The organism is Neorhizobium sp. P12A, from assembly GCF_008365395.1.
Classification (GTDB): Bacteria; Pseudomonadota; Alphaproteobacteria; order Rhizobiales; family Rhizobiaceae; genus Rhizobium.
Genome location: NZ_QOVX01000005.1, coordinates 285,436 through 342,687, shown reverse-complemented (window position 1 = coordinate 342,687; position 57,252 = coordinate 285,436). Strand labels below are relative to the sequence as shown.

Annotated in this window: 53 protein-coding genes (2 of these 53 cut by a window edge); 28 read left to right on the top strand and 25 right to left on the bottom strand. The window is 60.3% G+C overall.

What is annotated here, in order from left to right:
- A protein-coding gene (locus DTW90_RS17865) for an aromatic ring-hydroxylating dioxygenase subunit alpha (protein WP_149339855.1) crosses the window boundary here: on the bottom strand, positions 1-353 show its start. 934 nt of this gene lie to the left of the window's left edge; only the first 353 of its 1,287 coding nucleotides appear in the window; the start codon lies at positions 351-353; its stop codon lies beyond the left edge, outside the window.
- Positions 354-575: 222 nt separating this feature from the next.
- Between DTW90_RS17865 and DTW90_RS17860 the strand changes: the two genes are divergently transcribed.
- From DTW90_RS17860 to nikR, 4 genes are all read left to right on the top strand, one after another.
- Entirely contained in the window at positions 576-893 is a 318-nt protein-coding gene (locus DTW90_RS17860; protein ID WP_132522736.1) for a non-heme iron oxygenase ferredoxin subunit, read from the top strand.
- An 83-nt stretch (positions 894-976) separates the two neighbouring features.
- The gene (locus DTW90_RS17855; protein ID WP_149339854.1) at positions 977-1,741 is read left to right on the top strand and encodes a class II aldolase/adducin family protein; all 765 of its coding nucleotides are present in this window, start codon (positions 977-979) and stop codon (positions 1,739-1,741) included.
- Positions 1,742-1,898: 157 nt separating this feature from the next.
- On the top strand, positions 1,899-2,648 hold the full coding sequence (locus DTW90_RS17850) for an IclR family transcriptional regulator (protein WP_165927810.1): 750 nt from the start codon (positions 1,899-1,901) through the stop codon (positions 2,646-2,648).
- 120 nt (positions 2,649-2,768) lie between these two features.
- On the top strand, positions 2,769-3,212 hold the full coding sequence (gene nikR / locus DTW90_RS17845; protein WP_132522742.1) for a nickel-responsive transcriptional regulator NikR: 444 nt from the start codon (positions 2,769-2,771) through the stop codon (positions 3,210-3,212).
- Between the two features lie 29 nt (positions 3,213-3,241).
- Here nikR and DTW90_RS17840 read toward each other — a convergent pair whose 3' ends face one another.
- From DTW90_RS17840 to cbiM, 3 genes are read right to left on the bottom strand one after another with little or no spacing between them, the layout of a single operon-like run.
- Positions 3,242-4,036, bottom strand: a complete 795-nt coding sequence (locus tag DTW90_RS17840; RefSeq protein ID WP_132522744.1) for an energy-coupling factor ABC transporter ATP-binding protein — start codon at positions 4,034-4,036, stop codon at positions 3,242-3,244.
- A 24-nt stretch (positions 4,037-4,060) separates the two neighbouring features.
- A complete protein-coding gene (gene cbiQ, locus DTW90_RS17835; RefSeq protein WP_149339852.1) occupies positions 4,061-4,909 on the bottom strand; it encodes a cobalt ECF transporter T component CbiQ in 849 nt (282 codons plus the stop codon).
- The gene (gene cbiM, locus DTW90_RS17830) at positions 4,906-5,997 is read right to left on the bottom strand and encodes a cobalt transporter CbiM (RefSeq protein ID WP_149339850.1); all 1,092 of its coding nucleotides are present in this window, start codon (positions 5,995-5,997) and stop codon (positions 4,906-4,908) included. The genes cbiQ and cbiM overlap by 4 nt, the downstream gene beginning before the upstream one ends.
- An 844-nt stretch (positions 5,998-6,841) precedes the next feature.
- Here cbiM and DTW90_RS17825 point away from each other — a divergent pair.
- The gene (locus DTW90_RS17825; RefSeq protein ID WP_132522750.1) at positions 6,842-8,215 is read left to right on the top strand and encodes an MFS transporter; all 1,374 of its coding nucleotides are present in this window, start codon (positions 6,842-6,844) and stop codon (positions 8,213-8,215) included.
- Between the two features lie 31 nt (positions 8,216-8,246).
- Here DTW90_RS17825 and DTW90_RS17820 read toward each other — a convergent pair whose 3' ends face one another.
- Both DTW90_RS17820 and glsA read right to left on the bottom strand, forming a co-directional pair.
- Positions 8,247-9,869, bottom strand: a complete 1,623-nt coding sequence (locus DTW90_RS17820; RefSeq protein WP_246664965.1) for an MFS transporter — start codon at positions 9,867-9,869, stop codon at positions 8,247-8,249.
- A gap of 57 nt (positions 9,870-9,926) precedes the next feature.
- Positions 9,927-10,928, bottom strand: coding sequence for a glutaminase A (glsA, locus tag DTW90_RS17815; protein ID WP_132522752.1), 1,002 nt, complete (start codon positions 10,926-10,928; stop codon positions 9,927-9,929).
- Positions 10,929-11,242: 314 nt separating this feature from the next.
- Between glsA and DTW90_RS17810 the strand changes: the two genes are divergently transcribed.
- The 3 genes from DTW90_RS17810 (at position 11,243) to DTW90_RS17800 (ending at position 14,411) form a co-directional block, all read left to right on the top strand.
- Positions 11,243-11,785, top strand: coding sequence for a DUF1269 domain-containing protein (locus DTW90_RS17810; RefSeq protein WP_132522754.1), 543 nt, complete (start codon positions 11,243-11,245; stop codon positions 11,783-11,785).
- A 96-nt stretch (positions 11,786-11,881) separates the two neighbouring features.
- The gene (locus DTW90_RS17805) at positions 11,882-13,618 is read left to right on the top strand and encodes an alpha/beta-hydrolase family protein (RefSeq protein WP_149339848.1); all 1,737 of its coding nucleotides are present in this window, start codon (positions 11,882-11,884) and stop codon (positions 13,616-13,618) included.
- Positions 13,619-13,706: 88 nt separating this feature from the next.
- Entirely contained in the window at positions 13,707-14,411 is a 705-nt protein-coding gene (locus DTW90_RS17800) for an alpha/beta fold hydrolase (RefSeq protein WP_132522758.1), read from the top strand.
- 473 nt (positions 14,412-14,884) lie between these two features.
- Here DTW90_RS17800 and DTW90_RS17790 read toward each other — a convergent pair whose 3' ends face one another.
- Positions 14,885-15,937, bottom strand: coding sequence for an AI-2E family transporter (locus tag DTW90_RS17790; RefSeq protein ID WP_149339846.1), 1,053 nt, complete (start codon positions 15,935-15,937; stop codon positions 14,885-14,887).
- 21 nt (positions 15,938-15,958) lie between these two features.
- On the bottom strand, positions 15,959-17,401 hold the full coding sequence (locus tag DTW90_RS17785) for an amidohydrolase family protein (protein ID WP_149339844.1): 1,443 nt from the start codon (positions 17,399-17,401) through the stop codon (positions 15,959-15,961).
- A 185-nt stretch (positions 17,402-17,586) separates the two neighbouring features.
- Here DTW90_RS17785 and DTW90_RS17780 point away from each other — a divergent pair, with 185 nt between their 5' ends.
- Positions 17,587-19,254, top strand: a complete 1,668-nt coding sequence (locus tag DTW90_RS17780) for a Na/Pi symporter (RefSeq protein WP_149339843.1) — start codon at positions 17,587-17,589, stop codon at positions 19,252-19,254.
- Positions 19,255-19,285: 31 nt separating this feature from the next.
- On the opposite strand, the gene DTW90_RS17775 is transcribed toward DTW90_RS17780, so the two are convergent.
- A complete protein-coding gene (locus DTW90_RS17775) occupies positions 19,286-20,149 on the bottom strand; it encodes a MurR/RpiR family transcriptional regulator (RefSeq protein WP_132522768.1) in 864 nt (287 codons plus the stop codon).
- A gap of 192 nt (positions 20,150-20,341) precedes the next feature.
- Here DTW90_RS17775 and DTW90_RS17770 point away from each other — a divergent pair, with 192 nt between their 5' ends.
- The 7 genes from DTW90_RS17770 to DTW90_RS17740 all read left to right on the top strand — a co-directional run bounded on the left by DTW90_RS17770 (position 20,342) and on the right by DTW90_RS17740 (position 29,127).
- Positions 20,342-21,430 carry a D-TA family PLP-dependent enzyme gene (locus tag DTW90_RS17770; protein ID WP_149339841.1) on the top strand — a complete coding sequence of 363 codons (1,089 nt, stop codon included), beginning with the start codon at positions 20,342-20,344 and terminating at the stop codon, positions 21,428-21,430.
- Between the two features lie 539 nt (positions 21,431-21,969).
- Positions 21,970-23,451 carry a M81 family metallopeptidase gene (locus tag DTW90_RS17765; RefSeq protein ID WP_132522772.1) on the top strand — a complete coding sequence of 494 codons (1,482 nt, stop codon included), beginning with the start codon at positions 21,970-21,972 and terminating at the stop codon, positions 23,449-23,451.
- A gap of 89 nt (positions 23,452-23,540) precedes the next feature.
- On the top strand, positions 23,541-25,058 hold the full coding sequence (locus tag DTW90_RS17760; RefSeq protein WP_132522774.1) for an ABC transporter substrate-binding protein: 1,518 nt from the start codon (positions 23,541-23,543) through the stop codon (positions 25,056-25,058).
- 19 nt (positions 25,059-25,077) lie between these two features.
- Positions 25,078-26,019: an ABC transporter permease gene (locus DTW90_RS17755; RefSeq protein WP_188079970.1), complete on the top strand. Its 942-nt coding sequence runs from the start codon at positions 25,078-25,080 to the stop codon at positions 26,017-26,019.
- Positions 26,016-26,879 (top strand): ABC transporter permease, encoded by an 864-nt coding sequence (locus DTW90_RS17750; protein ID WP_149339837.1) that lies wholly within the window; start codon positions 26,016-26,018, stop codon positions 26,877-26,879. The genes DTW90_RS17755 and DTW90_RS17750 overlap by 4 nt, the downstream gene beginning before the upstream one ends.
- A gap of 1 nt (position 26,880) precedes the next feature.
- A complete protein-coding gene (locus tag DTW90_RS17745) occupies positions 26,881-28,686 on the top strand; it encodes an ABC transporter ATP-binding protein (RefSeq protein ID WP_149339835.1) in 1,806 nt (601 codons plus the stop codon).
- Positions 28,687-28,731: 45 nt separating this feature from the next.
- A complete protein-coding gene (locus tag DTW90_RS17740; protein ID WP_132522782.1) occupies positions 28,732-29,127 on the top strand; it encodes a RidA family protein in 396 nt (131 codons plus the stop codon).
- A 117-nt stretch (positions 29,128-29,244) separates the two neighbouring features.
- Here DTW90_RS17740 and maiA read toward each other — a convergent pair whose 3' ends face one another.
- On the bottom strand, positions 29,245-29,904 hold the full coding sequence (maiA, locus tag DTW90_RS17735; protein ID WP_132522784.1) for a maleylacetoacetate isomerase: 660 nt from the start codon (positions 29,902-29,904) through the stop codon (positions 29,245-29,247).
- A gap of 374 nt (positions 29,905-30,278) precedes the next feature.
- Here maiA and DTW90_RS17730 point away from each other — a divergent pair, with 374 nt between their 5' ends.
- The 8 genes from DTW90_RS17730 (at position 30,279) to DTW90_RS17695 (ending at position 37,751) form a co-directional block, all read left to right on the top strand.
- A complete protein-coding gene (locus tag DTW90_RS17730) occupies positions 30,279-30,734 on the top strand; it encodes an ester cyclase (protein ID WP_132522786.1) in 456 nt (151 codons plus the stop codon).
- Positions 30,735-30,898: 164 nt separating this feature from the next.
- Positions 30,899-31,984 carry a bifunctional DNA-binding transcriptional regulator/O6-methylguanine-DNA methyltransferase Ada gene (gene ada / locus DTW90_RS17725; protein WP_149339833.1) on the top strand — a complete coding sequence of 362 codons (1,086 nt, stop codon included), beginning with the start codon at positions 30,899-30,901 and terminating at the stop codon, positions 31,982-31,984.
- A gap of 211 nt (positions 31,985-32,195) precedes the next feature.
- Entirely contained in the window at positions 32,196-32,945 is a 750-nt protein-coding gene (locus DTW90_RS17720; protein ID WP_132523309.1) for a 2OG-Fe(II) oxygenase, read from the top strand.
- Between the two features lie 178 nt (positions 32,946-33,123).
- Positions 33,124-33,618, top strand: a complete 495-nt coding sequence (locus tag DTW90_RS17715) for a methylated-DNA--[protein]-cysteine S-methyltransferase (protein ID WP_132522789.1) — start codon at positions 33,124-33,126, stop codon at positions 33,616-33,618.
- A 178-nt stretch (positions 33,619-33,796) separates the two neighbouring features.
- Positions 33,797-34,444 (top strand): glutathione S-transferase family protein, encoded by a 648-nt coding sequence (locus DTW90_RS17710; protein WP_149339831.1) that lies wholly within the window; start codon positions 33,797-33,799, stop codon positions 34,442-34,444.
- Positions 34,445-34,630: 186 nt separating this feature from the next.
- Positions 34,631-34,936, top strand: a complete 306-nt coding sequence (locus DTW90_RS17705; protein ID WP_132522791.1) for a hypothetical protein — start codon at positions 34,631-34,633, stop codon at positions 34,934-34,936.
- Positions 34,937-35,153: 217 nt separating this feature from the next.
- Positions 35,154-35,636 carry a hypothetical protein gene (locus DTW90_RS17700; protein ID WP_149339829.1) on the top strand — a complete coding sequence of 161 codons (483 nt, stop codon included), beginning with the start codon at positions 35,154-35,156 and terminating at the stop codon, positions 35,634-35,636.
- 51 nt (positions 35,637-35,687) lie between these two features.
- Complete coding sequence (locus DTW90_RS17695; RefSeq protein ID WP_149339827.1) at positions 35,688-37,751, top strand: sigma-54-dependent Fis family transcriptional regulator; 2,064 nt, start codon at positions 35,688-35,690, stop codon at positions 37,749-37,751.
- A gap of 81 nt (positions 37,752-37,832) precedes the next feature.
- Here the strand turns inward: DTW90_RS17695 and DTW90_RS17690 are convergent, their stop codons facing one another.
- The 7 genes from DTW90_RS17690 to DTW90_RS17660 all read right to left on the bottom strand — a co-directional run bounded on the left by DTW90_RS17690 (position 37,833) and on the right by DTW90_RS17660 (position 45,793).
- Positions 37,833-39,467, bottom strand: coding sequence for a molecular chaperone GroEL (locus DTW90_RS17690; protein WP_149339825.1), 1,635 nt, complete (start codon positions 39,465-39,467; stop codon positions 37,833-37,835).
- 60 nt (positions 39,468-39,527) lie between these two features.
- Entirely contained in the window at positions 39,528-40,343 is an 816-nt protein-coding gene (locus DTW90_RS17685) for an iron-sulfur cluster assembly protein (protein WP_149339823.1), read from the bottom strand.
- Between the two features lie 4 nt (positions 40,344-40,347).
- On the bottom strand, positions 40,348-41,370 hold the full coding sequence (locus DTW90_RS17680) for an amidohydrolase family protein (protein WP_132522801.1): 1,023 nt from the start codon (positions 41,368-41,370) through the stop codon (positions 40,348-40,350).
- A gap of 77 nt (positions 41,371-41,447) precedes the next feature.
- On the bottom strand, positions 41,448-41,816 hold the full coding sequence (locus DTW90_RS17675) for an MmoB/DmpM family protein (RefSeq protein ID WP_132522803.1): 369 nt from the start codon (positions 41,814-41,816) through the stop codon (positions 41,448-41,450).
- A gap of 16 nt (positions 41,817-41,832) precedes the next feature.
- On the bottom strand, positions 41,833-42,891 hold the full coding sequence (locus DTW90_RS17670) for an aromatic/alkene monooxygenase hydroxylase subunit beta (protein WP_149339821.1): 1,059 nt from the start codon (positions 42,889-42,891) through the stop codon (positions 41,833-41,835).
- Between the two features lie 53 nt (positions 42,892-42,944).
- On the bottom strand, positions 42,945-44,027 hold the full coding sequence (locus DTW90_RS17665) for a 2Fe-2S iron-sulfur cluster binding domain-containing protein (protein WP_132522807.1): 1,083 nt from the start codon (positions 44,025-44,027) through the stop codon (positions 42,945-42,947).
- A gap of 98 nt (positions 44,028-44,125) precedes the next feature.
- A complete protein-coding gene (locus DTW90_RS17660) occupies positions 44,126-45,793 on the bottom strand; it encodes an aromatic/alkene/methane monooxygenase hydroxylase/oxygenase subunit alpha (RefSeq protein ID WP_132522809.1) in 1,668 nt (555 codons plus the stop codon).
- A gap of 492 nt (positions 45,794-46,285) precedes the next feature.
- Here DTW90_RS17660 and DTW90_RS17655 point away from each other — a divergent pair, with 492 nt between their 5' ends.
- Genes DTW90_RS17655 through DTW90_RS17645 form a run of 3 tightly spaced genes read left to right on the top strand, consistent with a single transcriptional unit; the run spans position 46,286 to position 48,371 of the window.
- Entirely contained in the window at positions 46,286-46,735 is a 450-nt protein-coding gene (locus DTW90_RS17655) for a hypothetical protein (protein WP_132522811.1), read from the top strand.
- Positions 46,732-48,168 (top strand): hypothetical protein, encoded by a 1,437-nt coding sequence (locus tag DTW90_RS17650; RefSeq protein WP_149339819.1) that lies wholly within the window; start codon positions 46,732-46,734, stop codon positions 48,166-48,168. The genes DTW90_RS17655 and DTW90_RS17650 overlap by 4 nt, the downstream gene beginning before the upstream one ends.
- A gap of 11 nt (positions 48,169-48,179) precedes the next feature.
- The gene (locus DTW90_RS17645; RefSeq protein ID WP_132522817.1) at positions 48,180-48,371 is read left to right on the top strand and encodes a hypothetical protein; all 192 of its coding nucleotides are present in this window, start codon (positions 48,180-48,182) and stop codon (positions 48,369-48,371) included.
- Positions 48,372-48,414: 43 nt separating this feature from the next.
- On the opposite strand, the gene DTW90_RS17640 is transcribed toward DTW90_RS17645, so the two are convergent.
- Together DTW90_RS17640 and DTW90_RS17635 are read right to left on the bottom strand one after the other, a co-directional pair.
- A complete protein-coding gene (locus tag DTW90_RS17640; protein WP_149339908.1) occupies positions 48,415-48,699 on the bottom strand; it encodes a ribbon-helix-helix domain-containing protein in 285 nt (94 codons plus the stop codon).
- Positions 48,700-48,796: 97 nt separating this feature from the next.
- Positions 48,797-49,849, bottom strand: a complete 1,053-nt coding sequence (locus DTW90_RS17635) for an NAD(P)-dependent alcohol dehydrogenase (RefSeq protein WP_132522819.1) — start codon at positions 49,847-49,849, stop codon at positions 48,797-48,799.
- Positions 49,850-50,074: 225 nt separating this feature from the next.
- On the opposite strand from DTW90_RS17635, the gene DTW90_RS17630 reads away from it, so the two are divergent.
- On the top strand, positions 50,075-51,958 hold the full coding sequence (locus DTW90_RS17630) for a sigma-54-dependent Fis family transcriptional regulator (RefSeq protein WP_149339817.1): 1,884 nt from the start codon (positions 50,075-50,077) through the stop codon (positions 51,956-51,958).
- Here DTW90_RS17630 and DTW90_RS17625 read toward each other — a convergent pair.
- The 6 genes from DTW90_RS17625 to DTW90_RS17600 all read right to left on the bottom strand — a co-directional run.
- Entirely contained in the window at positions 51,949-52,344 is a 396-nt protein-coding gene (locus DTW90_RS17625; protein WP_149339815.1) for a VOC family protein, read from the bottom strand. The genes DTW90_RS17630 and DTW90_RS17625 overlap by 10 nt on opposite strands.
- Before the next feature lie 136 nt (positions 52,345-52,480).
- On the bottom strand, positions 52,481-53,764 hold the full coding sequence (locus DTW90_RS17620; RefSeq protein WP_149339813.1) for an RNA polymerase sigma factor: 1,284 nt from the start codon (positions 53,762-53,764) through the stop codon (positions 52,481-52,483).
- 31 nt (positions 53,765-53,795) lie between these two features.
- Positions 53,796-54,188 carry a YciI family protein gene (locus DTW90_RS17615; RefSeq protein ID WP_149339811.1) on the bottom strand — a complete coding sequence of 131 codons (393 nt, stop codon included), beginning with the start codon at positions 54,186-54,188 and terminating at the stop codon, positions 53,796-53,798.
- Between the two features lie 599 nt (positions 54,189-54,787).
- The gene (locus DTW90_RS17610; RefSeq protein WP_149339809.1) at positions 54,788-55,618 is read right to left on the bottom strand and encodes an N-acyl homoserine lactonase family protein; all 831 of its coding nucleotides are present in this window, start codon (positions 55,616-55,618) and stop codon (positions 54,788-54,790) included.
- A gap of 9 nt (positions 55,619-55,627) precedes the next feature.
- Positions 55,628-56,623, bottom strand: a complete 996-nt coding sequence (locus tag DTW90_RS17605; RefSeq protein WP_132522831.1) for an ABC transporter permease — start codon at positions 56,621-56,623, stop codon at positions 55,628-55,630.
- A 1-nt stretch (position 56,624) separates the two neighbouring features.
- Positions 56,625-57,252: the final stretch of a sugar ABC transporter ATP-binding protein gene (locus tag DTW90_RS17600; RefSeq protein WP_149339807.1), read on the bottom strand. 920 nt of this gene lie beyond the right edge of the window; only the last 628 of its 1,548 coding nucleotides appear in the window; the start codon falls outside the window, past its right edge — the gene reads right to left on this strand; the stop codon is at positions 56,625-56,627.

Genomic DNA, 57,252 nt, shown 5'->3' with positions numbered 1-57,252 from the left:
ATCTTCTGACAGTAGCCACTTTCCTTCGGTTCGGAAGGAACGTCGACGCACTGGCCGGTATGGTCGTATTTCCAGCCATGATAGGGGCAACGCAAACCACCCTGCTCGTTGCGGCCGAACCACAGCGACACGCCGCGGTGGGCGCAGAATTCGTCGATGAGGCCGTAGCGGCCTTCACTATCCCGGAAAGCGAGCAGGCGCTCGCTGAGCAGCTTGATGCGCACCGGCGCACAATCATTGTCGGGCAGTTCCTCGGCAAGCAGAGCCGGAATCCAATAACAGCGGAACATGTCGCCCATCGGCGTGCCCGGACCGGTCCGGGTCAAAAGGTCGTTCTGTTCTTTTCTAAGCATGGCAATTTCTCCTCAAAAATTGCAGCCCGCCACGAGGCGGGAATCCTGTGGCTGAACTGAGCCCTGGTCTTGGAAGATCTCCGATTAGCGGTTGACGTCCTCGTTCGATCGGGTATTTTTATCCAGCGTTCCTTTATGCAGAACGCTGTTTCGTTTTTAGAACGTACATGCTGACAACTAGCTCGTCAAGCGGCGAGGGCACCAATGGAGGAGAGACTTAAAATGTCAGACACATGTTCGAGGATCAGGTTGTGTTCCACCGATGACGTCGATTGGGACAGCGCCATCCGCGTTGAGGAAGGGGACCTCGTGCTGGCGGTCTTCAACATCAACGGCACATTCTACGTGACCGACGATCTTTGCACGCACGGGCCCGGCTCGCTGGCCGAGGGCTATCTCGAAGGCCACACCGTCGAATGTGATTTTCACAACGGGAAGTTCGACGTGCGCACCGGCGAGGTGGTTGCGCCGCCCTGCATGATCCCGATCAAGACCTACAAGGTCGTCGTCGAGGACCAACAGGTGATGATCGAGGTCTGAGAAATCAGCTCGTTAGGCCGCATCACTTGTGAGTCAGAAAAGATCGTATAATGTGGGATTTATTATAACTGGAGGTTTTCTCTATGTCGTCAGCCCAGCATTCCGTCAGCCACGCGGAAGGTCCATCCGAAAACGCGCTTCGCCACGATGTGGCGATGGTAACGCGGCTTCTCAACAGCCAGAAAATCCTTGAGTATAGCGGGCATGTCAGTGCTCGCCTGCCGGGCGGCACCACTTTTCTGGTGCAGCCTCAGGACAAGAGCCGCGCCGATGTTGCTCCCGATGACCTGATGGTTCTGGACCTGGATGGTAAAATTCTGTCGGGCATTCCAGGAGTGAAACCGCCTTCTGAAATATTCCTTCATTGTGAGATTTATCGTGCGCGACAAGACGTCCATTCCGTCGCGCATTTCCACCACGATGCGACCAATGTGTTCACGCTGGTCGAGGATGTGCCGTTGCTGCCCTTCAAGAATCACGCCATCCGCTGGAAGAGTGGCATTCCGGTCCATCCGGACCCTGCACATGTCGACACGCCGGAACGCGGACGCGGTATCGCGGCCACGCTCGGCGCTCATCACGCCCTGCAGATCCGCGCCCATGGACAGATCGTGACAGCCGAGACGGTGCGCGGCGTCTTCATCGATGCCGTGCATCTGGTCGAGAACGCCGAGGCCGCGTATCGCGCTGCCGCAATCGGCAAGGTCAAGCCGCTGACCGAAGAGGAGATTGCCTCCTTCGCCCATAGTTTCCGCCGCGAGCATCACATCCGCAAGCTCTGGAAATACTATGCCGGCGGCGTCATCCGCGATGGCCTGTTTCCGGAAAGCTGGAACGCGGCAGTCTGACGTCCAGGCAGGTGTTGGTCCGCGATTGTGCGCGGACCAAGGACCGATCTATAGTTCCGCATCAGATTTGCCGATGCGGAGATTCGAACTTGTTACCCGATTGCCCCAGCAGACCACAGGCGTGTCCGGAAGGCCCCGGCAAGGCAGAGGTGACCGTTTGAACAGCCTGGAAAAGATGATCGGCATGCTGGATATCTTCGATGCCGGGGAAGATGCCGTCGCCGTCTCATTCGACGAGCTATACGAGAGGCTCGGCTATACGCGTTCGACGCTTTATCGATACCTGAAGACGCTGACCGATGCCGGGCTGCTCACCTCGCTGCCAAGCGTCGGCTACATGCTTGGTCCGCGCATCGTGGAACTGGACTATAAGATCCGAACCGGAGACGTGCTGATAAAGGCGGCCAAGCCGATGATGGAAGAACTGGCGGCCAGGTTCAAAGCGGTCTCCCTGCTTTGCCGCCGCTACAAGTTCGAAGTGCTCTGCGTGCATCAGGAGATCGGCCCGGACGCCATTCACAGCAACTACGACCGCGGCCGCAGGCGTCCTTTGCTGCAGGGCGCAGCCTCCGTCGCCATCCTCGCCTATCTGCCCGACCACCAGTTGCGGAAATTCCATGGCCTTGCGCAGGAGCAATTCGCACTCGCAGGCTTCGGAGCCACGCTGAAGGATGTCAAAAATACGCTTCGGCAATATCGCGAGCAGGGCTGGGTCAGCACGACGGGCGACGTGACACCGGGCGCACTCGGCATAGCAGCGGCAGTTTTCGACGCCCGGACAGAGGTTATCGGTAGCCTCAGCCTTACCATGCGCGAATCCCGAGCCAATGCTGGAGTCATCGAGCAGGCAGCCGAACAACTGGTGTTCTGCGCCAATGTCCTGTCGAAAACACTGGCGCGGGACTGAGCAGGGACACAGAATATGGAAGCGGTGGTGCCGTCCATGGAACGGCGCGGCACCCTTCCCGAAGAATAGTCTGCGGCGCGAATGCCTGCTCTTGAAATCACAACGCGATTGGGAAGCGGTATGCAGCGAGTAACGGTCACCCTCGATGACGATCTGATGGCGGAGCTGGATCGGATCATCGCCACGCGCGGCTATCAGAACCGCTCGGAAGCGATCCGCGACCTGGCCAGAGCCGGGCTGAAGCAGGCGGCGATAGAAACCGGTAGCATCGAAAATTCCATTGGCGTGCTCAGCTTCGTCTATGAGCACGAGGCACGGGAACTGGCCCGGCGGCTAACCACGGCCTTCCACCATCATCACGACCTGAACGTCTCGAGCCTGCATGTGCATCTGAACAGCCGCTATTGCCTTGAGGTCGGCATTCTCAAGGGACCGACAGGCGAGGTGCAGCACTTTGCCGAACACGTGATCTCGGAACGGGCCGTCAAATACGGCAATCTGCACCTGATGCCCGCGATTCAGGAGGATGAGGACCGACCAAAGCCGCAGGTCGGCGACGGCTGAGCGCCGCCCGCGCGATGCGGCCGCCGCCTTCAATGCTCATGCAGATGATGGTGCGAATGCTGCGTCCCGTCCTCGTGCACGTGCCGGTGGACATGGGCGAGATGGGCGCGGTGTAGAAGCGCCTCGTCTGCAAGAATTTCCGCTGGCGTACCTGATGCAACGACGCGGCCCGCCTGCAGCACGAAACAGTGATCGGCGATATCCTCGATAATGGAAAGATCATGCGTTGCGGTGATGACCGTTCTGCCGCTATCGCGGCAAGAGACGAGAAAATCGACCATCTCACTGGTGCTCTTCGGATCGAGGGCAGCCGTCGGTTCATCAAGCAGCAACACTTCTGGATTGATGACCAGCACGGAGGCGAGCGCGACGCGCTTCTTCTCACCTCCAGAAAGCCGGTGGGGCGAACGATCCTTCAGATGCTCGACGCGAAATTCCCGTGCGGCTGCATCCACGGCCGCTCGAATGTCGGGCTTGCTCCAGCCGAGTTGGAGCGGCCCAAAGGCGATCTCGTCGAAGACGGTCGGGTTGAACAGTTGCACATCGGGGTTCTGAAAGACCAGACCGACACGCTGGCGAAATCGGTGGGCGAGTGCGTCGTCCTGCATCGCCTCTTCAGAGAGCTCAGCACCAAAAGCAAGAATCTGGCCGCGCTCTGCAAAATAGAGTGCATCGAGCAGCCGCAGCAGAGTGGATTTACCCGAACCGTTCGCGCCCAAAAGAGCGATCCGCTGCCCCTGCTCTATCCGCAGGCTGAGGCCATTCAGCGCGGCGACCTCGTTATAGGCATAATGGACATCGATAGCTTCAAAAGCGGCGGCCATGAGAGGCTCCCTGGCGGATTTGATCTAGGTGGATTGCAGAAAGAGGGCGGCCGCGACAACGACGGCAAAACCTGCAACAGCGAGCCAATCGCGCAGCGTCATCCGGAACTCGTCGAGCAAATGTACCTCGCCGCGATAACCTCGTGAAATCATCGCGAGATGCACCTCCGTGCTCAAGTGCAATGCCTTGCCGAGCAGGACGCCGGCGCTCGCCGTGGCGATGCGCCGCCGGTCTCTCGGCGACAGCTTGCCGACGACGCGGCTGCGCCTTGCCTCAAACATCTGCGATGCGCTTTGCAGGAAGGTGAAGACATAGCGGTGCGTCATGCCGAGAATGACGACCAGCATGACGGGAAGGCGGAAGACCCGCAACGCTTTCAGCACATGCGGCCAGGGCGTGCAAAGGATCATCAGCAATGCGAGCGTGGCCGCGGTCTCGGACCGGCCAAGCAGAAAGGCAGCGCTACGCAGCCCCTGCAAGGTCACCGGCCACTGAAGAATGGGAATCCGCAGCAGCACATCGCCCGGCACAAGGAAGATCGCCGGCAGGGCGATCGTGCCGGTAAAGGCGAGAACGCTCGCCCAGACCTGCTTTGCCAAGCGCGGCACATTCACATGGGACGGTAACGCCAGCGCCACGGAGACCAGAAACAAGGCAGCGAGAACCAGCAACGAGTGAACCGAAACCGCCGTGACGACCAGCGCCATCAGGCCGGCAATCTTCACGCGGGGATCCAGCCTTTGCAGGAAGCCGTCACGCCGGGCAAGATCGTCGGCATCGAGGGCATGATCCATCGCGTGCAGAATTCCACCGGTCAGGCGGTCGAGGAAGCCGCCGTGATGGCCGCTACAGACAAAGGATTGTTCGCTCATGCCACGGTCGCGCCTGATATCCTGCGGCCGAAGAGCCAGGAGAGGCCAGCGCAGACGAGGATGATCAGACCGGCACCGATCACGGCGGACATGATGTAACCGAAATTGGCGTCATGCATGAAGGAAGGAGCATAGTCTGGCATCGGCGCGGTCCAGATGCTTGACAGTTTTTCGAGACCCAGCGGTACACGGGTCGGGGGCGCCATATTCGCCGACGCCTGCGAAATCTGTTCGCGCATGCCGGCATCCCGGAAATCCGCCGCCCCCCATTCGCCCCATGCCGTGCCGGCGGCAAGCAGACCCAGCGGGCTTGCCACCATCAGGGCGCCGAGACCGAGCCACAGGGCGCGCGGGCCGCGCCACCCTCCCGCGGTTGCGACGCCTTCCGACACGCTCGCGCGGCCGCCTTTCCCCGCCGTCATTTGCAACAGCGCCGGATTGGAGCGCTGAAGATATGCAACGACGCCGGCGGTGATGATCGCCTCGGCAAGCCCGGCAATCGTCATGTGAGCGAGCATCATGGAAGGAATGGCGATGCTGAGCGGATAGGGCGCGTAAAGCGGCGCACCTGTGGCGTCGGTGAAAAGCAGCGGCTGCAAGCCGAATTCACAGGCGGCGAGAAAAGCGGAGGCGTTGATGGCGACATAGCCCGCAATCGCAGCCGCCACCACGCGGCGTGGCGAGCCGATCTCAGCCCTGGCCGAAATCAGCCGGTAGATTCCGTAGGAAACGAGGGTGCCAACGATTGCCATGTTGATGCAATTGGCACCGAAGGCAGTGATGCCGCCATCGCCGAAGAACAGGGCCTGGATCATCAACGCAATGGAGACGGCGAGCAACGCCGCCCACGGTCCCAGCACGATGGCGGCGATGCCCATGCCGACGGCATGGGCCGTCGTGCCGCCGGGGATGGGGAGATTGAACATCATCACCACGAAGCTGAAGGCTGACACCACTGCCAGCAGCGGCACCACACGGCTCTGCAGCAGCCGCTTGATGCGCTGCAGGCCGGTGTACCAGAAGGGCAATGCGGCCGCATAGGCGACCGCGCAGGTCGAGGGACTAAGATAGCCGTCCGGAATATGCATGAAAACCTCCCGCAAGAACGCGCACACGCACTGTCGCGGCTCCCTCCCCGGAGGCCGCTGACGACAACCGCGCCAGTGATATGAACATTTCGGATGATAGTCATACCGGCATTTCTCCGTCAACCGAGCGACCGGCCGCCGAAAAGCAACGGCAAGATTGGAAGCATGCCCGGATGCGGGCTCCCGCAACGTGCTTTCGTCGCGGCTGCGGCCTGTCGGCCGACGAGACAACAGGCCCACCGAGGTCGATATAATCGCGGAAAAACAACTGGTTAAGAATATGGCCGCACGACGGCGCTATAGATGGCTATCCTTTATGCGGCACTCCGCACCGAGAGAAGACGCAACCTTCCATTTCCAACTGCCAGCAAGGATGCTTTTCCCAAAACGCGATACCGATCATCACCGGCGCTAGGAGCAAGTGCTTCTAATCCGGCCAATTGGGCAAGATGGTTTTGACGAATGTCATGTTGCACCAAAACCGCAAATAATTGCACTATCGTCGGTAGTAGGAGGACTGCGCAGAGGAGGCGCTTGCTTTCGGCACCATCAAGGCAGCCGGTAGCAAACCGGGTTGGAGACCATAGACCGCATATTTGATCGGATATCTCAGCGATCCCATTCGCCGCCATGACGACAGCGGTTTGGGAGGCACACGTAATCCGGGTTTGAAGTTGTGTTTCCGTCGAGAGCCCGCCGGCCCTGGGCCGGATGCTTCAGCTTTTCCAAGATATGTCCTGTCTCAACTCACAAGCGATCTGCGCAACCTCGAAAACGGCCGGTTTCTGCCTCCGCGGCGGCGGCGGAAACCGGGTTTTCACAGGAATGGTGAGGAGCAGGATCCATGGCAACGCGAAATATAGTCAATGTATCTGATATCATTGACAAACAGAAGATTACCTGGACAACCGTGCTCGTCTGCATGCTCTGTTTTGCCGGCCAGCTGGCCGATGGTTACGACCTCGGCGTGGTCGGTTTGACCGCGCCAGGGATCATCAAGGACTTCCACCTCACGCACCAGCAGATGGCCCCGGCCTTCAGTGCCGCCATCATCGGCATGCTGTTCGGCTCGATCGGAGAAGGCTATCTCGGCGACAAGTACGGTCGCAAGCTCGGTATCATCGTCGCGCTGCTGACTTTCGGATTGGGCAGCCTGATGTCAGGCTTCATCAGCGGTATCGACAGCCTGATCGTCGCCCGCTTCATTACCGGCGTCGGCCTCGGCGGCATGCTCCCCAACGTCACGGCCATGATGGTCGAATATGCGCCAGTCAAGCGGCGCGCAACGTTGACGACCCTGAGCTTCATGGGGCTGAGCTTCGGCGGCATGCTTCCGGGCTGGGTGAGTTACTGTCTCAACGGAGAATCCTGGCGCAGCCTCTATCTGGTAGGCACCCTGATTCCGGTGATGCTCGTGCCTCTCTTCATCTTTCTCATGCCGGAATCGCTGAAATACATGGCGATTACCGGCAGGAGCAAAGACAAGCTGGCAAGGATTCTCCGCAAGGTTTCCCGAGACCAGACGATCAGCACGGACGATACCTTTATAATCAATGAAAGCGGCAAGGCAGGCGGTTTGCCGCAGCTCTTCGAGGGACGGATGAGGCTGGCAACCCCGTTCCTCTGGATCATTTTCATGTCGATCATGTTCGTCAATTTCTATGTGAACAGCTGGCTCAATCTCGGCCTGCGCTCGATAGGCTTCGATGCCGCCGCCGCTGCCGCCACCAACTCCTTTTACTATATCGGCGGCGCCTGCGGCGGACTGGCGATCGGCATCGCGCTCGACACTTTGGGGCCGGTCGCGCTGGTGATCACCTCATTGATCGGTGCGGTCACTGCCGTTGTCATGAGCGCCATCGGTGCAGACCATACCGTCATTCGGCTGCTGGTCTTCCTCTACGGTTTTTCGATCCTGGGCTCACAGCTGGGCTACAGCACACTGGCTGGCCTGCTCTATCCGACCGCCCACCGCTCGAAAGGCGCCGGCTTCGCCCAGGGCATCGGCCGCATCGGGGGCTTTATCGGCCCCTTGGTGGTCGGCTCGCTGCTGGCGGCCCAGCTCGAGTTCCACACCATCTTCTCGCTCGCAGCCATACCGCTCCTGCTATGCGCCATCGCCACGCTCTGTTGCATCCGGGCATGGTGCGGCCGCATGACGGGCTATCGCCTCGGCCAGATCCGCCAGATGGACGGCAAGGCGCCACGTCATGCCTGATCGCTTTCCCGGAAGAGGGCGTTACCGGACCTTACGGCTTCTCGGGAATTTCACCCGGCCGATAGTCGGGAAGCCGACCGGCTGGCAGCAACGCCAATAGCGCAAGGCCCGCCATGATCAGGAAGCCGATCTTCAGCGCCCGCAGCCTGGACTCCGTGTTGATACGAAGCGCCTCAGCCTTCTGCTCAGGCGTGGCACTTGTGTTGCCGATCACAGCTGCAAGCTGATCGTTGCTCACGAAGGTGATGCTGTCCAAATTTACCTCGGATTGTATTTCGATCGGCAATGTGGGGTTTTCCACCAACTGTCGCATGACCGCCGAACTGAGGAGCCCGACGAGCAGCGCCCCCGCGACAGCGGTCCCGACTGCCGCCGCAAGATTGTTGGTCGTGCCTCGAAGCGATCCGACATCGCCGGCCAGATTCTTTGGCGATGACGTGACAAGGACATTAAACAACAGGGTGACAAGCGAGCCCTGTCCGATACCGAACAGGATCAATCCGAAAAGCACCGGAACCGAACTCCAGTCGTTGCGCACGACGAAGGCCAGCCACAGGAGCGCCACAACGCATAGGGCAAAGCCCATGCGACCGATTTGCCTCGGCGTCAGCCTTTCGTAGAAACGGACAATCAGCATGGCTGCGAAAAATACAGTCAAATTGAAAGGCAGCATTGCAATCGCCGTAGCCAAGGGCGAGCGCCCCTGCACGATTTGGATATAAAGGGGTACGGAAAAATTGAGCGCCGCCTCCAATGCCACGACGGTGAACATGGCATAGACGGCAGCGCGCTCCTGAGGCGAATCCAGAACCTCGAGCGGCAATAGTGGCGTGCGGCCAGCCGCCTCGCGTCGGCGCGTCCACAGGAAGAATGCCTGACCGAGAACGGCGCCGAGAACAATCATGATGGGAGCCGGCGACAGTCCAAGCAAGTTGAATGGTGCTGCCGGCCGCGCCAAGGCAAGGCCCCAGCCATTGAGATTGTTGAACCCGAAGCTGATGAGAACGATGGCACCGGCTGCCAGCAGGACACCGACGAAATCGATCCGCACATCCGGTCGTCCGGCATCCGATTTCAGCCGGAAGCTTAGAAACAAGACAAGCGCCGAGACCGCAATCAGTATGCCGAATACCGGCCGCCAGCCGATGTAAGTACCAAGCACTCCACCGATCAGGAATGCCAGAACGCCTGCCCCAGCCCGCGCCGATCCCAAGGCTCCGAGCGCGGTTGCCTGTTGGCTGCCGTGGTAGTTTTCCGCAATCAATGCAACAAGCGCCGGAACGATGACGGCGCCCGCCGCTCCGCAGATCGCCTGGGAGGTGATCATCGCGGACGCGGTCGGGCTGAACGTCATGAGAACCTGGGCCAGACCGAAGACGACGACCGCAATGCGAAACACCTGCAACGCGCCGAAGCGCTGCACGAGTTTTGCGCCGAGCATGACAAAGCCGGCAACGATCATGGAATAGGCGACGATGCCTGTTGCAACGACTGTGGGTGCAACCCCGAAACTGTGAACCATGCCGCCCAAAGCCACAGGCAGGGACGCCACGTTGAACGACATGATCGCCTGGCCAAATGCAATCGCGACCATCGGGATCCACGATGCATGTTCTTCCATGTGAGTTGGATGCGACGTTACGGTTGCAGACATTGACCGGCTCCCTGAAGAAATCGCGATAGATACAGCGCAGTTCCGGCAGCTGGCTTTCTAACCGTCCGGCGAGGACATCAGCAGGTCGAGCCCCATTCGCTGCGACAGGAACTGCGCGACAAGCTGCCCTTTGATGCTGTTGCCTGCCTCGTCGAGCTGCGGCGCGAACGTGCCGAGGCCGCCCTTTCCCGGCGACACGGTCACGATTCCGCCGCCGATGCCGCTCTTCCCCGGAAGCCCGATTTCATAGAGCCAATCACCCGACGTCTCATAAAGGCCAGCGGTCAGCATCACCGCCAATGCATAGTGACAGACATCCGGGTTGACGACCTGCTCGCGTGTAACGGGGTTGAAACCGCCATGGGCAAGGGTCGCTCCCATCACGGCGAGATCCTTTGCGCTGACATTCAGGGAGCACTGGCGGGTATAGAGTTCGACGGCTTCGCCGGGCTCGCAGTAAATGCGGCCCAAGCTTTGCAGCATCCATGAGATACTGCGGTTTCGGGAGTTCGTCTTCGACGCGGACTCATAGACTTCCTCGTTGACTGCGAGCTCCCGGCCCGCGAAACGAGACAATCCCTGATGGATGAAACGCCACTTCTCTTCCGGGTTCGCTCCTGGGACGAGGCTTGTGGTGGCGATGGCGCCGGCATTGACCATTGGATTCGTGCGCCCCTCGCTATTCCGCTCAACGCCAGCGAGAGAATTGAATGCGTAACCGGTCGCATTCACCCCCAGGCGCTCACGGGCGCCCGTCGCGCCGATGATGTCGCAGACCAGGGCAAAAATGAACGGCTTCGAGACACTCATGATCGTGAATTCGTGCTCGGCGTCGCCCACCGCGAAGATGCGGCCGTCAATGCCCGCAACGCAAATCCCGAACAGTTTGCTCGAAACGTTTGCGAGGGCCGGATAGACTTGGGAATTTCGTCCGAGTGTGACGTCGGCGAAGCGGTCATGGGCCTCTGTTACGAGCTTCGCAACGGTATCCGAGGAAGGAAGATGCCCCGTCGAAACATACGAGGTCTGCGGGTCGACAAGCGGATTTAAAAGCTCCATCACTACTTCCCTGCCAATAATTGGAGAGCTGTATTCGCGACTAAGGAGATTTTCTTGCTGTGTGGTACAAGAATAAACCCCTAGGAGACTCTTTACAAGGGGCACTCGGATTAGGTGTTGCGCCTCCGCCCGCATGATTAATGACATACTTCAGATCGAACCTCTCCTTAGCGGAGGCCGAAAACCGACGCCGATGTTTGGGTCGTCGATTGCTCATCATTTGGAAACTGAAAGTGCAGGAAGGCGTGAGGCCTACCTCTGGACGAAACCTCTGCTCGTCCTATCTCCGGGTTAACTCACACCAGGAGGGAATCATGTCTGAACTTATCGTGCTCGGCTTCGATAAAGCCGACGAGGCGGATGTCATACTCAACCGATTAGTGGCCCTCGAGAAAGAGTATCTGATAGATCTCGAGGATGCGGTCGTTGCTGTCCGCGACGGCGACGGAAAGGTTCGTCTGAAGCAGAGCGTGAATCTCACGACAACGGGAGCTGCCAGCGGCGGCTTGTCGGGCGCGATTTGGGGATCTCTCGTGGGCTTGCTGTTTCTAAACCCTCTCGCCGGCATGGTGCTTGGCGGAGCGTTCGGCGCAGGTTCCGGAGCGCTTGCGGGCTCGATGACAGACTATGGCATTGATGACAACCTCATCAAGAAGCTCGCCGACACAATCCCCGCCAATAGCTCGGCCCTCTTCCTTCTCGTGCGCAAAGCCCAGCCGGAAAAGGTCCTTGCAGAATTCAAGGACATGAGGGCGCGCATCTTGCGGACCTCGCTGTCCCCAGACCAGGAAATGAAACTTCAGGCGGCGCTTTCCCCCAAGGCTTCCCCTGAATCAGGCGCCGCTGTCGCATCATAGCCGCCAAAATCAGCGGAGGCGATGCGATGCCGATCGCCTCGCCTCAAGCGACAAGTCCACGACGGCTCCGAGATGGGTTGGAGGACTGGGGCGAGCATGAGTGTGAATACGATAGGTAAACGGAAATCGGGTTGGGCAGAGATTGCGGTTGCGGTCTTCGGCCGATTCTCCTGGCTTGGCTTGCTTTTGGGCGCTCTTCTTTTTGCGTCGGCGCTCACGCCGACGCTGGTGCCACGTGACCGGCTGCCGCAGGGCGCATTGGCCGGGCTTTGCTTTTTCATCGGCTATGCACTGGGCGTCTTGTTCACCTGGCTTTGGACCTACCTGGAACTGCCGCAACGAAGTGTTACGCCGATCCGCTACGTGGCGGCGGCGCTCAGTATCGGCTTCGTCGTCAATTCGCTTTGGCGCTCGGCCGCCTGGCAGAATTCCGTGCGGGCAGCCATGGGAATGCCGCCGGTCGACAGCATCAATCCCTTCGTGGTCTGCGGAGTAGCCATCCTCACCTTTGCCGTGCTGCTGACGCTCGGGCGTCTGGCAAAATGGCTGGCCTTAATGCTCGACAGGCGGATGCAACGATACATCCCGCCGCGAGTTGCGATGATCCTGGCAATCACGGTAACGGCTCTGCTATTTTGGTCGCTGGCAAACGATGTCCTGGCCCGGGCAGTGTTCCGGGTGCTCGATGCGTCCTATCGGCAATATGATGCGCTGCTTGAACCCGAACGGCCCCAGCCTCTCGAAAGTGGTAAGACCGGAAGCTCCGCCTCGCTCGTGGCATGGAATGAACTCGGCCGAGCCGGACGAGAATTCGTGGCATCCGGTCCGGATGCGGCCGACATCAGCGCTTTCACCGGGCGACCAGCCCTTGAACCGATCCGCGTCTATGTGGGGCTGCAATCGGGCCAGACACCGGAGGACCGGGCGCGGCTGGCCCTGGATGAGCTGAAACGCCAGGGCGCCTTTTCCCGTTCGATCCTGATCGTGATAACCCCGACCGGCACGGGCTGGATCGATCCTGCAGCGATGGATCCCGTCGAGTATCTGCATGATGGCAATATCGCGAGCGTCGCCGTCCAGTATTCCTATCTCAGCAGCCCGCTTTCATTGCTTGCCCAGTCCGCATACGGCGCGGAGACGGCAAGAGCATTGTTCTCTGAGATCTACGGCTACTGGACGACGCTGCCGAAGGACAAGCGGCCGAGATTGTATCTTCACGGGCTGAGCCTGGGGGCAATGAACTCGCAGCTATCGGCCCGGCTTTTCGAAATGATCGATGACCCGATACAGGGTGCGCTCTGGAGCGGCCCGCCTTTTGTCAGCGCCACCTGGCGAACCGTCACCAAAGAGCGAAACGCGGGATCGCTCGTGCGGCTCCCGCAGTTTCGCGACGGCAGGCTGATCCGTTTCATGGACCAAAGCGGTTTTCCTCAACAAGAGACGACAAGCCCTTGGGGGCCAGTCCGGATCGTCTATCTCCAATATGCCAGCGATCCGATCGTCTTCTTCAATTTCGACGATTTCTACAAAGAGCCCGACTGGATGCGGGAGCCGCTGGGGCATGACGTGTCACCGCGACTTGGATGGTATCCGATCGTCACCGGCTTCCAGCTGATACTCGATATGCTTGTCGCCAACAAAACGCCGATAGGATTTGGTCACGTCTATGCGCCCTGGCACTATATCGATGCCTGGGTCGCCGTGACGGATGTGAGGGGATGGTCCGAGGATCAACTAGCCGCCCTCAAGAAACATTTCGAAACCGCGGAAGAAAAGGGTGCGACGTCGACAAAGGATACTCCAGAACCGGGCTATGAAGGGCGAGGAGGCTGAAGAGGTGTCCCAAATGCTTCCAAACCGGTCGCGACGATCTTTTTTCCGTGCTCGTCGGCGGTCCTATGCTCATTTGCTGGAGTGAGTGATGGCGGTCCATCTCAATGAAGACGAGGCGGAATATGTCGTGCTGGTGCATGGCCTCGCTCGCAGCAGCGGATCCTTTTGGCTTATCGAGAAAGTGCTGGCGCGACGGGGATTTCTGGTCGTCAACCGGGCATATCCTTCAACGCGCGCACCAATCCACGACCTGGCCGGCTACATAGGAGCGTCGATCGAATTGTGCGGCACGCGGCGGGTCAATTTCGTTACCCATTCGATGGGAGGGATTCTGGTTCGCTATTGGCTGGCGCACGCGCAGCGACCAGATCTGGGCCGCGTCGTCATGCTCGCGCCACCCAACCACGGTTCGGAGATCGTGGACGTCTTCGGCGAGATGCCACCATTCCTTTGGATCAACGGCCCTGCTGGTCTTGAACTTGGAACCGATCCGGCGGCCGTGCCGCAGCGTCTGCCGAACCCCGACTATTCGGTGGGAATCATCGCCGGCGACATATCCGTCAATCCGGTATTCAATTCGATCATCGAAGGGCCGAATGACGGAAAGGTCTCCGTTGCGTCGACACGACTGGACGGCGCGGATGATCATCTGGTCGTCCATGCCACGCATACCTTCATGATGTTCAACCCGATCGTGGTTGTCGAAACCGTCAACTTCCTTGAACAGGGCGCATTCCATCACGGCCTGACATTACAGGAGGCAAGCGCGAGCGTCCTTGCAATGCTGCAATAGAAAATCGATGGGGCCGCGAGCCCACGCTCGCTGCCTCAAGGGAAGGAAGAATACGTTAGCGAAAGCATGGAACCGTCAGTATTCTGGCGCCAGATCAACGGAGGAGTGATCGATGCGTATTATACGGATAATAGTGGCCGCTTTCTTTGCAAGTGCGGTCGCATTGGCAGGAGCCCTTCCCGCAGAAGCGGCCACGGCGCGCGTGACCGGCACAACGCAAGTTCGATCAGGCCCCGGCACCTCGTATCGCTCCGTCGGTCAGGTGCGAAGGGGGGACAGGGTGTTCGTCAACCGCTGTTCGTCATCGCGCAGATGGTGCCGCATTGAGCCGCGGCATTCGCGCAGCGGCTGGGTCAATTCCCGGTTCCTCGATCGCGTTTCCGGAAGCCGCAGCCGTAGAGGCGGCGTGTGCTTCTACGGCTCCAGCGGGTATATTTGCCTCGGTCGATAACTATCGTTACCAAGTTTAAGTTTCAGGTCGAAGGCGTATCAAGAGCCTCTTCGGTGTCGCGGCCGATAAGGTCGGACACCCATTGGCTGGAGGGATGCTGACGGCAGAACGTGACCAGCGCAATCGAGATCGGGACACCGATGAATGCGCCGAAAATTCCCCAAAGATAACCCCAGCCGAAAACGGAAAGAAGAACGACGACAGGCGAAAGGGAAAGTGCATTGCCCGAAACGCGTGGCTCTATATAGCTGCCCAGCGTGAACTGTATCACGTTGAGCCCGATGAAGATCGCAAGCGCCGACTGCCAGTCGTCGAACTGGACGAGTGCAAATGCTGTCGGAAACATCGTCGCCACGAGTGGACCGATAAAGGGGATGTAATTCAGGGCAAAGGCGATAGCACCCCACTCCTTGGCGAGCGGCAGTCCGAAAGCGCTGGTGAGCAACCAGACGAACAATCCCGTCGCGATGCTCATGATCGTCCTGATGATCATATAGCGGCGAAGCTTCCTCGCCGTTTGCCGGCTACCATCCAGGAGCAGCTTCCTTGCTGCCGGACTGCGCATTCGCTTGATCCTGCGCTCGAAATCTTCCACTTCCATCACGCCGAGAAGAAGATAGGTCAAAGCAACGAGCCAGAAGCTGAATGTGCTGTTGATGCGGCTCGTCAGGGTCTGAACCACGCGTAGCATGGAGGCGGTGCCGATATTGTCGGACCAGAGCACGTCGACATCGACGCCGTGCCCTTCGAGCCATTGACGAATTTCCTCGTATTGCTGCTGGAAGCGTGCGGTATCGGTGATCATCCATCGGCCGACCCTGCCGAACGACCAGGTGACGATCCAGCCAAACGCAAGAAAGGCCAGGACCATGACGGCCAAACTGACCAGAAGCGCCAGGTATTTCGGGAGAAACGTCTGTATGCCATGCTGAATGGGCCATAGAAGCGCAATGGCCAACAGGGCGAACGCCAAAGGCGCGAGAACCGTTGCGGCTGCCGGGAGTATAGCGACCAACAAAAGAACTGCTATTACGACTTGGGCCGGAGGAACTGCTCGATATTTCCCTGCCCGCATCATTGTCCTCGGCTGGCCAGCTCAAAGAGTATTCTTGAAAATCCGACCGTCTTTGATGACGACCTTCAGATTTTGCTGCGGATCCTCCATCAGCTTCAAATCGTCGAGCGGATTGCCATCCCAGACCAGGATATCGGCAAACGCGTCTTTTTGAATAACGCCCAAGGTGCCCGCATAAGGCGTGCGCAAATTGGAAAGTGCCAGAAGACTTGCGTTGTCCGAGGTCGCCATGCGTAGCGCCTCCGCATTGGTGTACCAATTGCCCAAATGGGTGAGCATGAAATTCTGACGGGATGTCAGCGCGGGAGAGAACAGAACATCCGAACCCCAGCCGGTCTTGACGCCATACTTTTTGAGATATCCGTAAATCTTGGGCGTCCCGGCAAAAAGCTGCATGGCACGTTCGGCCCCTACTCCGGTCAGCGGGCCGGTATCTTCCATCGACAGGAACGGTTGAGTGCTGAGCCAGACATTCTTGTCGGCAAACATCCTTGCCGTATCCTCGTCCATCAAATGAGCGTGTTCGACGCAGGCCGCACCTCCGGCGATGGCGCGCTGGACCGTATGCGAGGCGTAAGCGTGAACGGCCACGTAGGTGTTCCAGTCCTGTGCCACATCAACGCCGGCGCGAATTTCGTCCTCGCTGAAGGTCGTCATATCAAGCGGGCTGCGCGGAGACGAAACACCTCCTCCCCCGACAAGCTTGATCTGCGATGCCCCTTGGAGAAGTTGCTCGCGTATCCGGCGCTTCAACTCGCCGACATCGTCGACGATCGCGGCGCTTCCCATCATTTCGCTCAGGCTGAGTTGTCCCTCCCTCGCGGGAATTTCAAACGGCATTCTGAGGTCGGCGTGACCGCCTGATGTCGTGATCATCGCCCCGGAGGGAAAAATGCGAGGGCCGGGAATGATCCCGGTATCGATTGCCTGTTTGAAGGTAAAGACCGGACCGCCCAGATCGCGGACGGTGGTGAAGCCCCGCATCAACGTGCGCTCGGCTTCCGCCGTGGATGCCGCAAAAATGATGCCGGGATCACCGGACATCAGAACTTGCAATGGAACCGCGGCATATATCGTGTGCCAATGCGCATCGATCATGCCCGGCATCAACATGCGATCGCCGCAATCGATGATCGTCACGTCCCCTGGCGGAGGGTTGTTTGCCTTGTCTACGGCAACGATCTTGTTTTCTTCAACCAGAACCTGTGCACCCGTCTGCAACGAGTCGGATTTGCCGTCGAACAGCTTGATCTGTCTCAACAAAATCTTGGAGGGTGGCTTCGCCGCCTGCGCGTTGCCCACCCCCGGCACGATGCCGGCGGCCGCAATGGATCCGATGCCCGCAAGAAAATTTCGTCGCGAGTAATCGCTAAGGTACTGGGATCGTCGCTGAAGAAGAGGATTGCTGCAGCCGCAGCCTGCGTTGTGGATGAGGTGTTGGTACTTCGAACCCAATCGCAACATGGCATTCGCTCCGAAAACGCCGTGATTGAACGTATCACTTCGCATCAGCTAAATCTACTGCAGATTGCTTATATCACTATTCGGCGCTGCCTCGTTCGGATGCCGGGAGTGTCATTGCGGTAAGGCGGCTAAGGGTCTAGGGTTCGTTTGCAGCACGAGCCGAAGCCCAGCCGAAAGAGGCGTGCATGTCGACAGCAGTTGCCATACTCGGCGGCGTCGGGCTGTTTCTGCTCGGCATGACCGTCATGACGGACAGCCTGAAGGTACTGGCAGGATCAGCCCTGCGCACGGTCCTCGGCAAGGCAGCGGCGACCCCGCTCTCGGGAGCCTTCTGGGGCGCCATCGTCACGCTGCTCGTGCAATCGTCGAGCGCGGTGACGATGACGACGATCGGGCTTGTCAGCGCCGGGCTTCTAACCTTTCCGCAAGGGCTCGGCCTCGTATTCGGCGCCAATGTCGGCACGACGGGCACGGGCTGGCTCGTCGCTTTGATCGGCGTGCGCGTCTCGCTTTCGACCTATGCACTGCCGCTGATCTTCGTCGGCGCTTTGGTCAAGCTGCTTGGGGGCGGACGGATTGCGGCGGCAGGCGGCGCTCTCGCCGGCTTCGCGCTCGTGCTCTACGGGCTAACGTCCCTCCAGCAGGGCATGGGAGGCCTAGCCGAAAGCCTGCATCCATCCGATCTGCCCGCGGTGATCGGCACAGAGGGGATTGGCTGGGTCACGGGTTCGGTCGGTCTTCTGACCCTCGTCGCCGTCGGCCTTGCGATGACGGCTGTCATGCAGTCCTCGACGGCAGCGATCGCCGTCACCATTTCGGCTTTCTACGCTGGGGCAGTGAACCTCGAACAGGGCGCCGCACTGATCATCGGCCAGAATATCGGAACGGCAACAAGCTCCGCCTTGGCGGCCATCGGCGCCGGGACGACGGCCAAGCGGCTTGCGCTGGCCTATGTGCTATTCAAGCTTATAGCGGCATTGATCGCCATCATCGCCTTTCCGTTCACAGCGGCATTGATGAAAGCACTTCTCGGTTCAATCGACGGAATGACGCTCCTTGCCGCCTACCATACGGCCTATAACGTTGTGGGAGTCGCGGTGCTCCTTCCGGCAACGCAATGGTTCGCCCGTGCCGTGGAGCGGCTCCTCCCCTCCAAACAGACACCGCTTCAGCGCGCACTTGATCCGAGCGCGCTCGCCAGCGCCGTCGTCGCAATCGAGACCGCGCGGCGCGTGGTGGCGGACGTTCTCGCGACGACCAGCGCCGCGGTTTCCGCAGCGCTTTCGGGTGGTGCCGCGCCGACCGCGCAAAACGCTGCGACATCCGCCGCTACGCTGGAGGAAGTGCGGGATTTCCTGTCTGAACTGAAGGAGCCGCCCGAGACGGAGACCGAACGGCTTCGCATGACGAGTACGCTGCACGCGCTCGATCACGTCTCGCGCCTCGTGGAAGTCGTGGCCGAAAAGGAACTCCCAGGGCAACCTGCCGAGACCACGCCCGATCCTGGCGCTGCCGAGATTTGCACACGAGCCATGCGCGCCGCAAAGATGGTCGGCAGCTCGATCACTTCAGAGTGCGCCTTCAGCGCGCAGGCAGCACCCATCGGCTGGAACGTCTCGCCTGAGGTCGCCGCCGCGCTTGCGGAAGTGAAGGCCGCAGCGTCGGAACTCGACGCACTGCGGCGGGTCCATCGTGCCACGATGCTGGCTTCCGTCGCGCCCGGAAAACTGACCGTCACCGACGCTTTTGCGCGGATCGACGACGCCCGGCAACTCGACCGGATTGCGCATCATGCCTGGCGCTCGGCAGCGCATCTCCTTGGCCGTGGCCCCCAGGACGGTCCGGGCTCGTGACTTGACCAAAAGATGCTCTGGGCGCGCCGGATCAATCGCCGAGGAGCTGGCGGTCGTCGCCGTCGCGGTTGCGCACCAGTTCCTCCTTGATGCTGCGCAGCGACTTGAACGCCCTGTTGCGATCGGCATAGGCGACCATGTTGGCGAGGATGTCGATTGCGGCAAGATAGGCGTAACGGGTCGAGGTCGGGCGGAAGATGTTCTTGCCCTCTGGCATCTCGATTGCAATCACCAGATCCGCCGCTGTCGCCACCGGTGAACCGTTCTGCGTCATCACGATCGTCGGGATAGCGCGCTGCCGCAAAAGCTCCAGGCAATGGACGAGGCCCATATCCCGGCCGGTGTAGGAGGAACCGAAGATCACTGTGCCCGGCTGCGCCGCGGCCGAGATCATGAGGTTCATATTGTGGTCGTTGGATGCATTGATATGGCAGCCGAGGCGGAACAGGCGGTTGTGCAACTCGTTGACGATCATCGCCGAATTGCCGCTGGCGCCGAAGGCCTGGATGAAATCGGCTGCCCTGAGCATCTGCGCCGCCTTTTCGATGACCGCCAGATCAAGCTGGCGATGCACTTCAAAGAGAGCGTTCTGCGCCTTGGAGATGATATCGTGGGCGACCTCCTCGGCAGTCGCCGTCGGTGCCTCAGGCTTCAGGTAGCGCAAGCCGATATAGGCCATCTTGGCAAGCTGAACCTTGAAGTCGGAATAGCCCTGGCAGCCCAGCCGCCGGCAGAAGCGGGTAACGGTCGGCGGGGAAACTCCCGCTCGCTCGGCCAGCTCTATGATCGACGAGTTGACGACGAAATCCACATTTTCCAACGCGAATTGCGCAAGCTTGGCTTCGAGGCTCGAAAGCCTGCCGCCTTCGTCGGAAAGGGCGTGAAACAGATCCATTCGGTCTTCCCCTCACATTGCCTGAGCCAGAAAAATGCATCTACCAATGAAAATGAATTTCACTGGATCGTATTTTGATAGCATAATGCGGACAAGCATCAACGAAACTAGCCGTCCCCGCGGAAATAAAAGCAATTCCCCTCTGTGCCCGAGTTCCTGCGAAGGCGCATTCTCCCTTAATGAGGTTTCATCATGAATTATCCGTGGCCCGAAGCCGGAACGCCCCTCGACCAGGTCGCAACCCCGATGCCTGTCATCGACGAAAGCCGGCTTGCTGCCAATATTGCCCGCGTGCAGGCCTATTGCGACACCCATGGCAAGCGCTTCCGACCGCATATCAAGACCCACAAGATCGCGGCGATCGCGCGCCAGCAGTTGGAAGCCGGCGCGGTTGGTATCAACTGCCAGAAGGTGACCGAGGCGGAAGTTTTCGCCGATGCGGGCTTCGACGACATCCTGATCACCTACAACATTCTCAGTGCGGCGAAGCTCGCCCGGTTGAAGGCACTGAACGCTAGAGTGGCAAAGCTCGCCGTGGTGGCCGATAGCGACGTCACTGTTGCAGGGCTCGCCGCGACCTTTGGGGCCGACCGGCCGCTCACCGTGCTGGTCGAATGCGACACCGGGGGCAAGCGCTGCGGCGTGCAGACGCCGGAGGTGGCGGTAGCGCTTGCCGAGAAGATCGCGGCGGCACCCGGCCTGCGTTTCGGCGGCATCCTCACCTATCCGGCAATCGGCGGCGCGGAATCGGTCGAGCATTTCATGGCCCGCACGATGAGGCTCCTGGCGGACAAAGGTATAGATTGCCCGGTCCGCTCCAGCGGTGGTTCGCCGGATCTCTTTGCCGCGCATCTCGTGCCGTCTGCCACCGAACATCGCGCTGGCACCTATGTCTACAACGACCGCAGCATGGTTCGCGCCGGCCATTGCACGGCGGGTGACCTTGCCATGCACATCCTGGCAACAGTGGTGTCGCGCCCGGCCCCGGATCGCGCCGTTCTGGATTGCGGCTCGAAGGCCCTGACATCCGACCTGCTCGGCTTCACGGACTACGGCACGATCGACGGCTTCGAGAGCGCACGTATCGTGTCGCTCTCGGAGGAGCATGCCGTTGTCGATCTCAAGGATTGCATAAAGCCGTTCCCGGAGATCGGCGCGATGGTGAAGATCGTGCCGAACCATACCTGCGTCGTTACCAATCTTTTCGATCACATGGTGTTCCACCGTGATGGGATCGTCACGCGGGTCGAGAAAGTCGATGCGCGCGGAACGGTCTGGTAAGCGACCGTCCTGAAAATTTTTGTCGCATCGAGTTAGCGGATAATGGCCGCAGCAGGGCGGCTTTCTTGGCATCATGAAAATCGGGCGCCTCGGAGGGGCGCCCTTTTTCATGTCGAGCGGCCGCCCGTCGCCTTCAGACGCGCAGCTTGCCGCGCCGGAAGGTTTTGATTCCAAAATGCAAAGCGGCGCCCGATGTCGTCGGCGAAGCTTTTCGTTGTATTGCTTCGATGTGAAAATTTGCCCTCATTTTCGCAATTTAGAAAATAAATTACATACTTTGGCGCAAAATCTGAAAATACGTTGACTTTTGCGCGATTTTACGCATTATGAAGAAAATAAATTACACCGAAACGGTGAATGGGTGAACTGAGGGAAACGGGAAATCAGATTTCTTAAGAGCGACGCGGCAGCCGTAAGAACGGTGATGTCCAAGAGGCGCTCCGGCAACCAAGAACGCAATTCAAGACAATAGCGGCGACAGCGATCGGCTCTGACCAGTTTGGCGGCCGCGAGAACTGACGCTTGCTCGGGTAACAGACATGCGCATTTTCACCGCCTCGTTGGCGACTGAGACAAACACTTTCTCACCCGTCCCGACGGATATGAATGCCTTCAAGGCGGCGTTTTATGCCGGGCCGGGCGAGCATCCGGATACGCCGACGCTCTGCTCTTCCGTCGTGCCGATCCTGCGCCGCCGCGGCAAGGCGGAAGGCTTTACCGTCATCGAGGGCACGTCCTGCTGGGCGGAGCCGGCCGGGCTGATCCAGCGCAAGACCTATGAGACTTTGCGCGACCAGATCCTTGCGGAGCTGAAAGCAGCCCTTCCGGTCGATGGTGTGGTGCTTGGTCTCCATGGCGCCATGGCGGCCCAGGGTTATGACGATCCGGAAGGCGATTTCCTCTCCCGCGCCCGCGAGATCGTCGGTCCGAAAGTGCTGATTGCCGCGGAATTCGACCCCCACAGCCACCTGACGGCACTGCGTGTCGCCAATCTCGACCTCATGGCGGCTTTCCTTGAATTCCCGCATACGGATTTCGAACAGCGCGGCGAGCATGTCGTGGAGCTGGCGCTGCAGGCGCTCAGGGGCAAGATCAAGCCGGTGATCTCCACCTTCGATTGCCGGATGATCACCATCTTCCCGACGAGCCGCGAGCCGATGCGGTCTTTCGTCGACCGCATGCAGGCAATGGAGGGCAAGGACGGCATCCTGTCTGCCTCCGTCATCCACGGCTTCATGGCCGGTGACCTGCCCGACATGGGCACCCGCATCGTCGTCGTGACCGACAACGACAGAGCCAAGGGCGACGCGCTGGCTGCTGCACTCGGCCGCGAACTCTACGGCCTTCGCAAGGAGACCGCGATGCCGATGTTCGATACCGAGGCCGGCCTCGACCGGGCCATGGCGATCCGCGCGGCGCATCCTGAAAAGCCGGTGACAATCGCCGATGTCTGGGACAATCCCGGCGGCGGCGTCGCGGGCGACGCAACCCACATCCTGCGCCGGATGATGGAGCGCGGCATGGACGATTTCGTCGTCGCAACCATCTGGGATCCCATCGCCGTTACCTTCTGCCATGCGGCCGGAGAAGGCGCGGAACTCAGCCTGCGTGTCGGCGGCAAGTCGAGCCCCGAGGGCGGCAATCCCCTCGACCTACGCGCCACGGTAGAGCGCGTTTTCGATGCCGGCTGGCAGAGTTTCCGCAACAGCCGTGTGACGCTCGGCAGCACCGCCGTCATCCGTCCGGTCGGCACCAATATCGATATCGTGCTGATCACCAGCCGCACCCAGACCTACGAGCCGGACATCTTCACCAATCAGGGTGTCGATTTCGCCGGCAAATCGTTCATGCTGGTCAAGTCGACCAACCATTTCCATGCGGGCTTTCAGCCGGTCTCGTCAGAAATCGTCTATATCGCCGCACCGACCTCCTATCCCACCAATCCCGCAACGACGCCCTATCGCAAGGCGAGCCTTGAGCTCTGGCCGCGCGTTGCCGATCCGCTGGGGCTGGACACCTGAATACCCGGCCGGACGGAAAGCCGGCCGAATTCATTGAACAAGATAGAAACGGAACTCCGTCAGCAACTGACAACAACAAGGGAACTGAGATGAAGAAGAGTATATTCGTTCTGATGACGCTGGCGGCACTTGCCGGCACCAGCAGCCTGGCTCTCGCCCAGGCAAGCGATGGTGTCCTCACCGTGGCAACGATCGGCGAGCCGCCGACCCTCGATGTCATGCAGACGCCGACCGATATCGTGCTGACCATCGATCAGCACATTTTCGAAACGCTCTACACCTATGACGCCCAGTGGAAGTCCGTGCCGCTGCTCGCTGCAGCCATGCCTACGATTTCCGCGGATGGCCTGACCTACCGCATTCCGCTGCGCGAAGGCGTCAAGTTCCATGACGGCAGCGATTTTGATGCCAAGGACGTGACCGCCTCGCTGAAGCGCTGGATGGCGATCAACTCCAAGGGCAAGCAGGTCGCAGACATCGTTGCGAGCATGACGGAAGACGGGGACCATGCGGTCATCATCAAGCTGAAGTCGCGCTATGCGCCGCTGCTCGCGACCCTCTCCCAGGCTTCGGTCATCATGCCGTCCGAAAAGGTCGCCGACACCCTGACCGAGTTCGTCGGCACCGGCCCTTATATGCTGAAGGAGCGCAAGCCCGACCAGTACACCCAACTTGTCCGCTTCGATGGCTACAAGTCGCCCGACGGCGCGCCGAACAATTACGCCGGCAAGCGCGAGGCGATCGCCAAGGAAATCCGTTTTGTTCCGGTTCCTGACGCCAATACCCGCGTCGAGGGCCTGATCTCCGGACAGTTCGATTATGCCGACTCGCTGCCGGTCAGCGCCTATGATCGCGTCGAAAAGAGCGGCAATGCCAAGCCCGTCATCTTCAAGGACGCCGGCTGGGCCTCGCTTAACATGAACATGAAGCAGGGCCTGCTGACCAACAAGGCTCTTCGCCAGGCCGTGCAGGCTGCTCTGAACCCGAACGACATGATGCTGGCCGCCTTCTCCGACGACCGCTTCTTCAGCGTCGACGCCTCGATCTTTCCGAAGGGCTCCTTCTGGCACACCGAAGCCGGCGTTGCGCGCTATGGCGAAGGCGATCCGGAAGCCGCTGCCAAGCTGCTGAAGGAAGGTGGCTACAACGGCCAGCCGCTGCGCCTCTTGACCAGCCGCCAGTACGAGTTCCACTACAAGATCGGTGAGGTCGCCAAGGCCTATCTCGAAGCCGCCGGCTTCAAGGTCGACATGCAGGTGGTGGACTGGGCGACACTGACCACCCGCCGCGCCGACCCGAAGGAATGGGACATCTTCATCACCCATTCCAACTTCCCGGGCGATCCGACCACGATCAACACGATCACCGACGCCTATCCGGGCTGGTACGTTTCGGATCAGAAGACCAAAGCCGTTGCCGCCTACATGAATGCGACGACCGACGATGCCGAGAAGACGGCCTGGGACGGCATCCAGACGGTCATCTACGACGACGCGCCGCTCTACAAGGTCGGCAACTTCAATGCAGTTTCGGGTCTTGCGAACGGCGTTTCCGGCTATGACCCCACCTACTGGCCGCATTTCTGGAACGTGACGCCAAAGAAGTAAGGGACTGACGATGGCACCGATCGCTGGGGCACTTTTAAAACGACTGGGGGGCATGGTCATCGTGCTCGCCCTTGTCGTGACGGTGGTTTTCGTCATCGTCCGAGTGACGCCCGGCGATCCTGCCGCCGTCATGCTGGGGTCGGATGCGACCCCGGCAGACATTGCGCAATTGCGCGCCAAGATGGGGCTCGATGCGCCGTTGATCGTCCAATATGGCCAGTTCGTGCTGGGCATACTTCGGGGCGATCTCGGCCAGTCGATTTTCCTCAACCAGCCGGTCACGCAGGCGCTCGCCTCGCGTGCCGAGCCTACTTTCTTCCTGACCCTGTTCTCGATCCTGATCGCGGTCGCTATCGCGCTGCCGGTCGGGATCCTGTCGGCCGTCAAGCGCGGCACTCTTTTCGACCAGGTGGTCGTGACGCTGACCATGGTCGCGGCAAGCGTGCCGAGCTTCTGGCTCGGCCTGATGCTGATCCAGATCTTCGCCGTCGGCCAGGGCTGGTTCCCGGCTTCCGGTTATGGCGGTCCCGAAACGCCGTTCCTGGAACGGCTGGACCATCTCGTTCTTCCGGCGGTCGCGCTCGGCATCGTCAATTCGGCGCTGATCACGCGCTTCACCCGAGCCGCGATGCTGGACGTCCTCGGCGATGACTATGTCCGCACGGCGCGCGCCAAGGGCGCGGGCGAAGGTCGCGTCATCCTCAAGCATGCGCTCAAGAATGCGCTGATCCCGATCATCACCGTCATCGGCCTTTCGGTCGCCATGCTGGTCGCCGGCGCAGTGGTGACGGAAACGGTTTTCGGCCTGCCCGGCGTGGGCAACCTCGTCGTGTCAGCCGTTCTGCGTCGTGACTATCCGGTCATCCAGGGCGCGCTGCTTGTCATTGCCGCCATCTACGTGCTCATCAATTTCGTCGTCGACATGCTCTATATTCTCGTTGATCCCAGGGTGCGCCTATGACCACCATGGCCTCCGTTTCCCTGCCCTTCGCATCGAGCCTCCGGCGCCTGTTCGGCAATCGCGCAATCTTGTTTGGTGCGGTCATCCTGCTGATCGTCTTGCTTGCGGCAATCTTCGCGCCCTGGATCGCACCCTACGCGCCGAACAAGCTTTCGATCGTCAACAAGCTCAAGCCGCCGTCGATGCCCCATCTCTTCGGCACGGATGAGTTCGGTCGCGATATCTTCTCCCGCGCCATCTTCGCCGGACGGGTCTCGTTGCTCGTCAGCCTCGGCGTCGTGATCATCTCGTCCGTGCTCGGCGTGATCCTCGGCGTTGCCGCCGGCTTTTTCCGCAGCCTCGATGCGCCGATCTCGCGCCTGCTCGATGCGATGATGTCCTTCCCTGATATCCTGCTTGCGATTGCACTCGTCGCAGCGCTTGGGCCATCGGTTTCGACCGTCATTCTGGCGCTCGGCATCACCTATGCGCCTCGGCTTGCCCGCATCGTGCGCGGCTCGACGCTGGTGCTGCGCGAATTGCCCTACATCGAGGCGGCCATCGCCATGGGCCTGCCAACCTGGCAGATCCTGCTCCGCCACGTGCTGCTCAACCTTGCTTCGCCGATCCTCGTGCAGGCGACCTTCGTCTTCGCCTCGGCCATGCTGGCGGAAGCAAGCCTTTCCTTCCTCGGCGTCGGCGTTTCCACTGACATGCCGACCTGGGGCACGATGCTGGCCTCCGGCCGCGAATATATGGACAACGCCCCGTGGCTGATGGTGTTTCCGGGCCTCGCCATCGTGCTCTCGGTTCTCTCCCTGCAATTGCTGGGCGACGGCCTGCGCGATCTCGTCGATCCCCGCCTTGCCAAGGAAAGCTGACATGACCGATACAACGACCAATGTTCGGCCGGTGCTTTCGATCGAGAACCTGACGACCTCGTTCAAGACGCCGGAAGGCTGGAAGGCCGTCATCCGCAATATCAGCCTGCATGTCGATGCCGGCGAGACGGTCGCGATCGTCGGCGAGAGCGGCTCGGGCAAGAGCGTCACGGCGCTGTCGACCATGCGGCTCCTCCCGCCAGGCCGCTCGCGCTCGGAAGGCCGCATCCTGCTCGACGGCAAGGACCTGCTTCAGGCGACCGAAGCCGAGATGCGCTCGGTGCGCGGCGGCTCGATCGGGATGATCTTCCAGGAGCCGATGACATCGCTCAACCCGGTCTTCACCATCGGCAACCAGATTGCCGAGGCGCTGGTCCTGCACCGCGGAATGTCGTGGAAAGCAGCGGAAGCCGAGACGCTGAGGCTGATGGAACGGGTGCGCATCCCGGCCGCCAAAACCCGGCTTCACGAATATCCGCACAAATTCTCCGGCGGCATGCGCCAGCGCGTGATGATCGCCATGGCGCTCGCCTGTCGGCCGAAGCTTCTGATTGCCGACGAGCCGACGACGGCGCTTGATGTGACGATCCAGGCGGAAATTCTCCATCTGCTGCGCGAGTTGCAGAGGGAGGAGAATATGGGTGTGCTCTTCATCACCCACGATATGGGCGTGGTGGCAGAGATCGCCGACCGCACTGTCGTCATGTTCCGAGGCGACATGGTCGAGACCGGCCCGACGAACGAGATCTTTGCCGCGCCGAGGGCCATCTATACGAAATCGTTGCTCGCCTCGATCCCTCGCCTCGGCACCATGGGTGCCGCCGTCGCGCCTAAGCGTTTCCCGGAAGTCGATGCGTCAACCGGCAACGCTGCGGACGGCCGCGAAATGTCCACCGTTGCGCAGACTGTCGAGCCGATCCTTAAGGTCGACAATCTCGCTGTCCGTTTCGATCTGTCGAACGGCCGCGTCCATGCGGTTGAGGATGTGTCCTTCGATCTGCGGCCGGGCGAAACGCTGTCCCTGGTCGGCGAATCCGGCTGCGGCAAGTCCACGACGGGCCGCGCCATCATCCGTCTGATCACCCCGACGGCCGGTTCGATTGTCATCGACGGCCAGGACGTGACGAAGGCCGGCACGCGCGAGCTGCGCGGTATGCGCCGTACCTCGCAGATGATCTTCCAGGACCCGTTCGCCTCGCTCAACCCGCGCATCACCGTCGGCTCCGCCATCGCCGAGCCGATGCTTGCCCACGGACTGGCGGGCCGGCGCGAGGCAAAGGCGCGCGTCGCCGAACTGCTGGAACAGGTTGGTCTCTCGGCGGCGATGGCAAATCGCCATCCGCACGAATTCTCTGGCGGTCAGCGCCAGAGAATCTCGATCGCCCGCGCGCTGGCCCTCGATCCGAAGTTCATCATCGCCGACGAAGCCGTGTCGGCGCTCGACGTGTCGGTCAAGGCGCAGGTCTCCAACCTTTTGCTCGACCTGCAGGAAAAGCGCGGGCTCGCCTATCTCTTCATCTCCCACGACATGGCAGTGGTGGAGCGGATGAGCCATCGCGTCGCGGTGATGTTCCTCGGCGAGATCGTCGAGATAGGCCCGCGGGGGGCGATCTTCGACAATCCCCAGCATCCCTATACACGCCGACTGATTTCGGCCGTACCGATCCCGGATCCATCGCGCCGCGGCCAGACGCCACCGCCGCTTTCGGAAGAGATAAAGAGCCCTATGCGGCCATTCGACTATGTCGCCCCGAGGCGCACCTACCGTGAAGTCTCGCCTGGGCATTTCGTGCACGACATGCACTAGAACGCGTCAAACGCTCCTAGCCATTTTGAATAGAAAGACAGTCTCATGAGCAGCAAGAAACTCATCCGTTACGACGTGGCCGACAACCAGGCTGGCGGCCAGCGCCGCCCCTTCGCCAAGGCGGTTCGCGCCGGCGACATGGTCTATGTGTCGGGCCAGGTGCCCACAGTCGACGGCGAAGTCATAGTCGGCAATATCGTCGCCCAGACCGAGCAGGTGATCGCCAATATCAAGTCCGTGCTGGCGCTCGCCGACTGCACGCTCGAGGATGTCGTCAAGGTCAATGTGTGGCTCGACGATGCCCGCGATTTCTCGAGCTTCAACGCCGTGTTCCAAAAGCATTTCATCGATCATCCGCCGGCCCGCTCCACTGTCCAGTCGCCGATGATGGTCGACGTCAAGGTCGAAATGGACGTGATCGCCTACAAGCCCTTGGATTGAAACGAAAAACGGCGGTTCATAGCCGCCAGTTTTTGACAGTACTTGCAACCCGGAAAAGCAGCGTTTCCGGGTTGCATACCGATCCGGAAGGGCCGCCGCAGCACATGCGAGCAATCGCTAATGCTGCCCCTTCCCGGACTTGTAGCCGGCTTGCTGGGTAGGGTGCGCGTCGGCGAATGCCGGAAGCTCGAAGCAGCGTTTCCCGAGCGCCGCGACGGAGGGAAACGCCGCGAGATCCATTTCATAAAGATTGGCCATGACGATCTGGCCAGCGATGCAGATGTCAGCAATCGTCGGCGTGGACCCCAGCGCAAACGGAGCAGGCGGGCGCCGCGTAAGCAACCGCTCGTAGGTCGCAAGCCCTTCCTCCACCCAATGTCTGCACCAGGATTCGATTGCAGTCGCGTCTGCCTCGAATGCCTTCCCGAGATGTTTGCGGACGCGCGGGACGATAAATGGATGCGAGTCGGCGATCGAAACCAGCGCGAGCGAACGGGCATAAGCGCGCTCCTTCGCATCGGCCGGTAGAAGCCGGGGCTCCGGCCAAATGTCGTCGAGATATTCCATGATCGCAAGCGACTGGAATATGCGATGACCGTCATGAACAAAGGTCGGCACCACATGCTCCGCATTCACGTCGGCATAAGCGGCATCGAACTGGCGTCCGGATAGAATATCGATTTCGATTTCCTCGAAGGGAAGCTTCTTCAACGAGAGCGCAACGCGGACACGGAATGCCGCATTGGAACGCCAGAAGCCGTAAAGCTGAATGGTCAATGGATTGGTCCTTTCCTGATTCTTCCATCAGAAGGATGAGCGAAACCGCATCATGGGCTGAATGGAAGCCGATAAGCGAGGCTTGCCGAGCGACAATACCCGGGCGCTGGATCCCGAATCCCCGCTAGACGGCGAGACTAGCAGAGCCGCCAAAAGTTTCCTGCCAAAGTCGACCTCTCCTCAGCCTGCGCATCAATAAGACGCAGGCCATGGCCACGCCTGCTGATATCAGACAACCTTACCAACCCTTTCCGGAGGATTTCAAATCGAGGGCAAGATCCGGAGTTTAGCGTGAGGACCGGCCATCTAGACCTTCTCGCGGATCATCGACCGGCGTCGACGATCCTCGCGAAACCAAGAGAAGGACCGATAGGATGAGCAAGGAGACAGATAACAAGGCCATCGTGGTGCGCTGGTTCACCGAATTCTGGGGCAAAACCGTCAATCTCGCCGTCATCGACGAGATCGCCGCGCCCGATATGCTCCTCAAATACTCGCTGCATGAGGCCCGCCGCGGTCGCAACGACATCCGGGCTTTCATGACGGACTTCCGTGCAGCATTCCCCGACCTCAATTTCTGGGGCACAGCCGATCTGATCGCCGAAGGTGATTATGTCGTCGGCCAATGGGAAGGTGGCGGCACACATACGGGCCCGGCCTTCCACGACTTCATCATGGATCTCGGCCTGCCCGCGGCGAGCGGTCGCAAGATGCACTTTACCGGCACCACGGTGCTCAAGGTGATCGACGGCAAGATCGTAGAGGAGATCGGCCTTGATGACGGCGTGACCACGCTCACGCAGCTTGGTCTGCTCGTCAAGGCTTCCTGACCGCGCACGTTCCGGATGAACTGGGGGGGTCACATCTCCAGATGTGGCCCTCCGCAAGAATCGGGTGGCGGCAATCCGATTTGAGAGCAAGCTTAGGAGTGTGCCGCGAGAGAATGACGGGCAGGAATGCTGCGGCTACAAGCCAAATCCGAAGACGACAACGAATGAACGCTCCGATCTTCCAAAATCGCAAAATGCTTCCGGTCGCGGACGATCCGCGATGGGCTCGCGTGCTCGTTCGCGACAAGAGCGCAGACGGTCAATTCTGGTATTCCGTTTCCACGACGGGCATTTACTGCCGGCCGTCATGCCCTTCGCGCACGGCCAATCCCAAGAACATTCAGTTTCACGAGACGCTGCAGAGCGCCCGTGCGACGGGATTTAGACCCTGCGGGCGCTGCAACCCGGAGGGCCAATCGCTCGAAACCGAACATGCGGCTTTGATCGCCAAGGCCTGCCGCATTATCGAGGAAAGCGAACAAGAGCCCTCGCTTGACGAACTGGCGGAGACGCTCGGCTGCAGCGCCAGCTACTTCCATCGCATGTTCAAGGCGACGACCGGCCTGACGCCGAAGGACTATGCGGCAGCGCAGCGTGCCAGGAAGGTGCGCGAGGGGCTGGCCTCCGGAGGCACTGTCACCGAGGCGATCTACGACGCGGGCTTCAATTCCAGCGGCCGCTTCTATGAGCAATCGACCGGTATCCTCGGGATGACCCCGACGCAATATCGCGCCGGCGGGGAAAACGAGGAGATCAAGTTTGCGGTCGGGCAGACTTCGCTCGGCGCCGTTCTCGTCGCCTCAAGCAAGAAAGGGGTTGCCGCAATTCTGTTGGGCAGCGATCCGGACATGCTGGTGCGCGATCTGCAGGATCGTTTTTCGAAGGCGCATCTCATCGGAGCGAACAGGGATTACGAGGCGCTGGTTGCACAGGTCGTCGGCCTCATCGAGCATCCCGGCCTGGGGCTTGACCTTCCGCTTGATGTCCGAGGCACGGCTTTTCAGCAACGTGTGTGGCAGGCGATGCGGGAAATTCCCGTGGGGACCACGGTCTCCTACGCTGAGATCGCAGGCCGCATCGGCTTCCCGAAATCCTCGCGTGCCGTCGCCGACGCCTGCGCCTCCAACAATCTCGCGGTCGCGATCCCCTGCCACCGCGTCATCCGCAAGGATGGGTCGCTGTCGGGCTATGCCTGGGGTGTGGAGCGCAAACGCGCCCTTCTCGACCGCGAAGCCGCACAAGTTGCATGAGGCGGACGGCGCCTCCGCGGCATATCCCCAATTTGCTGGCGGCCAACATACGTCGATTTAAGAGCAAGCATCGGAGTTCGACCGCCGCGAGTGGTCGATAGCTTCTGGTCCTCAGATCAACAAAAGGAGCCAGACCAATGAACCCAATGATTTCCGACCCGGCTGCGAGCCAGGACTTGGCCGTCTTCGTGCAGAGGGAGACAATGGCATGATGAAGCCGCTCCTCGACCTCGCCGCTCCTGAAGGAGCCAATGTATCCGCTATAGCGCGGATTGCCGGCTACGATTGGGCGGCGATCCTGTCTGAACTCGACAGCTTCGGCTGCGCCGTCCTGCCGAAACTCTTGTCTCTCGAAGAGTGCCGCAGAATCTCGGCGCTCTATCCGGACGAGAGTCACTTCCGCAGCCATGTGATCATGGCCCGGCACGGCTTCGGCAAGGGAGAGTACCGCTATTTCAAATATCCCCTTCCGGATCTGCTCTCAGGCGTACGCACGGCTCTGTACCCGCATCTGGCGGGACTCGCGGATCAGTGGAACGAACGCATGGGGATCGAACAGCGATATCCCGACACGCACGCCGCCTTCCTCGATCAATGCCACCGGGCTGGCCAGACACGGCCGACACCGCTGCTGCTGCAGTATATCCCGGGCGACTTCAATTGCCTGCACCAGGATCTCTATGGCGATCTCGTCTTCCCGATCCAGGTCGCGATCCTGCTCTCCGAGCCCGGAGCGGACTTCACCGGTGGCGAATTCTGCATGACGGAGCAGCGGCCCCGCGCGCAAAGCCGGGTCGAGGTCGTTCCGCTTCGTCATGGCGACGCCGTCGCCTTTGCCGTTCACAACCGTCCGGTCGAGGGCACCAGGGGCAGCTATCGCGTCAATCTTCGCCATGGCGTCAGCCGCGTTCACTCGGGGATGCGCCACACTGTCGGCATCATCTTCCACGACGCGAAGTGATCTCCCACTATCTGCAACACTGCCCGCGCGGCCACCATGTCCCGCGGGGCTTTCGTCGTCATAGATGTTGGTGCAATGGCTCTGCTGCCGCGAATGTTCGATTTGAAAGCAAGGACCGGATCGGCACCGTTTTCGTCTCCTCCTATTGTGACCGCACGCAAATTCGAAAGGCGCTGTCATGCTTGAAATCATTCATTTTGCCTGGGGGATGAGTTCCCTCGGCGACTTCATCGTTGCGATGTCCGAGAAGGGCGTGGTCGCGCTGGAATTCAGTTCGCACCGCGCAGCGATGGAAGACGCGCTGCGCGCCCGCTTTCCCGCTGCCGAGCTCGTCCAAAGTCAGACTGATCTTGCCGACGTCCTTGATAGGGTCGTCCAAGCGGTCGAGCGGCCCGGATACGATCCAGGTCTGCCCATCGATCTCCGCGGCACGACTTATGAAGTCAATGTCTGGACGATGCTGCAGTCGATCCCGGTCGGTGAGACGACCAGCTATGGGGCGCTCGCAGCCCAACTCGGCACCCAGGATGCCCGCGACGTGACGAAGGCGATCGCGAGCAATCCGATCGCCGTGCTCGTCCCTTGCCACCGCGTGATCAAGAAGGATGGCTCGATCTCGGGCTATCGTTGGGGTGTGCGTCGAAAACGGACGCTCCTTGAGCGCGAGCAATAGAATGGGCTTGCCCTCAAAAAGACAAGACGACCGGCGACGGCCATTGCGCGGTGCCGGCCATTGACCGGAAAGCGGCCTCTCCGACCGAACGTTCGCACGCGAGAAATATGGACGGAACGATGTAGGTTTCCGACGAGTTCGTGCGTCATCCCGGTGGGAGACCAAAAGGAGCCGGTTCATGACGATTACGATCACAGCCTTCGAACACTCGCCTGATCGCGGCCGGGGGTTGGCGCGTGACATGCGTGTTCGCTGGGCGCTCGAAGAAGTGGGGCAACCCTATGACGTTCGCCTTCTTTCGTTCAAGGCGATAAAGGAACCCGAGCATCTTGCAATTCAGCCATTCGGGCAGATCCCCACCTATGAGGAAGGCGATCTCGTCCTGTTCGAGTCAGGAGCGATCGTGTTTCATATCGCTACCTGCCATGCGGGACTGCTGCCCCCGGATGAAAATGCAAAGGCGCGCGCGATTGCCTGGATGTTTGCCGCGCTCAACACCGTGGAGCCGCCGGTCTTCGATCGCAGTCTCGCCATGATCCTCGAGCGCGACGAGCCCTGGTATGAAAAGCGCCTGCATGCTCTCGAGGATGGTATTCGCAAACGGCTCGGGAGCCTCTCCAGCCGCCTTGGCGATGCCGACTGGCTGGATGGCGAGTTCAGCGCCGGCGACCTTCTCATGATCAGTGTGCTCCTCAGGCTGAAAGGGTCGGGCATAGTGGAAGAATATCCGAACCTCTCGGCCTATGTCGCCCGCGGCAAAATGAGGTCCGCATACAAGCGCGCCTTCGCCGCTCAATTGGCGGTTTTCATCGCTGCATCGAATTGATGAGAAAGGTCGCTTAATGCCAGGGACAGCCTGAACGACCCAAAGCTCTTGAAAGGACTCGGAACCCGCCACGTTTGATCCCTTGATCGGAGTCACTCGATCGAGAATGATTGTGCAAAGTTTGAGTTGACCGTTTTCGATGGCGAGGCGACACTTGCGGTCCAAAGCGAGGCAGGAGGAAAAACGATGGACGAGCCAGACCGCTGGCGCCACATGGCAAGCGCACCGAAAGACGGCAGTCGGTTCCTCGTTACAATCCGCCCGTCCGAACAGGGGCCGGCAGAAGTTGACCTTGCCTATTGGTCGAATGGTGATCAGTTCGCATCAGCGGGCTGGCGCTCTTCTGATTCCTCGCCCGGCCGCATCGTCGAATATGCCGAGCCGGAATTGAAGTGCTGGATGCCCATGCCCTCGGCCAATACTAATCGCAGCTCGATGCCCTCACCCTGGGAAGGCGAGGACGCCCAGGAGCTTGACGGGTCGGGCATCTGAGAACGCACGGCGCGATGTTGCGAAGATTCAATGCCAAGGTTTGCACGACCTCGCGGCGTCGGTCGTCGGCAGTGACAAATAATCGCCCTGCTGCCGTCGGATACCACCATCATCCGTTAGCCGGTGATATGGCTTTAAGCTGGTGCATTGGAGGAAATGTGCTACGCTTTTCGTCATAGAACGCGCCAGAAAATGCAATCATGATCTGGGAGGATTCATGGTCGAGATATTTTCTAAGCGGGATGGGCTTCGTCGAGAGGACGTCCAGATCAAACGCCTGATCGAGCAAAATCGCGGCGTGATTACCAAGCTTGCCGACCAGTTCAGCAATGGTCGATATTCCCGATCCCAGAAGCCGCGCGAACGCCCGCAGGCCAAGGGTCTCATCATCCACATCGGCGACAAGCCGGCGACTAAAGCCGAGCCTGAGCCGAAAATCAGGGTAACGCCCAACGGTCGTGTCATTGCCGTTGACGAATCCTCGGGTCGGCAGCTTCAGCATTTCGGCGACATTCGCGAGACCGCTGCCGGGAAGACCTTCGCCCTCGCCATCCCACGCAATCGCTATATCGCGCCGCTGGACGAGGCGACCGCTGAGATGCTTGCGGACATGGACGGCGTCACCATCGGCTCCTCCTATGGCGCCAAAGATCTCGCTGCCGATATCGGTAGTCGTCTCGGTATGCCGTCGGAAAACTGACTCGCCGCATGCGAGCACCCGATTTCTCCGAGGCATGAAATGTGAGAGCCAATGAAGCGTAACCCCCTGCATGGCATCAATGAATTTCCTCTCGAGCGGTCACGGCAGATGGCAGCACTGATGCCTGATGCCGCCATCATTCGCACCGACTACGACGAGGTCGGCGTGACCAGAGCGTGGGAAAGACTTCTGGAGGGAAAACAGGAGACCAGGCGCCCCACCCTGCCGGTACGCTCCACCATTCAAGACTCCTGGTCTCGCTGTGCCGAGGGAGGCATCGATGCCCAGCGCAACGAGGCGCCGATCGAGACGGACAGGGATGCCGTTGAAGCGCTGACGCGCGGCAGTTCGGAACTGCTGGAAGCTGCGATGCGTCCGTTTTCCACGATCGGCCGCATGCTGGATGGAACAGGCGCCATGCTCGCCCTTGCCGACAGCGACGGCGTCCTGATCAACGTCATTGGCGACAAGAGGACCGTCTTCGACGGCATGGATATCCACCTCGGCGTCGGGGGCAAGTGGACCGAAGATGTCGTCGGCACCAATGGCATCGGCACGGCCCTTTGGACCGGCGAACCGGTCTTCGTTCACGCAGCGGAACATTTCTGCGCTGGCATCAAGAGCTGGACCTGTGCTGGCGCGCCAATCCGCGACCCCTTCGACGGCAAGGTGATTGGTGTCGTCGATCTCTCCGGACACCCCGATATCTTTCGTCCACACAATATTGCGCTCGTCGCCGCCGCCGCCCGTGAAATAGAGAGGGCACTCGCGGACTCGCAGACGGCGGAGCGGATGAGGCTTCTCGAAGCCTTCATTGCGTCTGCCAACAATTATCATGCGAGTGACGGACTTCTGATCATCGATCGCCAGGGTCGCGCGATCTATCACAACAATGTGCCGCTGCCGGAAGGGCGACGGCTGGGCGAAGTCGTTCGCCGCGGTGGTGTGAACTGTTGGTCGCCGGAGCTCTCCGGCTCCGGCTTCCTCGACAGCGTCGCCACCAACCTTCCCGAGACGATGCGCAATTGCGACGTCTGTCCGCTCGAACTCGACGGCGACATTCGCGGGGCGGCGCTGGTCTTTGCAAATCGCGCACGTGGACGAACCGTGTCGATCGGCAGCCGCGTGTCCGATCGGCTGAAAGAAGCCTGTGCCCAGATCGTCGGCGAAAGCGAGACGCTCCGCGCGGCGGTTGATATTGCCTGCAGGGTGGCCGAGACGGAGGATGTAACCTCGCTGCTGATCCAGGGCGAGACCGGCGTCGGCAAGGAGCTCTTTGCGCGCCTTATCCATGCCGGCAGCCGAAAATCCGCCGGCAGTCCGTTCATCGCGCTGAATTGCGGGGCGGTGACGAAGGAATTGTTCGGCAGCGAATTGTTCGGGCACGTGTCCGGTGCCTTTACTGGCGCCTTGCGCGACGGCAAGGCCGGTGTCTTTGAACTTGCCGACAGCGGAGTCCTGAGCCTCGACGAAATCGGTGAAATGCCGCTGGACATCCAGCCGTTCCTGCTGCGCGTGCTTGAGGAGCGCGTCGTCCACCGGCTTGGTGACAGCCGCGCCCGGCATGTCGATGTCAGGCTCGTGGCCTCGACCAATCGTGATATTAAACAGGAAGTCGCCGCCGGTCGCTTCCGCCGCGATCTCTTCTATCGCATCAGTGCAGTAACCATCGAGGTTCCTCCACTTCGGGAGCGCGGGGACGACTGTCTGCTGTTGCTTGACCATTTCAATCGCAACATGGCGGACCGAAGAGCCGTATCTCTGCTCCGTTTCACCAACGAGGCGCTCGATGCAATGCTCGCCTATCAATGGCCCGGCAATGTGCGGGAACTGCGAAATCTCGTCGAGCGGCTACATCTTCTTGCGCGCAATCGGCTGATCGCCGTGGACGATCTGCCGCCCGAGATAGCCGAACACCAGGCAATCGAAAGCCGTATTGCCATGGGGACAGAGACTGAGGTCCTCACCTTTGCCGAGGCCGAGCGGCAAGCGATCATAACGGCCCTGTCGGCCGAACAGGGCAATTTGAGCAGGGTCGCCCATCGGCTCGGCATATCGCGGCCGACGCTCTATCGGAAAATGGAGCAATTCGGGATCAAGCGCAGCTACGCCTGAGGCGGCGAGACAAGCCCCGACCGGCATTCCCATAGTCATTATTCCGGGCGACGGCACAGGGCCGCCGCCCGGTTCCACTGATCAGGCTCTTCCCAACCGTTCGGCGCCGCCCCCGAGCGCCGGACCGGCAGTGGGATCCACTTCGTCTTCATGCAGGTCTCCGATCAGCGTCTCTGTCGTCAGAATGAGCTTGGCGACGGAGGCGGCGTTGCGCAGCGCCGTGTAGGTGACGCGCACCGGGTCGATGATTCCGGTCTCGATCATATTCTGATACGTGCCGGTCGAGGCGTTGTATCCGTAACCGCCGTTCACGCGGGTGACCTCGCCCACGACAGCCACGGGATCCGCACCGGCGTTGATGGCAATGCGCGACAGCGGCCGTGTCAGCACCGATTTGACGAGCCGCACACCTTCCGCCACATCGCCGCTCATCGTCTGCAATAGGTCGTCGAGGACGGGCGCGATCTGGGCGAGCGCGGAACCGCCGCCGGCAACGACGCCTTCCTCTACGGCCGCCCGCACGGCATGGAGCGAATCCTCGATGAGTTGGATCGTGCGCTTCTGCTCGACGGGCGTCACTCCTCCTGCATAGATGACCGCCGTGCCGCCGGAGAGCTTGGCAAACCGCTCCCGCAGCTTGTCCTGCTCGATATTGGGCGGAGCGATCTCATACTGGCGCTGTACCTGCGCCCGACGGGCGGCGATCGCCTCCGGATTGCCACCGCCGCGAACGATCGCGGTGTGGCTTGCGCTCGTTCTCACCCGTTCGGCAGAACCGAGGTCTTCCGCGGTCACATCCTCCAGCCGACCGCCAAGATCGCGGGCGATAACGCGGCCGCCGGTGAGAATCGCCAGATCCTCCATCAGCGCCTTACGCCAATGACCGTATTCCGGCGGATGGATGACGAGATATTTTCCAGCACCCTCTTTGCCGAGCAGCATGACGACCGCTTCAGGCGACATTTCCTCGGCGAGGATTAGCAGCGGCCGGTGCGCCGCGTCGGCAATGCGGCGCACCGCGTCCAGGGAGGAAGGATCCTTGATCTTGAGATCGGTCATCAGGATCAGGGGGCGCTCCAGAACAGCCTCCATCTTCTCCTGATCCGTCACCATATGATGGGAGAGGTAACCGCGATCGAACGACATTCCTTCGACGACATCAAGCGTCGTCTCCGTTGTCACGCTGAAATCGGTCGTGATGACGCCTTCCGTGCCGACGCGCTCATAAGCTTCGGTCACAAGCGCCCCGAGCTTCGGATCGGTGGCGGCGATATTGGCGACAGCGGCGAGCACGCCATCGCCCTTGGCAGGTTTCGCCTTGCTCTTTAAGGCCTCCACGATCTTGTCGACGGCCAGATCGATGCCTTTGCAGAGATCGACGGATTTCGCACCCCGCTCGCTCGCTGCAATGCCGTCCTGAACAAGCGCATTCGCCAGGACGATCGCTGTGGTCGTCCCGTCTCCGGCAACCTCGTTGGTCTGCATCGAGACTTCCCGGACGACCTGCGCACCCATGTTCTCGAAGCGGTCGGACAACTCAATCTCGGATGCGATGCTGACGCCGTCGCGGGTCACAAGCGGCGTGCCGATCGGACGGTCGATCATGGCATTCATCCCCCGAGGCCCCAGCGTCGACTCGACTGCGGCGGCAAGACGCCCGACGCCACGGGCAAGCGCCCGCCGGGCTTCGGAATTGTGCAACATCAATTTTGGCATGGTTCCTCCTCCTGCCGCCCAATGGCGGGTGCCCTGCCTGCCGTTCCATGCAGGCGTGTTTCAATGATCCGTGGTATGCGACAGCGTTGCGGGAGCAGGCACCCGACCGACGATGAAATCGACCAGGGTCGGCTCGCCATCGATCATTTCCATCTCCTTGTATCGCGTCTGTTTCAGCCCACGACAGAGCGCGCCGTTGAACTCCATGTTGATGCGCACGCTGCGCAACTCGCCGAGATAGGCGGCGAGCCTGTTGGCATCGACCGGCTTGCCTTCCCAATCGACAATGACCTTGTCATCGGGGCGCAGACCAGGACGGCGAGCAACGAGAGCCTCGCGGTAGCGCAGCCTGACTTTGACGGTGTCTGCCTGCCCTCCCCGCAAAGCATCGAAGTCGGCGAGCGCCATCGCGGCGATCGCGTCCTCGGAAAATCCGTTTGCCCTCAGACTGAGGATGACGGCCTCCTGCCGGCGCTTGAACGCCTTCAGCCGAAACTTCGCGCGCACCGCTTCTAGATCGATCTCGCCTTCGCTCGTCAGTGTGTCGAAGATCTCCGAGAAGCTTTTTCCAGCGGCGATGCCCTGGTTCACCTCCTCGGCGAACATGTGATCATGCAGGGCAATGTGAAAACGCGGCGACCAGGAGAGAGCCTCAAGCGCCACCCTGATGTCCTCCAACATCAGGAAGGCGAAGTTCGGCGAGCACCAATAGGTCGGGAGCCGAAAATCCACCTCGACGCCGCCATCCTGCGCGATCTCGGCTCGCTCGATGAAGCCCATCTCGGTGACGGGCTCATCCAGCTCGGGGTCGTTCACCGTTTCCAACCGCCGCCAGAGCTCCCTCTGGCGGCTTTCAGACAGACCGTCGATGCTCATCGGCTCACTCCGCAGCAACGCTGAAGGGCGATCCGGCGAGTGCCTTCTTCTTGGCGGCGATATCGATGCCGTAGAGGCGCGCTGCGTTGAGGCCGAGTATCTTCTCCTTGATCTCGGGGGTCAGATCGACACCGCGTTCCTGCTTGATGTCTTCCGGCAGTTCGAAGGCCCAAAGCTTTTCCACCAGCCAGCGCGGCGTCCAGATGGCATAGTCCGAACCGAACAGAATCTTTTCCGGGCCGATCCAGAATAGCAGCTCGGCGATAACCTCGGCGAAATACCGCGGACGCGAATGGATGAACGGCAGGACAACGGCAAGTCCGCCATAGACATTGGTTTCCTGCACGCCGATCCAACAGAAATCATCGAGGCGCGGAAGACCGCAATGCTCGACGATCCAGTTGAGATTCTGGAAGTCGGTCGCGGCGTAATCGACGTCATGAACGTCGAAGGCATCCTTGCTGAGCGGGATGATGGTCGGGCCCTTGTGAACGTGGATGTTCTTGATGCCCAGCTTCTCGCAGAGTTCGAAGCAGCGGTAGGCGTCTGGATCGTTCAGCTTCCAGCCCTTGGAGGCCCCGTTCCACTCGGCCGTGTACATCTTCACGCCTTTGATGTCGTAAGTCTCCTTCATGTAGTGGATATATTCGAGGGCCTTTTCGCCATCACGCGGGTCGAAGGAGCCGTTGACGATGAAGCGTTCGGGATAACGCTTGGCCACCTCGGCATTGCGCTCGATCGTGTTGAAACCGTTCCTGTAGAAATCCTTCAGATAGGTGGACTGAACGACCGCCACGTCGTCAGGACCATTGATGAACAGGTCCTGATAGAGATCGTCAGCGCTATATTTCTCGAACTTGCTCTTCTCCCAGAGCTGCTCTTTGGGGCTGAGCCCGGTGTGATAGGCATAGAAGCATTCGACGAACTGCTTGCCATGAATATTGCGCTGGTTTTCCGGGCTCCCGTCCCAGAAATGCGTATGCCCATCGACGATGAAAATCTCTTTGCCTTCGGGTGTAACGTACATGGTTTTCTCCTCCAAAACTGCCGTGTTCCGAAGGGTGCGCCCTGGCGGGGCGCATCCTTCAATCGCCCTGCCAGACCTCAGATGTAGTCAAACACCTCGTCCATATCGCCGAAGAGGATCACCGTGTTGTCGTCGACGCGGACCATGCGGCCATAATGCGTCGATGTGTTGACCTCGAAGATTTCTGCGGTCATCTCCCGTCCGAGATATTCGCTGATCTCGTCCATCTTGAAGATCAGCTTGCCGACGCCGTCGATGCGGATCAGCGCGGGCTGATAGGTGACGACCACACCCGGCTTCTGGCCCATGAATTCGGCGATGGCGCGCGCCTCGACGGAATCGTTCATGGTGACGCCGCATTGATGGGAAATCGTCTGCTCGAAGGTGATATCCTTCATCGATTTGAAGATGTTGTCGTGCGATGTGTCGCGTGCAACCAGTGACATGAAATAGCTCCTTCGATTAGCGCTTGAGATCGAGTTCGCCGAGGATCTTGCCGAGCCGCTCCTGCGACTGGGCCTGGACATCGGCAAAGGCTACGGGCTTGGAATGCGGCATCGACCAGATCGGCTGCAGACCCTTGGCAGCCTTGTCGGCAAGGGCAGCATGCTTGGCGATCCATCCCTGGAAGACCTTCTTGTTGTCGTCGCCGTAGGAATTGTCGTTGGCGAGCAGGTACATAAGGTCGATCGTGTTGGCGAGATTGCGCTCGTAATCGGCTTCGGCCGCAGAGATGACCGGCGGCGTGACGAAGTCGTGGTTGGCGGCTGCCACCTGCATCAGGAAGCCAGAACGAAACAGTTCCCCGACCAGCGGCTCGAATATGAGATTGATCGCGAAATACTGCTCAAGATAGTCGGTCGCGCCCATGATGGTTTCGACCGCTTCGCGCGTGCCCTGCCAGACGCTGTCCTCGAGCCAGGTCTTCTTGCCGAGGTCGTCATCCCAGCCCTGAATATTCATGCCGATCTCGGCCAGATAGAGGGTGATGTCCTGGGCGAGCCGCAGCTTGTAAGAAGAATTGGTCAGCGTCGCGTTGTTGATCATCTGGGTATAGCCGTAGCGCTGCGCCTGCATCAGCGACGTGCCGAGGCCGAACTCCACATGCTTCCAGGCTCCCAGATGCGTCTGCAGGATCTTGAGCCATACCTTGTCGAAGGTTTTCGGCGCACCGGCGCGCCGCGCATTCGACACAACGCTTTGCACCATGGTCTCGATCTTGGACTGCCGCTGGTAGTGCGTGCGCTCCCACTCCTGGTCCGGCGCGCGGAAGCTGTGCCAGTTGGAGCTTTTGACAGCGGTGTTGTCCTTCACATAGGCGCCCTTGCCGTTGGCGAAGGAGATGATCCAGTTCTGGATCAAATAGCGTTCCGGATCGGGCTGGACGTCGACCGTCACATCTTCATAATGGGTGGCGCGCTGGCCCTTCGGTTCGAAGTAGCGATATCTGCGGCTGTCGGAATCGGCAAAGATTGCCGCTCCGGCCGCACCTGATCCGACAGAACTCGATAATGCTGGCATGGTTCTCACTCCCGTGTTGCAAGCTGATTTGTAGGTGTCTGTCTCTTCCGGCCCTAGTGAGCCGGAGCTGCCGACGAAGACGTCGTGAAGCGATCGAAGAAGATGCGCTCGGTTTCGAAGCCGTTCATGAAGAGGACGGGCTGAAGCGCATCGATCATCGGCGGCGGGCCGCAGGCATAGACGTCGCCGTTGCCATCCACATCGAGCTGTTTGAGCCAGGCGTCGACCCGTTCGTGAACGAAGCCGCGCTCACCGGTCCAGCCGCTGTCATCTGACGCATGCGAGAGGACCGGAATGAAGGTCACTTCGGGATGGCGCGCGACTAGCTCCTCGATGCGATCGAGATGGAAGAGGTCGCCTGGCGTGCGCGCGCCATAGAAGAAATAGACCGGGCGGGATTCGCCGCTGAGGACATGGTCGTTGAGGATAGACCACACCGGCGACATACCCGATCCTGCGCCTACCAGGATCAGGGGTCCTTCTCGTTCCTCCCGTCGGAAACAGGTCCCGTAGGGTCCGACGACGGTGACATCGGCTCCGACCCGGATGCCTCCGGAATCGAGTTCTCCGGAGAATTTGCCTTCCGGGTATTTTTTGATGATGAAGGAGAGTTTCTGGGTTTCGCGCGGCGTATTTGCCATGGAGAACGAGCGTGTAATCGTCTCCCCTTTTTCGGTGGTGACCGTGATGTCGACATATTGCCCCGCCCAGAACTTCATCGGGGAACCAAGCTCGATCTCGATGCCTCTGATATCGTGGGTCAGCGCTTCGATGTGGGAAATCCGTCCCCTGAACGTCTTCACCGCGATCGCCTTCGACAGCACCTCCTCGTCATAATTTAAAAGCTCCACTTCCATGTCGGAGAAGGCGAGCGCCCGACATAGCAGGATATGGCCGGTATCCTTCTCCATGTCGTTCAACGCGAAGGTCGAATATTTGAGCATGTCGACTTCGCCATCGAGAAGCACGCATTTGCAGGCGGAACACTGCCCCTCCTTGCAGCCGTGAGGCAGCGTGATGCCTTGGCGGAAAGCGGCGTTCAGCACCGTCTCGCCGTGTTCGACCTCGAATTCGACACCAACAGGCTCAAGGCGGACCTTGTGCGCTGCCACATGCACTTTCTGAGCGTCAGCCATATGGAAATTCTCCCAATTCCCCCGCTCCCGACTGAAGGAAGCGGCCTCGTCCCGGAATGCGGAGGCCGAATAGTCGGCCTCCGCCTGATCTCATGCGTTCAATTGCAGGGATTGATGGTGAAGCCTGCGCGATACTCGGCGAGGTGCTTCTCCCGATCCGCCGGCGACATTTCGCGCAGCAGCGTCAGCGGCGACATCAGCGTGTGGCCGCGAACATCGTCGAGTGTCCACATATCCTTCGCGTCGAAGCGCAGATGCGGTTGCGGCACCAGGGTCTTGCCGTCTGAACGGACGAAGTTCAGGTCCTTAATCGCATCGGCCAGATCCCAGCCGTGATAGAGCGTCTCCCACTCGCGCTTGCCGCTGAAGCGGCCCATCGCGGGCGTCGGCCGGCCCTGATATTCGTCCGCAAAGGCCTCGATGGCCGTCCAGCGGTCGAGTTCGTGGGCGAAGGTGTGAAGCTGACCGTCGATTTCATCGACGACAATGTCCTCACGGATCAGGCAGGGAACGAGGCAGCTCCAGCAGCGATGCGGATAGACGTAGCCGGTTTCCGTCGAGAAGGTGATCGGCGTTTCGCCGGGGCGGCTGAGCTTGTCGTACCATTTCCAGAACTCGCCGAACTCGGCATACCAGCCCGGATACTTGTTCTCGAACCAATCGAAGTCGGCTTCACGCTGGGCTTCGATGCGCCAGAAGTTGACCGGCCAGCCTACTGCGAAGAACTGCGCGACCTTGTGGACGTAGTGCTTCTTGGTGATGCGGTTCCAGGCTTCGTGCACGTCGTCGTGGTGGACCTTGATGCCGTATTTTTCGAGCGGCAGCATGTAGGTGCGATAATAGTCCTCGAAGATCCAGCGATGCCACATCTCCGCGTAGGACTCCTTGTTCTTGTCGCGGTTCGTGGTGCCGTATTCGATGAAGGTGCCGATGGCGGCATCGACGATCGCGTGGTTCTGCCAGAAGGCGTAGCGCAGGTCGCGTTCCAGAAGCAGGTGGTTTTCCGGCTCCTTGAGCGCTGCCATCAGCAGCGAATGGCCGTTGCCGATATGCCGGCTTTCGTCGGACTGGACCGACAGGAAGACGGTCGGCAGCGCATAGTCGCCGTTGCGAGCGGCTTCCGACGGCATGGCAACGAAGAGCGTATTGGTGAAAGCGGTCTCGGCGACGACGGTCAAGTACAGGCAGGCCGATGTCATCACGTCCCCGGTGATGAAGCCTTCGCCGAACTGGCGACCGATCGTCGTGGCATAGCACTTGCCGAAGGCCTCCTCGGTGATATCGAAGCCCGCAGGATCGATATAGTTCTCCATGTACCATTTCTTCAGGTTCATCTGGATAGTCGAATGGCGGAATTCGTCGACCATCTGCATGGTGAAGCCGGTACGCAGGTCTTCGCCGGGTGCGATGCGGGCGACCATCGCCATGGAGCGGGCGGCGGAGATTTCCGGGAAGGGGATGATCGCCAGGAAGAGCTTCATCCATTCCACCCAGCGCGGCTCGACATTGCGGAACATGTCCCCGCGCAGCGCCGCATCGAGAGCGCCATAGACGCGATTGTCCTTTTCCTCCTGCATGGGGAAGTAGGAGCGCAGCACCTGCTTCATCGGATCGCGCGGCGCCTTGCTGATCTTGTAGTCCGTCGGAAACGTCATCGCTTCCTGCACGTAGCTGGGATTCCAACCAAGATCGGAAATCCGCTTGGTTGCCTCGCCGACGGAAATACCTCGCTGCGAGGTTATCTTATTGAGTGTCAAAGACGACATCGTCCTCAGCCTCCTCTATGGTTCGCCGCAGACCTGAGGTCCCGGCCGGAACGGCGCCAGAAACGCCGCGAGCGAAAGTTGGAACGGCACGGGGACGGATGACGCGACGACGCGCCCCGGTGGGCCGGCCATTCAGTTCGATCGAGGCAAAGGTCTTCGGGGAGGTTCCGGACTCCTCGGCCGGATACGCCAAACCGTTCCCCAACTCCTTCGTTCTTCTGTCGTCGCAGTCAGCGCGATAATTTTATGAGAATTGAGAGTGCAAACGGCGTGCCAAGTCAGTTTCTCCCTGTTTCCAGGGTTTGCCGAAGCGGAATATCGAAATGTTGTAAAGTTATTTTACAGTCGTAATTTACAAATGTAATTTAATTTATACTTTGATTTAGCGCGAATAATATTTCGCATGTGCGAGATAAACAAAGATCGACATTTAAAATTTCACGGCATATATTTTCATTCCGAGGGTATTTATTTCCCGGTTGGAAGAGATCCATGTCGGACGAGAATGAACAGAGGACGCCGGTCGGACCTATCGAAGGCGACGTGACCACAGATATTGCGAGGCTTATGCAGCGAGACCTCGTCTTTGTGGCGCGCTTTCTGGGAGAGAGCCAATATCTGATGCAAAGCCATTTCCAGCAATTCATCCTGCGCGAACTCTCTGCCTCAGGGATCACCGATGAGACCCATCCGATGATCCATGCCTTTGCCGAACGGCACGCAATCCTGCTGCGCGATTTCGTGTTCTCGGGCGTTTCCCTGTCACGGCAGCTTCGTATCGAAGAGCTCGAACGGTTGACGGGAGACACGATGATCCGCGTCGATATGTGGGACCAGATTCGCAGCCACATCGACATGGCGGAGCAGCGGTTCCGGACGCAGCTGCCGGGTCTGCCGGCCACGCTCGAGGTCTGGAAGGCACCTTCGAGAGGCAATCCATGAGTGCCGATGTTTCAAACCCGATCCAGGATTTGCTGCAGCGTCGCCTGATGCTCGTTTCGACCATTTCGGCGCTGACCGCAAAGACGCACAGGCTGATTCAGGAACATTCTGGCGCAGAGATGGAAATTCTTCGCCTGGAACTTGCCTTGGGGCGTAGCCCGGCAGAAGGCGAACTTCTGCACGCCCTGGCGAAAGCGGAAGCGGACGCCGAGGCGATCCGCTCAAGGCAGGAGGACTGCGCGGCCGAAATCGAGGTCGCGGAAGCCGCCGTCAGCGAGGTCGATCGTCTGATCGCAGCGTCAAAGGAAAAAACGGTGATGAACCAGCAGTCCGTTCCCGATCTCACATTGTTCGACCTTCTCGCCCGCAATTGGCAACGCCCCGCCGCGATCAGGCAAATCTGTTTCAACGACGACGACACGCTTCTTGCCGTCATTTGTGCAGACGGCTCGCTCGCCTTTGCGCGAATGGCGGATAACGAGCCGCCGGAGGCCCGCATCACGGTCGACAGGGGCCAGGCGACGATCAGCCCACGTCAGGGCAAGGCAGCGCCGCTGATCATTACGCGGGTAAAGGGCGCCAGGTCCGTCTCGCTTCACCGTGATGGCGGCTTCCTCTCCGCAGGCGCAAACGGCGGCCTGTTGCGTCTCAGTCGGGCCGGCGAGATCGCCGAAACACTCTTCTCGATCGATCAGCCGGTTCAGGCCTTCGACTATTGCGCCGCGACGCATGCGACGGCGATCGTCGTCGGCGATAGGCTTCATTTTCACACCGGGAAAGATCCCTCGAGCGCAAAGGCAAACCTGCCCGGAATGGCTTCAGAGCACGTGGCGTTTGCCACAGACGGGACCAGAATCGCGGTTGCCACCGAGGAGAGACTGATCGTGTTTCGGGGCGGCAGTGAGCTGGAACCCTTGGTGGGGATTTACCTGCCCGCTCCGCCACTTTCGCTGAAATGGAGTGATGACGGAAACTGGCTGGCCGTCGGCCTCGATGGTGCAGGACTGTGCTTGCTCGATGCCAATGCCGGCCGCAATGTCGTGCTTGGCGATTTCCCGGCGCCAGTTCGTTCCGTAACCTGGAGCGCACAGGAAAAGGTACTCATTGCCGCCGGCGCCTATCGCATAGCCGGCTGGTCGATGAAGACGCCGCCGTTCGATGACAATGCAACGGGCGCGCTCGCCACCGGGCGCGTCGGTCTTGTGCTTGTCGACGCGGTTGCGGCCCAGCCAGAGGGCAGATTGGTCGCCGCCGGCCGTTCCAATGGGCAGGTGGTGGTCGCGCCGATCGGCTCAGGCGAAGAATTGGTGGTGCGCCCCGCCGGAGGGCCGGTCACGGCGCTTCAATGGACAAGGGATGGCCGACATCTCGCCATGGGCGATGCGCTCGGCAACGTCGCCATCGCAACCTTCCCGGCACAGCTTTTCAAATGATGGAGGACAGAATGCAGATCGAACTTTCCGAAGAGGAAAAGAGCAAGGACGCCTTTTTCGAGAGGATCGCCAGATTGTCTCAGGAGATGGTCGAGGCCCATGGAAGGGACTTCAGCATGGGCGCGTTGGTGCTCGGCGCGCGCTGGATCGCCGAAGGCAAGGCCGATGCGGGCGGCAAGGAACCTTCCCGCAAGATGATGTAGGGCTTGGATAAAGGCCGATGCTTCCGGCACGGCCTCTTGGCGATCAGGCCCTTTGCCGCGATGCCTCCACGCGCTCCTGCTGATAGAGAAGACAGACAGTCCGCAGCATCGAGGCGAGATTGGACATGTCGTCATGCTGCTCCAGCGCTTCGCGGTAGAGTTCGCCTACGAGCTTCGGCATCGACAGGCCCTCCACGGCTGCCATGTCTTCCAATGCATTCCAGAAAGCCGATTCCAATCTGATACTCGTCGAATGCCCGCCAATTCGGACCGAGCGGCTGATCTTCGTAAACCGGCCCTGCCCTTGATGCGTCAAAACCCTACACATCATGTCTTCCTCCATCGCGATAGTTGTTGGCACATGACTAAGCTCTCCGCCCGGAAACCGGACGAAGAGCGCTTGCGAAATTGTCGAAGCCGAACGTTCAAGGGATCAGCACGGCACGCCCATGGATCTTGCCGTTGTGCAAATCCTTGAGCGCCTTATTGGCGTCGGCGAGCCGGTATTCCACGGTCGTAAGGTTCACGAGGCCGCGATCGGCGAGCGCCATCAGCTCCACGAGTTCGGCCCACGTTCCGACGAGGTTGCCGATGATGTTCTTTTCCGTGATCACCATGTCTACCGTCGGCACGCGGATATCTTCGCCGTAGCCGACGACGTAGTAGCTGCCCATCGGCCGGGTCATCGCAAGCCCCCTGGTGGTGGTGCCTTTTTCGCCGACGAAGTCGATAACGGCTTCGGCGCCTTGCCCATCCGTCAGTTGCAGCACTGCCTCGACCTCGTTGCCGTCAGCCTTGACCAGCTTGTCGGCGCCGATCTTGCGTGCCAATGCCAGGGAATCCTCTGACGTATCGACCACGATGACGTCGGCAGCGCACATGGCCTTCAGGCACTGGATGGCGATGTGGCCGAGCCCGCCCGCTCCGATGACGACGCAGCTCTCGCCGGGTAGCAGATGCCGCGTCGCTTTCTTGACGGCTCTATAGGCGGTCAGTCCGGCATCGGCATAGGGTGCTACATCCTTCGGCGCCAAGGTCTTGGGCAAAGCCACGATATTGCGCTCTGAGGTGCAGAGATATTCGGAATAGCCGCCGTTGCTGTCGAGCCCGGGAAATTTACCGGGGCCATGCATGTCGAAGCCACGCCGGCAGGCAAGGCAAGTGCCGCCCGAAATCTTGGGATGGACGATGACGGGATCGCCGACCTTGATGCCCTCCACTTCCTTGCCAATGGCCTCTACCCAGCCGGCATTTTCATGCCCCATAATCAGGGGCAGAAGATCATGGCCGTTCGGATCCATATGCGGCCGCCACACGCCCTCGATGATATGTAGGTCGGTGCGGCAGACGCCGGCGCCACCGATACGCACGATGACGTCGGTCGATTTCTTGATCTGCGGATCGGGGACGTCCTGTAGCGAAACCCACTGATCGGCTTTCAGATGATCGTCATATTTGTTCAGAACCTGCGCCTTCATACTGATGTCTCCTCCATCGCAGAGATCGATGCCTGTTGCGAAGCAGGAAGAAGCAATCGCCGTTCCAGATCAGATTCATTTTTATTATCATATATATAGCTGGAAGCGGCCGACGCATCTCTGTTCATCGGCTGGACGGAGCCGCGAACGAAACTGTCCAGTTTCTGTCTATTGTCATCCCGGTGACGACTGTTATCCTTCCGTCATGATGCATGAGGAGGAGCCATGCAGCATCTTTCAGGAATGGACCGAGCGCGCAACGCGCTTGAAAAGGGTGAGCGCTTCCCTGTTGGCGCGCTTCAAGCTGTCGTCGCCGACAGCTGGCAGCGGTGTCGCGAAGGCGGTCTCGATCCGCGCGGCATGCCGCTTCATAGCGTCGTGGCCTTTTCCGACGTCCGAAGACGGCGTGAGGCTGCCGCGTCCATGCGCCGTCTGGCGCTCGCTGAGATGCAGCTTTTGCACTCGCAGATCGCCGGATCGAACTTCATGATCGCACTTGGCGATGCAGACGGCATCGTTCTCGATACGATCAGCGATCAGGAATTCGCCGACAGCGCTGCCGGCCGTTCGATCATTCCGGGCAGCATGTGGAACGAGGATGAGCGCGGTACCAATGCCCTCGGCCTCGCCGCCATGACCGGAAAGCCGGTCGCTATCTACGGACGCGAGCACTATTTCGCCTGTCATGGCCATCTGAGCTGCATGGCAGCGCCTATCTTCAATTCGCAGGGCGAGCTTCTCGGCCTGCTCGATGCCTCCTGCGCCCATGAGGCCCGACAGGAACACACGCATGCGCTGGTCCGCATGGCTGCATCGCAGATCGAGAACGGCCTCGTTTTCCAGGAATTTTCCGGCAACTTCGTTTTTGCCTTCCATCCACGCGTCGAATATCTGGACACGCTCTCGGCCGGGCTGATCTCTGTATCGCCCGGCGGCGACATCACCTCGATCAATCGTTCCGGCCGGGCGCTGCTCGCTGGCCTGCCGGCAACGCTTGGCAGCCATTTCGATGCGCTCTTCGAATCCGGCTTCGGCGCTGCGATGGATGGGCTGCTCAGCGGCGTCATCATCCGCATTCGCGACCGGGCCGGCAGCAGCGTCTTCATGGCCTGCCGGCAGATCGCCCAAGGGCGAAGTTCGCCGCCCCGCCAAGGCTCCCTGTCCGTCCCGACATTGCTGCCTAAGCAAGGCCTGCCAGAGTTCGTTTGCGAAGACGGCGTGCTGCGGCGGGCAATCGCCAACCTGGCGGACGCCGTTGCTCTGGAGATGCCCGTCCATATCACCGGTGAGACCGGGACAGGCAAGGAACTGATGGCCCGCCATATCCATCACCTTAGCCGGCGAAAGGGTGAGTTTGTCGCCATCAATTGCGGCGCGGTGCCGGAGGAACTCTTCATCTCCGAAATATTCGGTCACGAGCCGGGAGCCTTCACCAATGCGCGCGACAAGGGCGCGCCGGGCCTTGCGCGCGCGGCCCATCGAGGCACGCTGTTTCTCGACGAGGTGGCCGACATACCGCTTGCCGCGCAAACCTCGCTTCTCCGTTTCCTCGATAATATGGAAGTTCGGGCGGTGGGTGCGCATAAAACCGAGAAGGTGGATGTGCAGATCGTCTCCGCCACCAATCGCGACATGGAGGAGATGGTCGCGCAACGGCTGTTTCGCGCCGATCTCTATTATCGGCTCAACGCCTTTGCCGTTCATCTGCCGGCGCTCAGAGCCCGCACCGATTTTGCTGCGATCGTTCGCCACCTAATGGAGGCTATGGCGCCGGGAACACCGATCACGGACGCTGCCATTGCCGGACTTTCACGACGAAAATGGCCGGGCAATGTGCGCGAGCTGAGGTCCGTCCTGCAGCGCGCACTGGTGGGCCGTCACGCCGACTATCTCGATGAGGATTGTTTCGAGGGAGCGAAATCGGAGGCCGAGAGCGTGGGCGATTGCTGTGAGGAATGCCGAAACCGGCCGCTCAGTCGCGCCAGATGCGAAGAAATCCGTTCAGTACATCGTCGGTTGGATGGAAATATTTCAAAAGCGGCCCGCGAATTGGGCCTTTCACGCACGACGGTTTACAAGCATGTGCTCGGACTGCAGGATCACAAATAGCGACCACCGCGCTGAATGACTTCGATCTTGTAACCATCGGGATCGGTCACAAAGAAGAAGCGGGCAAGCGGCTCGCCATTGTGCTGAAAATCCACGATCTTGCCGACAGCGAACCCGAGCGAGACGAAGCGCTTGTGCTCGCCCTCTATGTCGTCGACCGAAACGGCTAGATGGCCATAGCCGTCGCCGAGCCCATAGGGCTCAGTCCGCCCTTTATTGACCGTCAGCTCAAGTTCGAATCCTGTGTCGGGGTTGCTGAGATAGAGAAGCGTAAAGCTGTCGAAATCCACGCGTTCGGCAACGGAAAGACCGATCGCTTGCCGATAAAAGTCGACGGAACGCCGCTCGTCCAGCACCCGGATCATGGAGTGGATCATCTTGGCCATATATGCGCCTCCTAGCGCGTGGGAATGGAAGGATGCGGCAAATCCCAGTCCTGCCGGTGGTATGTGAGAGCGGCATGCCGCAATTCTCCAACATGGACGAGTTTGCCTTGATGGGACGGGAACTGCGGGCGCGCCGTCAGTCGCCTCCTTCTTGCCTTGCTGCAGCCGCCGCTTCTGCGGCACGGCGCGTCAATAATGCCCGCTCCGCGCCATTCCCGGTCATTTCGGCGGCGGTTTCGAAAGCCTCCGTAGCCTCGCCATAGCGGGCAAGCTTGAAAAGCAGATCGCCACGCACTGCCTGCAACAGATGATAGGACTGCAGTTGACGCTCGCCGAGCAGGACGTCGATGATAGCAAGGCCGGCTGCCGGGCCTTCGGCCATTCCGACTGCAACGGCCTGGTTCAGCGTGACCACAGGCGATGGCTGGATTGCGGCCAGTCGACCATAGAGGGCAGCAATATGATGCCAATCGGTCTCCTCGGCGCGGACCGCCCTCGCATGGCAGGAAATGATCGCCGCCTGAAGCGTGAAAACACCGTCTTCGCCGCCAAGCTCGCGCGCCCGCTTGAGCGCCTGCAGGCCGCGGCGGATGCGGAACTGGTCCCACAGAGTACGATCCTGGTCGAGAAGCGGGACCGGCTCACCCGTCGCATCCGTGCGTGCGGCGGCTCGCGAGGCGTTCAGCTCCATCAACGCCAGCAAACCGTGCGCTTCCGGCTCTGCCGGCGCAACAGCCGTCAGCAGCCGGCCGAGGCGCAATGCCTCATGGCAAAGCTGGGGCCGCAACAGGCATTCGCCACGAGCTGCCGTATATCCTTCATTGAAGATCAGATAGACGACCTCGAGCACCGAGGCGAGACGTTGCGACAGTTCCTCACCGCGTGGTGTCTCATAGGCCAATCCGGATTCCGAAAGCGACCGCTTGGCTCGCAAAATGCGCTGGGCCACGGTCGCCTCGGGCAGCAGAAAAGCGCGCGCGATTTCCTCCGTCGTCAGACCGCAGATCATCTTGAGCGTCAGGGCAACGCGTGACTCGCGCGAGATCGTGGGGTGGCACGCCGTAAAGATGAGACGCAGCATCTCGTCGCCGATATCGTCGTCGAGCGCTGCATCATGATCCGGCATGATCATCTGCTCCTCTTCGATCTCGCGGGCGATCATTCCATGCCTGCGGTCCCTGACGGCCAGATGCCGCAGGTGATCAAGCGCACGGCGCTTGGCCGTCGCCATCAACCAGGCGCCCGGCCGCTCCGGCACGCCGGTGCGAGGCCAATTTTCCAGTGCTGCGACGAGGGCTTCCTGCGTCATGTCTTCGGCAAGCGTCACGTCGTGCAGCATCCTTGCGAGGCTGGTGATTAGCCGCGGCTGCTCGACGCGCCAGACCGCAAGGATCGCGCGGTGGGTATCAGCGGCCGTCAAGGCCGCCGTTTTCCTGAATCAGGCTCGTACATCATTGCGCAGCAATCAACCGCGGATCACACATTCTTTGCATCTCCTCGGTCCAGTAGGGACGCACTTCGCAGGTGCCTTCCCAACCGGGCATGTGATCAATATGGAGCTGCATGAATTCGACGGCGACGGCGACCGCCTCTTCCTTGCTCTGGAACTCGAAGATTGCATAGCCGCCGATGACTTCCTTGGCCTCGACGAAGGGGCCGTCGATGACGTTGAGCTTGCCTTCCTTGATCGTGACGCGGGCGCCCGTCGAAAGCGGCATCAGGCCTGCCGTATCGATCATCCGGCCGGCCTTGGTCTCGCGGTCGGCGAGCTTGCCCATGGCCTCCATCAGTTCGGGCGTCGGATGGGCGGTCTGGGCAGAAGTAATGATAGACATGAAACGCATGTTGTATCCCTCCGAGACGGGTGCTGAGATTACCGCAGCTCAATGAGCCCGCTCATCACGTCGACGATGCAGAACGACATAAAACGACATGGGTGCGAAAATATTTTGGCGAGACGCCGATTGCAAACGGGTCGCCGGCAGATTCGTCGCCCGGCCGAGTGGATGCTTATGTCGCAAGGCAAACGCATCTCCCATCTGGGTGGGTGAAAAAAGTCATGCTATTGCTTTGGCCGGGCATGCTGCCCCATGGCCATATCCGGAGAGACGGCAAATGAGATACGCACTCGTGATCCTCCTAACCATCCTGGGCTCTTCGACCGGATATGCGCAGACCAGCACACGCATTGCCCGACCCGGCTGCATCGGTTCAAACTGCGCGATTACAGAGACCAATCGGCCCGGGGCTTATCTGCGCCGGCCTGCGACGAATTTGCCGAAAAGGTCAGACCAGACGAAGGGACGTTGCTATGTCGATAGCCATGGAACGCGTGTCTGCAAGTAATAACAGCTCTTTGCAGGCTGAATTCCAGGTCTGCAATTCGTCCCTGGCCGGTATCCCGTAGTCGTCCACGAAAGTCCGATTGGTGACTTCCACCGTCTTATGACGCCTTGACGATCCTGAAGCCCTCGACTTCCCTCACCAGTGGCAGATGCGCCCAGCGATCATTGTCATGCATCATGATCAGTTTCGAGTGATCGCCGGCGATCTCCTCGTTGATGCGGTCCATCGTCTCCAGTTGCTTCCAGATGCTGCCAATGCCGTTGTTGAGCGGCGCAAAGACGCCGTCATGCTTGTGGCCGGTGAGGTTGAGCTTCGAATAGATGCAGTCTCCCGCTGCCACCAAGCGACCGCGGCCGGTTTCGACGATGACGAATTGCTGGCCGAGCGTGTGCCCTTCTCCGAGCCGGACATGGATGCCGGGCAGGATATTGTCCTTGTCGCCGTCGACAAGCATCAACCGATGCTCGACGGCTGCATCGAAGGCCGAGCGCATATTGTCCGGATTGATGATGGCGGTCAGGAAGCCGTATTGCGGCGGTAGAGCCATCGCCTCGTTCCAGGAAAGCCATTCACGTTTCTGGATGAAGATCCGCGCTTTCGTGAAGGCCGAGATCGAACCCATGTGATCGAAATGGGCGTGGCTGAGAACGATGTCCGTAACATCGTCAGCCTTCACGCCGAGCTCTTCGAGCATGCGCACCGGCGAGATCCAATAGGGAATGCCGAACTTCCTGGAGAAATCCGCCCCGCTGCCCTCGTTGAGAAAGCCGGTGTCGATCAGCACATTCTTTTCGCCATTCTGGGCAAGCACGAAGCCGAAAGGCAGGTCGAGCACATCGGAAGGCGGCGCCCCGTTGACGAGGTCGATCAGCGGCTGGTCCTTCGACCGCGCGAATTCGATGACATGGACCTCCCAATGATTGGACATCGTATGCTCCTAACGCTGCGAGAGAATTCGGCCGAGGCTCGACAGCCCGACGGCGATGATGAGGATGGCGCCCTGGAAGATATATTGCGAATAGGTCGGTGCGCCGAAGATATTCAGCCCGTTGAAACCGAAGGCGATGATCAGCGCCCCGATGAAGGTTCCGAAGACATGGAACTCGCCGTCGCGCAGCGTCGCCGAGCCAAGGAAGACGGCGGCGAATGCCGTCAGCAGGTAGGGATCAGCGGCACTGGTCGTGCCGCTTCCCAGCCGCGAGGCGAGCAGGATGCCTGTGAGTGCGGCGCACATCCCCGAGATGACGAAGCCGAGGATCTTGATGCGATCGACATTGATGCCGGCGAGCCGCGCTGCCGACGGATTGCCGCCGACCGCCTGGATTTCCTGGCCCAGCGCAGTCCGCTCCACCAGCACCCAGAGCCCGCCGAGCACCACGGCCATGATGACGATATTGTTCGGGATGCCGAAGAGCCAACGGCCGAGCGACACCTGCAGAAAGGCCTCCGGCACACCGGCGGTAATGGGTACGCCGGCGGAATAGGCAAAGGAAAGGCCTGTCAGGATCGTGCCGACGCCGAGTGTCGCAATGACGGAATTGACCTTCACCTTGGTCACGATCAGCCCGTTGACCAACCCGATCAGGCCGCCGAGCACGACAACGATCAGTATCGCCAAGCCGATCGGCAGCTTGTTGGAGACGATCAGGCCGGTCACCAGCACGCCATGCAGCGAGGCGGCAAACCCAATCGACAAGTCCAGTTCGCCGACGATCACGGCGAGCGTGAGCCCGCCGGCGATGATCATCGCGAGCGAGGTCTGGTTCAGCACGTTGGTGAAATTGTAGATCGTCGGAAAGGCGCGCGGCGATAGGATCGAGAAGGCGACGATCATCGCCACCAGACCTATGATCGTCGCATAGCGCGCAAAAGCGCCAAGGGCGCGCCTGGCACCCGGCGAAAGACTGCGTGTCGAAACCGCGACGTCGCTCATGTCATGTCCTTTCCGTGCCGTCGAAGGCATAGCTTGCCTCGACGATCGCATTGCGCGTGATGCCCGCTCCGGTCAGTTCGCGAACGATCCGTCCCTCCGCCATGACGAGGACGCGATCGCAGAGATCGGGCAGTTCGTCCGGCTCCGACGAGACCACGATGACGGCCATGCCGCGTGCGGCGAGATTGCGGATCAGGCGATGGATGTCGGCGCGGGCTCCGATATCGACGCCCCGCGTCGGTTCGTCGAGGATGAGGATTTTTGGCTGCCGCAGCAGCCAGCGACCGATCACCACCTTCTGCTGGTTGCCGCCGGAAAGCAGGCCGACCGGCGTCTCGATCGACTGCGTCTTGACGGAGAGATCGCGCACGATCTGCGCCGAAAGATTTTCGCGGCGGCGATAATCGATCAGCGGCAGCGCCGGATTGCGGATGATGTTCAGAAGGTTTGCAAGCTGAAGATTGAAAGCGACGCTCTTGCTCAAAAGTAGGCCATCGGCGCGGCGCTCTTCCGGCACCAGCCCAAGCCCGGCCTTGACAGCCTGCACAGGGCTCTTCGGCAGGAAAGGCTTTCCTTCCAGCGTCATCGCACCGGAATCGGCGCGATCGGCACCATAGATCAGGCGGACA

Bases quoted from the DNA above. Each gene is read 5' to 3' on its own strand.
- DTW90_RS17700 (WP_149339829.1), top strand. From the start codon at position 35,154: ATGGTCGAGATATTTTCTAAGCGGGATGGGCTTCGTCGAGAGGACGTC.
- cbiM (WP_149339850.1), bottom strand. From the start codon at position 5,997: ATGCATATTCCGGACGGCTATCTTAGTCCCTCGACCTGCGCGGTCGCC.
- DTW90_RS17635 (WP_132522819.1), bottom strand. From the start codon at position 49,849: ATGAAGGCGCAGGTTCTGAACAAATATGACGATCATCTGAAAGCCGAT.
- DTW90_RS17760 (WP_132522774.1), top strand. From the start codon at position 23,541: ATGAAGAAGAGTATATTCGTTCTGATGACGCTGGCGGCACTTGCCGGC.
- DTW90_RS17840 (WP_132522744.1), bottom strand. From the start codon at position 4,036: ATGGCCGCCGCTTTTGAAGCTATCGATGTCCATTATGCCTATAACGAG.
- DTW90_RS17860 (WP_132522736.1), top strand. From the start codon at position 576: ATGTCAGACACATGTTCGAGGATCAGGTTGTGTTCCACCGATGACGTC.
- DTW90_RS17655 (WP_132522811.1), top strand. From the start codon at position 46,286: ATGTCGGACGAGAATGAACAGAGGACGCCGGTCGGACCTATCGAAGGC.
- DTW90_RS17785 (WP_149339844.1), bottom strand. From the start codon at position 17,401: ATGTTGCGATTGGGTTCGAAGTACCAACACCTCATCCACAACGCAGGC.
- DTW90_RS17775 (WP_132522768.1), bottom strand. From the start codon at position 20,149: ATGGATCTGTTTCACGCCCTTTCCGACGAAGGCGGCAGGCTTTCGAGC.
- DTW90_RS17705 (WP_132522791.1), top strand. From the start codon at position 34,631: ATGGACGAGCCAGACCGCTGGCGCCACATGGCAAGCGCACCGAAAGAC.
- DTW90_RS17610 (WP_149339809.1), bottom strand. From the start codon at position 55,618: ATGTCCAATCATTGGGAGGTCCATGTCATCGAATTCGCGCGGTCGAAG.
- DTW90_RS17765 (WP_132522772.1), top strand. From the start codon at position 21,970: ATGCGCATTTTCACCGCCTCGTTGGCGACTGAGACAAACACTTTCTCA.
- nikR (WP_132522742.1), top strand. From the start codon at position 2,769: ATGCAGCGAGTAACGGTCACCCTCGATGACGATCTGATGGCGGAGCTG.
- DTW90_RS17625 (WP_149339815.1), bottom strand. From the start codon at position 52,344: ATGGCCAAGATGATCCACTCCATGATCCGGGTGCTGGACGAGCGGCGT.
- DTW90_RS17800 (WP_132522758.1), top strand. From the start codon at position 13,707: ATGGCGGTCCATCTCAATGAAGACGAGGCGGAATATGTCGTGCTGGTG.
- DTW90_RS17630 (WP_149339817.1), top strand. From the start codon at position 50,075: ATGCAGCATCTTTCAGGAATGGACCGAGCGCGCAACGCGCTTGAAAAG.
- DTW90_RS17710 (WP_149339831.1), top strand. From the start codon at position 33,797: ATGACGATTACGATCACAGCCTTCGAACACTCGCCTGATCGCGGCCGG.
- DTW90_RS17680 (WP_132522801.1), bottom strand. From the start codon at position 41,370: ATGTACGTTACACCCGAAGGCAAAGAGATTTTCATCGTCGATGGGCAT.
- DTW90_RS17740 (WP_132522782.1), top strand. From the start codon at position 28,732: ATGAGCAGCAAGAAACTCATCCGTTACGACGTGGCCGACAACCAGGCT.
- DTW90_RS17615 (WP_149339811.1), bottom strand. From the start codon at position 54,188: ATGCGTTTCATGTCTATCATTACTTCTGCCCAGACCGCCCATCCGACG.
- DTW90_RS17715 (WP_132522789.1), top strand. From the start codon at position 33,124: ATGCTTGAAATCATTCATTTTGCCTGGGGGATGAGTTCCCTCGGCGAC.
- DTW90_RS17690 (WP_149339825.1), bottom strand. From the start codon at position 39,467: ATGCCAAAATTGATGTTGCACAATTCCGAAGCCCGGCGGGCGCTTGCC.
- DTW90_RS17650 (WP_149339819.1), top strand. From the start codon at position 46,732: ATGAGTGCCGATGTTTCAAACCCGATCCAGGATTTGCTGCAGCGTCGC.
- DTW90_RS17820 (WP_246664965.1), bottom strand. From the start codon at position 9,869: ATGTCTGCAACCGTAACGTCGCATCCAACTCACATGGAAGAACATGCA.
- DTW90_RS17665 (WP_132522807.1), bottom strand. From the start codon at position 44,027: ATGGCTGACGCTCAGAAAGTGCATGTGGCAGCGCACAAGGTCCGCCTT.
- DTW90_RS17780 (WP_149339843.1), top strand. From the start codon at position 17,587: ATGTCGACAGCAGTTGCCATACTCGGCGGCGTCGGGCTGTTTCTGCTC.
- DTW90_RS17670 (WP_149339821.1), bottom strand. From the start codon at position 42,891: ATGCCAGCATTATCGAGTTCTGTCGGATCAGGTGCGGCCGGAGCGGCA.
- DTW90_RS17770 (WP_149339841.1), top strand. From the start codon at position 20,342: ATGAATTATCCGTGGCCCGAAGCCGGAACGCCCCTCGACCAGGTCGCA.
- glsA (WP_132522752.1), bottom strand. From the start codon at position 10,928: ATGGAGCTTTTAAATCCGCTTGTCGACCCGCAGACCTCGTATGTTTCG.
- DTW90_RS17805 (WP_149339848.1), top strand. From the start codon at position 11,882: ATGAGTGTGAATACGATAGGTAAACGGAAATCGGGTTGGGCAGAGATT.
- DTW90_RS17750 (WP_149339837.1), top strand. From the start codon at position 26,016: ATGACCACCATGGCCTCCGTTTCCCTGCCCTTCGCATCGAGCCTCCGG.
- cbiQ (WP_149339852.1), bottom strand. From the start codon at position 4,909: ATGAGCGAACAATCCTTTGTCTGTAGCGGCCATCACGGCGGCTTCCTC.
- DTW90_RS17695 (WP_149339827.1), top strand. From the start codon at position 35,688: ATGAAGCGTAACCCCCTGCATGGCATCAATGAATTTCCTCTCGAGCGG.
- DTW90_RS17640 (WP_149339908.1), bottom strand. From the start codon at position 48,699: ATGTGTAGGGTTTTGACGCATCAAGGGCAGGGCCGGTTTACGAAGATC.
- ada (WP_149339833.1), top strand. From the start codon at position 30,899: ATGAACGCTCCGATCTTCCAAAATCGCAAAATGCTTCCGGTCGCGGAC.
- DTW90_RS17790 (WP_149339846.1), bottom strand. From the start codon at position 15,937: ATGCGGGCAGGGAAATATCGAGCAGTTCCTCCGGCCCAAGTCGTAATA.
- DTW90_RS17720 (WP_132523309.1), top strand. From the start codon at position 32,196: ATGAAGCCGCTCCTCGACCTCGCCGCTCCTGAAGGAGCCAATGTATCC.
- DTW90_RS17730 (WP_132522786.1), top strand. From the start codon at position 30,279: ATGAGCAAGGAGACAGATAACAAGGCCATCGTGGTGCGCTGGTTCACC.
- DTW90_RS17675 (WP_132522803.1), bottom strand. From the start codon at position 41,816: ATGTCACTGGTTGCACGCGACACATCGCACGACAACATCTTCAAATCG.
- DTW90_RS17660 (WP_132522809.1), bottom strand. From the start codon at position 45,793: ATGTCGTCTTTGACACTCAATAAGATAACCTCGCAGCGAGGTATTTCC.
- DTW90_RS17685 (WP_149339823.1), bottom strand. From the start codon at position 40,343: ATGAGCATCGACGGTCTGTCTGAAAGCCGCCAGAGGGAGCTCTGGCGG.
- DTW90_RS17825 (WP_132522750.1), top strand. From the start codon at position 6,842: ATGGCAACGCGAAATATAGTCAATGTATCTGATATCATTGACAAACAG.
- DTW90_RS17645 (WP_132522817.1), top strand. From the start codon at position 48,180: ATGCAGATCGAACTTTCCGAAGAGGAAAAGAGCAAGGACGCCTTTTTC.
- DTW90_RS17745 (WP_149339835.1), top strand. From the start codon at position 26,881: ATGACCGATACAACGACCAATGTTCGGCCGGTGCTTTCGATCGAGAAC.
- DTW90_RS17810 (WP_132522754.1), top strand. From the start codon at position 11,243: ATGTCTGAACTTATCGTGCTCGGCTTCGATAAAGCCGACGAGGCGGAT.
- DTW90_RS17855 (WP_149339854.1), top strand. From the start codon at position 977: ATGTCGTCAGCCCAGCATTCCGTCAGCCACGCGGAAGGTCCATCCGAA.
- DTW90_RS17605 (WP_132522831.1), bottom strand. From the start codon at position 56,623: ATGAGCGACGTCGCGGTTTCGACACGCAGTCTTTCGCCGGGTGCCAGG.